Genomic DNA, 57,671 nt, shown 5'->3' on the forward strand with positions numbered 1-57,671 from the left:
GGCGGGCCGCGTCTCGCCGCGCGCGGCGGCGGCCGCCGCGCGCTGCTCCATCATTCGCTTGGCGCGCGGGCTGTTGCGCATCGCGTCGATCAACGCCTGCGAGGTCTTGAGGCGCTGGCTGAAGGTCAAGCCCCAGCGGAGCTCGCTGCGATCCTGCCGCGCAAAGTTGATCGGACGGCTGTCGATGCGAACCAGATCGCCATCGACATCGCGGATGAAGCGATCGGGGAAGGCAGCCTCGATCGCGGCAGTGGGTTCGGGAAAGCCGGCGATGGCATTGCGGATGCGACTGTTCACATAGCTGGCAGTGAGGGTGAGATCAGCCTTGAACGGCTTGAGTGTGGCACCGATCTTCATCACCCGGCGCCGATCCGCATCCAGCAGGGGGTTGCCGCCGCCCAGCTGGGCGATGTCGACGGTGGTGCCTCGGACATAATCGAAGGTGCGGACATCGGGCGTCAGCACCACCGGGTTGCCGAGCTGCTGGACGCTCGGCGGGTTGCGGTCCTCGCTCATCGAATAGATCAGCGCGATCCCGGTGCGCGGCGTCCAGTTGGCGCCATAGCCCCAGCTGCCCAGCGTGCCAAAGTCGGAATAGCGATCGAACGCCGCATTCACGTTGAGCGACAGGTCGCCGATCGCGGCGAGCACGCCTTCGCGGCGGCTGGCGACCGGCAGGTCGAAGCTGACCCGGCCGGTGAGATCGCGGCGCGACAGCTCGCTCGACGCGGCTATGCCGGAGCGCACCGATGTCGCGTCGAGGCCCAGCGCGCTCGCGCCCGCCTTGAAGCTGGCATTGATGGGTCCGGCCGGCAGGCTCGCCAGCGGGCCGCTCGCCACCAGCTGGACATTGCCGCTGTCCGATTTCGCCCGGGCGCGATCGATAAAGCGCCCGTCGACGCCGAAGGGATTGAGCGACGGGTTCCCCGCAACCAGGCCAGCCTGCAGATCGGAGACATTGGCCCCGCGATCCGTGCGGGTTCGCGTCACGTCGTGATCGTAATTGCCGGTCAGCGACATGCGCCACTTCACGACGTCCTTGTCGAGCGTGAAGCCCAAATGACCGCTGGTGCCGTCGATCCCCTGGGTCAGCGGGCTTGCGCCCAGATAGCGCCGCAGGGTCACGTCCGAACCGAATGGCGAATAAGGATTGCCGGCGGGCAGTGTAAGGCTCGCGCCGGGCAGGCCGCGCAGGGAATCGCTGTCGGTGACATCGAGCGTCGCGTTGATCGTCGCAGCGACCGTGCCGAAGATGTTGCGCGCATAGACCGAGTTGAGGCTGAGCGTCTTCGTCTCCGGCCGGATCGTCCGATAGCGGCCGATATCGGCGACATTGGCGCGATTGGCCGTCGGCACGAAATCGCCGAGCGATGGCGCCCCGTTGGCGGCACCGGCAGGAACGCCTGCGACCGTCACCGGCGCGCCGGCCAGCGCGCTCAGCGCCGGATCGATCTGTGCGCCCGGCGGGATGCCGACGATGTTGCCGACGGTGTCGAACAACTGGCCGCCGCTGCGCGAGATCAGCTTGCGGTCTTCCTCGCTAATCGCCGCGCTCGCCTGATATTCCAGGTTGACGTTGAGCCGCTGGTCGCGGCGGAGGTGGAGCAGGTTGAGCTCGACCTGGCCGCTATTGCCGCCGCCCTGGGTGGTGGTGGCCCCCTCGATTTCCGCCGTGACCGCCCGGAAGCGGCGGCGCAATACGATATTCACGACGCGCTGATCGGCGCTGTAGCCATATTTGAGCGCGACCTCCTCGGGGAGGATGTCGACCCGCTCGATCGCCTCGGCCGGGATGTCGCGGATCTCCGCGAAGCCCGATATGCGACGGCCGTTGAGCAAGGTGACCGGCTGCTCGCCGCCGCGCCCGCGATCGCTGCGCGTCTGCGGGGCCAGTTCCTGGAGCAGTTCGGCGACCGAACTCACCCCGAGGGCCCGGACATCGCCGCTGTTCAACTGCTGCTCCGGCGCGATGTCGCCGATCACCGCGCCCGGCTGCCGCCGCCCGGTGACGACGATCGTTTCGGATTCGTCATAGTCCTGCGCGTCGTCCTGCGGGACCTGCTCGGTGCGGGCAGCGGGCTCGGCATTCTGGGCGAAGACGGCTCCGCCGCAGAGCGACACACCCGCAAGCAGCAGGCGTGCCACCCCAGCATCCGACCATATCCTTACCCGCACCACGCCACTCCCGCCCGAATCACAGATCGAGCGCTCTTAGCCGAAAATATCGACGGGAGATGTCAGCGCCGAAATTGCGGGTCAGATGACGTGGAACAGCAGCAGCCCAATGACGACGATGCCGGGAACGCCGAGCAACCACAGGATAAGGCCCTTGCCCATTTTCTAACTCCTCGGAGCCGCCGCAACGAAACCGCACGACAGGCTTGTGAAGTGAGAACGACCCTGTTCCGCGACCGTTCCATCTTCCTGTGCGAGGCAGCTTCGGTTACCCCTGTGCCGATAATCGACAAGCGTAAGGGGAAGCGCGGGTGATTTCGACGATCCAGCAACTGCTCGGCGGCGGCTACGCGCCCCATGGCTATTGCCTGCTGTGGCAGCCATGGCTGATCTGGACCATGGCGATCTCCGACAGCCTGATCGCGCTCTCCTATTTCTCCATTCCGATCGCACTGGTCACCTTCCTGCGCCGGCGCCCGGACGTCGAGTTCAGTGGCATCTTCTGGCTTTTCGCGCTCTTCATAATGGCTTGCGGCCTGACTCACGTCGTCGCGTTGTGGAATCTGTGGAACGGCGCCTATCAGGTCGAGGCGATCGTCAAGCTGATCACCGCGACCTCGTCGGTACTGACCGCCGTCCTGCTATGGCCGTTGCTGCCCAAGGCGATCGCGCTGCCGTCGCCAACCCATCTGCGATTGGCCAACGAAAGGCTGCGCGCGGAGATCATCGAGCGGGAGAAGGCCGAAGCGGCGCTGCTCCAGGCCCGCAAGATGGAAGCGATAGGCCAGCTGACGGGCGGCATCGCGCATGATTTCAACAACCTGCTCCAGGCGGTGAGCAGCAGCCTCGACCTGATCGCGTCCCGCACCGCGAACGACGAGCGCGCCCGGCATCTGGTGGACATGGCCTTGTCCGCGGTCGATCGCGGACGACGGCTAACCGGCCAGCTGATGGCTTTCTCGCGCGTCCAGCGGATCGCGCTCAGGCCGGTCCGCGTCGCCGACCTGCTCGTCGACATCAAGGAGCTGCTTGCGCGCACGATCGACCCTTCGGTCGAGCTGAGCTTCGACATCGAAGAGGCTCCGCACGCCGTGCTGGCGGATAGCGTGCAGTTCGAGCTGGGGCTGCTCAACCTGGCGCTCAACGCACGCGACGCCATGCCGGGCGGCGGCAAACTGCACATCGCCGTGCGGAATCGCCATCTCGAAGGCCGCGACGATGTCGACGATGGCGACTATGTCGGCATCACCGTCACCGATACCGGCATCGGCATGACACCGGACGTGATCGCCCGCGCGTTCGAACCCTTCTTCACCACCAAGGCGGTCGGGCAGGGTTCCGGCCTGGGGCTAAGCATGGTGTTCGGGATGGCGCGCCAGAGCGGCGGTACCGTCACCATCGAGTCCGCGCCCGACAGGGGCAGTTCGATCACGGTCTTCCTGCGGCGAGCCGACGCCGCGCTCGCTTCCGCGACGACGCCGCGACACGCATCGCCTCACGAGATCCAGCACCTTGCCGGACTCAAGATCCTCGTCGTCGATGACGAGCCCATGATACGTGAGATCCTCGCGGAGATGCTCCGCGGCTTTGGCTGTACGGTCAGCACCGCGGAGAATGGCGGGCAGGCATTGGGCGAGATCGATGGGAACCCGCCCGAGGCCCTCCTGCTCGACTTTGCGATGCCCGGCATGAACGGCGCCGAAGTGGCGCGCGCCGCGCTCGCCCGGCGGCCCGACCTGAAGATCGTCTTCGCTACCGGCTTCGCGCAGTCCGACGCCATCGACGCGGCGGTCGGCGATGAGGCGATCATCCTGCGCAAGCCCTTCTCGCCCGGAGCGCTCTCGGAGGCCCTGCGGAAAGCTCTGTCGGCCTGAAACGGGGCGAACGCCGAGATCAATTCGGCAGAGGCCAGGGCCCTTTCCCGCCTTCCGCGATGAGTCGGTCGGTCCGCGCCGTGATCACAGGCAGCGGCACCGAGCCGAGCGACAGGATCATGTCGTGGAAGGCCCGGATGTCGAACCTCTGCCCCAGCGCCTGCTCGGCCCGCGCGCGCTCCTTCTCGATCTGGAGCTCGCCGAGATAATAGGACAGCGCCTGTCCCGGCCAGCCGATATAGCGGTCGACCTCGGTCTCGATCTCATGCTCGGACAGCGCACTATTGTCCTTCAGGAAGGCGATGGCCCGGGCACGGCTCCAGCCCTGGGCGTGGATGCCGGTATCGATCACCAGCCGCGCCGCGCGCCACATCTGGTAGCTGAGCATGCCGAAGCGCTCATAGGCCGTCTCATACATACCCATTTCGACGCCGAGCTTCTCGCAATAGAGAGCCCAGCCCTCGCCATAGGCCGAGACATAGGTGTAGCGGCGATAGTCCGGACGGTCCTCATTTTCCGCCGCCATCGAGAGCTGCCAGCTGTGGCCGGGCGCGGATTCGTGCAGGGTCAGCGCGGTCAGCTGGAACAGCGGCCGCGAGGGCAGGTCATAGGTGTTGACCAGGTAGCGATCCTGCCCACCCCGTCCGGCCGTGTAGTAAGGCGCGATGTCTGGCGGCACCGGCACGATGCCGAAGCGGCCGCGCGGCATGCGTCCGAACCAGCGCGCCGCTCTGCCGTCGAACTGCTTGGCGATCCACGCCGCGCGATCGAGCAGCGCCTGCGGCGTGGTGACATAGAATTGCGGATCGGTGCGCAGGAAATGGAGAAAGGCGGGAAAGTCGCCCTGAAACTTCACCTCCTTTATCACAATGTCCATCTGCGCGCGGATCTTCGCCACCTCCGCCAGCCCGATGCGATGGATCTCTTCCGGCGGCAGGTCGAGGGTGGTGTAGGCGCGGACCTGGGCGCGGTAATAGGCCTTGCCGTCCGGCCAGCTTTCCGCGGCCAGTCCCTCGCGGAGATGCGGCAGATAATCGCTGCGCATGAAGGCGAGCAGCGATCCATAGGCCGGAATGATCCGGTCGCGGATCAACGCCTCCGCCTCGGCGCGCATTGCCGCTTGCCGCGCCGCCGGGATCGTTGCCGGCAGCGTCTTGAACGGCTCGAACCAGAAAGTGTCGGTCGGCGATTTCGCTTCGGCGATCGCGGCGATCGACGCATCGCGCCCCGCCATGACGACCTTGGGCGGGGCGAAACCGCGCTTCAGGCCCGCGCGCATATTGGCGATATTCTGGGCGAAATAGCGCGGGATGTCGCGCATCAGCGACAGCAGGTGCGCGGCATCGGCCTCGCCCCGCAAGGGCTGGCGCGCATAATAGCCGATGTCGGCCCAGAAGGCGCTGTCGGAGTTCAGCGGCTTCTCGAAATCCCGAAAGCGCTGAGCGTCGAGCAGCGTGGCGATCTGCGCGCGATAGACACCATAATTCTCCTGCCGGGCCGGCGACAGTGCGCCGGGATCGATCGCATCGAGCTGCGCGAGCGTGTCGGTCCATGTCGCCAGGCGCGCCTGCTGGGTCTGTGGGCTCTCGTCCGGCAGGTGCGCCGGGATGCCGCCCCTGTTCGCCTCTTCGCTCTGCAGCATCTGCTGCCGCCACGCCCATTCCTGCGCTGCAAGCGCCTCGAAACGGTCGTCGGCAGGGTTCGCCGCGACGGGAGTCGCGAGGGACAGCAGAATCGCAGACAGACAAGCTATTTGAGCGCGCACGCCACTCCTCTCCTCGTCATCAACTCAATATGTGCTGCTGGCATATCGCAGTCGAGCGTTGGCGATGACGAAGATTTTGCGCATGATGGCGGTTTGGGGTTGAGCCTTGCGATACCATCGGGCCTAACCGGCCACAGATGCGCCGCTGCCTCCTCCCGCTCCTGCTCCTCCTCGCCGCATGCCATGGCGGCATCCGCGAGCCGTTGCCGAAGGATCGGCTGGTCCGGCTCGCCGACGACGAGGTCAAGAGCCTCGATCCGCAGAAGGCATCGGATCTTGCCAGCATCCGCGTCGCCCAGGACCAGTTCGAGGGCCTCACGCGCATGGATGGCAGCGGCAGGGCCGTGCCCGGCCTGGCGGCTGGCTGGTCGGTTTCCCCAGACGGCAGGCGCTGGCGTTTTCCACTGCAGCCCGGCCTCGTCTTTTCGGATGGGCGTCCGATCACGCCCGCCACATTCGTCGCCGTGTTCGCGCGGCTTCGGGATGCCCGGACAGCCTCGCCCAGCGCGAGCCTGTTCGCCGATATTGAGGAGATCACGACGGCAAGCGACAGCGTCGTCATCCGCCTGGGCGCGCCGATGCCCGCGCTGCCCGCGCTGCTGGCGCTGCCCGCGCTGGCGGCATTGCCGGTCCATCGCATCGCGGCACTCGGAGACGGCTGGACCGCCGAGCGGCCGCTCGTCACCTCCGGGCCGTATCGGCTGGAGCAGTGGCGGCTCAACGAGCGGATCCGGCTGATCCGCAATCCCCATTGGCATGGCGGGCGCGCGGCCATCGCGGAGGTGGAGTGGCGGCCGGTGACCGACCGGCTGACGGCGCTGCGCAGCTTTGCCGCGGGCGAGGCGGACACCAGCAATGATTTCCCCCCGACGCGCGCCGCCTGGATCGCGCAGCGCCTGCACGGCACGGCACACGTCGCGCCCTATAACGGCAGCTATTATTTCATCTTCAACACCACCGCCCCGCCGTTCGACGACGCCCGCGTCCGCCGCGCCCTGTCGATGACGGTCGAACGGCCATGGATAGCGGAGAAGCTGATCGGCCTGGGCACCCTGCCCGCCTGGGGCGTGGTGCCGCCGGCGGTGGCGGGCGCTCCCGGCGGTTATCGTCCGGCCTGGGCGGGCTGGAGCCGCGAGCGCCGACAGCTGGTTGCGCGCGGCCTGCTGGCGGCGGCGGGCTACGGCCCCGGCCGCAAGCTGATGTTCGACATGCGATTCAACAGCGACGCGGATCATCGTCGGGTGGCGGTGGCGATGGCGGCGATGTGGCGGCCGCTGGGCGTCGAGGCGCATCTTCTCAACAGCGAGGCGTCGCTGCATTTCGCCAGCCTCCGCCGCCGCGACTTTGCCTTCGCGCGGTCCGGCTGGATCGGCGATGTCCCCGCGCCGGAGAATTACCTCGCGATCCACCGCTCGGACGCCGGCCCGCTCAACTATGCGGGCTATGCCAGTCCCGCCTTCGACGCCGCGCTCCATCGGGCGATGGACACCGCCGACGCGGCGGGCCGCGCCAGGGCAATGCGCGCGGCCGAGGCAATCCTCGTCGAGGACGCCCCGCTGGTCCCGCTCTACCACTATGTCAGCCGTGCCCTGGTTGCCCCGCGCGTCGATGGCTGGCACGACAATGCACCTAACATGCACCCCAGCTGGACCCTGCGCTTGAGATGATGCGTAAAGCCCCGATCGCGCTCTTTGCCGCGCTGCTGCTCGCGAGCTGCGGCGGCGGCAACGAGGAGCAGGTTACGGTCAGCGTGATCGGCCGCGAGACACGCCTGCGCGATCCGGCCAATATACTGCCCCGGCAGGCCGACGCAGCGCTGCTCGGCGCCGTCGCCCAGGGGCTGGTGGGCATCGACGCCGGGGGGCAGGTCCAGCCGGGGCTGGCGATTCGCTGGGCGATTTCCGACGATGGGCTTTATTATACCTTCCGGCTCGACCGCGAGCTTGCGGATGCCGGGAGGGTCGCGAGCCAGCTTCGCACGCTGTTGCGGCGCTATGCCGATGGCGCGCTGGGCATCCGCGTCGATGGCGTCCGCGAAATCGTCGCGGTCACCCCCGAGGTCATCGAGATCCGGCTTGCCGCGCCGCGCCCCGAACTGATGTCGCTGCTCGCCAGTCCCGCCTTCGCGCTGCTGATCGACGGCAAGGGCACCGGCCCTCTGCTGATCGACGGCAAGGTAGGCCGGCTGACCAGCTTGCGGCCGAAGGGCGGCAAAGGCCCCGACGAGGATGGCAAGGCCGAGGCCGCCGCCCGGCGCCGAGTCCATCTGCGCGGGGAGCGGGTCGCGCTTGCCGTGTCGCGCTTCGCCAATGGCGAGGCGACGCTCGTCACCGGCGGCGGCTATGACGATTTCGTCTACACCCGGCTGGCCAATATCGCGCCGCGCAACGTCCAGGTCGATCCCGCAGTCGGGCTGTTCGGCTTCCGCGTGGCCCGCAGCTCGCCGCCGCTGATGGCGGTCGAAATGCGCCAGGCCCTGGCCATGGCGCTCGACCGCGATGCGATCGGCGCCGCGCTCGGCGTGCCGGGCTGGCGCCCGGTCCAGTCGATCCTGCCGCCGGGGCTGACCGACGTCGCCGAGCCGACACGGCCTTTCTGGGCCCAGGCTTTCGCCGATGTTCGCGGGTCCGACCGGCAGGCGCTTGCCGGCCGCGTGGATAGCGCGCGGCGGATCGTCGGAATCTGGCGCGCGCAGCATGGCGTGGACGGCGCGGTGCGGCTGAACCTGGCCATGCCCGAGGGGCCCGGGTCGGCGATATTATTTGCCGCCATCCAGCGGCAATGGCGCCGGATCGGCGTCGAGGCGAAACGGGTCGGCCCGCGCGATGCCGCAGAGCTTCGGCTGATCGACGAAGTCGGCCCAGCCGACCAGGCCGATTGGTTCCTGGCCCATTTCCTGTGCGACAGCGGCCGGCCCTGCAGCGAGGAGGCCGACCAGGCGTTCCGGGCCGCCCGCAGCGCCACCGAACCGGTGCTGCGCGCCCGGATGATCGCGGACACCGAGCGGCGCATGACGGCCGTCGCCCCGTTCATCCCGATCGCACAGCCGGTGCGCTGGTCGCTGGCCGCGCCCGACCTTCCGGGTTTTCGCCTGAACCCGCGCGCGGTCCACCCCCTCGCACCGCTGATCGGGAACCAAAGCAACCGTTGATGCGATCAGTCGACACCAACTGGAGAATGAGCATGAGACGCCCCACCCCGGCCGATTTCGACGGGCTATCCGATCGCATGCCCGGCCTGGGCCGCGACCCCGCAGCGGTTCGCCGCCGGGTCGAGGCGATGGAAGCATTGCTCGAACGAATGTTTGTAATCCCCGGCCTCAATCGACCGGTTGGGCTCGACGTGCTGCTCGACATGGTACCGGTCGTCGGACCGGCCATCGCAGCGGTGATGGGGAGCTGGCTGGCCTGGGAGGCGCGCAGTCTCGGCATGTCGAAATGGCAGCTGGCCCGCATGTTCGGCAATGTCGGCCTTGATCTGCTGCTCGGGGCCATCCCCTGGGTGGGTGCCATTCCCGACTTCTTCTTCCGCTCGAACAGCCGTAATCTGCGGATGATCAAACGCCACCTCGACCGCCATCATCCGGCGAGCGCGACCATCGAAGGCACGGTCGAGCCGGGGCGCTGACCCTCAGCCAAGCCACATGTCAGGTCCGGCCTCGCGCCTGGTCGATCGCCTGCTTCAGCGCATCGTAGCCGACAGCGCCTTTCAGCACCTGGCCGTTGATGACGAAGGTCGGCGTTGCCAGCGATTCATCGACCTTGCCAGCCAGTTCGAGATTCTTGCGGAGCTCGGTCTCCACCGCCGCGCTCGCGGCATCGCGCCGGAGCCTGCCGGCATCGAGTTTCAGTGAGCTCAGCACCGCGGTCACCTTCGCCGGATCGGGCCGCCCGGCGGCGAACATCCGCTGATGGAAGGCCCGGAACGCGCCCTGCTGCGCCGCTGCCAGGCTCGCCCTGGCAGCGATTTCGCTGCCAGGCCCCAGGATCGGTATTTCGCGCCAGACGACCTTGAGATGCGGGTCCGACGCCAGCAGCCGATCGACATCGGGCAGACTCGATCGGCAATAGCCGCAGGCATAATCGGTGAACATCACCAGCGTGACATCGCCATTCTGGTCGCCGGCCCAGGCGGACGCGAACGGCGTTTCGAGCGCAGCCTTGTTGCTGGCATAGGCGTCCTGGCCCTGCCTTGCGCGCAGCCTTTCCATGGCCTGAGGAATGATTTCGGGATGGGCGAGAATATAGTCGCGCACCACCATCTCGATCTCGGCCTTGCCGGCGGGCGCGTCGCTGCGTTGATGCGCCAGCCAAGCGGCGCCGCCACCGAGAAGGAGCGCGGCGCCGGCACCGATCGTCGCGGCCATGCGGCGGTTCCGGAGCATATGATCCTTGATCGTCATTTCTTGCGGTCGCTTGCTGCGGCGCGCGACGACAGGGCGATGTCCTCCGCGCGCAGATAATCGGGCGTGCCGCGCGGGATCCGCGCCATTGCGGCCTCGGCGCTGGCCATCGCCAGCCGGCTGTTGCCGATCAGCGCATAGCGTTCCGCGGTGGCGAGTTGCGCGCGAGGCTCGTCGCCGAGCTGCGCATAGGCCATGCCGAGCGTATACCATGCAAAGGGATTGTCACGGTCGCGCGCGACCGACACCTTGAGCACGTCGCGCGCCTCCTTGAGATTGGCGGGATCTTCGGTCGCGACCAGCGCATGGCCGAGCAGCGACGCGATGAGCGGTGCCCCGCGCGATCCCTGCACCGCGAGCCGCAAGGGTGCGAGCGCCTCCAGCGGCTTACCCGATTCCAGCAAGATCTGGCCCTGCAGTTCGCGATAATAGGGATCCTTCGGTGCCAGGGCGACCAGCTTGTTCACCTCTTCGACCGCCTTGTCGGGATAGGCGCCGCGGTGCCATGCATAGGCCCGCGCATAATGCGCCGGCGCGCTCTGGTCGGTCTCGGGATATTTGCGCAGCGCCGTGGTCGGATCGTCCATATAGCCGACCAGCTTGGCCTTGATCCGCTGAAACCGCGCGTCGAGCGCCGGATCGGTCTTGTGGTTATAGCTGGGCGATTTGATCACGTCGTTCGACAGCGCGGCCTCACGATCCCCCGACATCGGGTGGGTCTGCATGAACGGATCGATCTCGGCATAGGTGGAGGCGTAGCGGAACTCCTCCTTCTTCAGCTTCAGGAAGAAGCTGAGCATGCCCTTGCCCGACAAGCCCGCCTTGTTGAGGAAACCCACACCGGCAGCGTCGGCACTGGCTTCCTGCACCCGGTTGAAGGCGAGGAATTTGCCCATCGCGGCCTGCTGGCCGGCCATCATCACGCCCATGCCGGCGTCGCCCGCGCCTGCCGCCATCGCCGCGGCGCCCAGCAGCAGCGACAACAGGGTGATGCCGGTCGCCGCCTTCGCGCCTTCACCGAACCGAATGACGTGGCCGCCGGTGATATGGCCGAGTTCATGGGCGATCACGCCCTGAACTTCGCTGGTGTTGTCCGCGGCCTCGATCAGACCGCTATGGATATAGACCGCCTGCCCGCCGGCGACGAAGGCGTTGATCTCCTTGTCACCGACCAGGATGATGTCGACGTTGCCGGGCTGCAATCCGGCTGCCGCAACGAGAGGTGCGGCGATCTCCTTGAGATAGGCCTCGGTTTCGGCATCGCGCAGGATCGACTGCGCCATGAGCGGCTGCGCGCCGAGCGATATCGAAAGCCACAGGAGCAGCAGCATGCGCAGAGCTTGGCGCAGATGTCTCGATGATGCGGGAAAGCGGCCCATGCTCATCCGTCCTCGCGCAGCGCGGCTGAACCGCGCGTGAAGAACGACGGGCCAGCCGGAGCCGGCCCGTCGATCATCTTCAGGCGCCGAAGGTGCGCTGCCACCAGCCGCGGCGAGGCGATCCTGCCTCGCCCTCTTCATCCGATGCCGAATCATCGGCACCGATCGTCTCGGCTTCGGCCGGCGCGGCCACCACGTCGGCGGCTTCGCCAGGCGCGGCCTTGGCGCGGGCGCGGCTGCGGCGCTTGGGCGCCTCAGCAGCGACGGGCACCTCGACCGGAGCCGCTTCGGCTTCAACCTCGAGCGCGACCGCCGGCTCGCCGGCGTCCGGCTCGGCCGCCTCTACGGCCTCGACCTTCTTGCGGCGTCCGCGGCGCGGCTTGGGCTCCTCGGCAGCCGGTTCGGCCGGCGCAACGATCTCCTCGACCGCCGCCACCGGCGCTTCGACCGGAGCGGGAGCAGGAGCAGCTGCGACATCACCCTTGCGGGCGCGCGGCCGGCGACGGCCCTTGGGGGCGGCCTCCTCGGCTGGCGCAGCGTCCTGCGGCTCGAGCGCCGGAGCGGGCAGTTCCTCGGACATCACGGTCTCGATCTGCTCGGCCGGCGTGCCCTCGGCAGGCGCGCCTTCGCCACCGCGACGGCGGCCCGAGCGTCGGCCACGGCGACGGCCACGGCGCGGTTCKCCGCCGTCCTCGCCACCGGGCGCCTCGCCATTCTCTTCGGCGGCCTCGCGGGCGTCCTCGGCTTCGGTCACGTCCTCGCCATCGGCCTCGGCGCCCTCTTCGGCGACTTCAGCATGACCGTCCTGCTCGCGGCCACGGCCGCCCCGACGGCGACGACGGCGACGGCGACGTCCACGGCCATCGCCACGATCACCTTCCTCCTGGCCCTCGGCGTCGCCGCCTTCAGCCTCGGCCTCGAGTTCCTCTTCTTCCTCCTCGATCTCATCGTCGATGAGATCGTCGTCGGCTTCGATGAGCATCGGCGTCGGCAGACGCGGCGCATGGCTCGGCGGCGGGCCGCCGGCCTCGACGCTCATCCGCGCGCCTTCGAGCGTCCCGTCCGACAGGATTTCGATCATCACGCCATAGCGATCCTCGATCTCGGCGAGTTCGGCGCGCTTGCGGTTGAGGACGTAGAGGGCGGCTTCCTGGCTGGCGCGCAGCATCAGCCGCGAGCCGCGGCCGCGGGCGGCCTCGTCCTCGAGCATGCGCAGCGCCGACAGCCCCGCCGACGAGGCCGTGCGGATCAGGCCGGTGCCCTCGCAATGCGGGCACTGACGGGTCGATGCCTCGAGCACACCGGTGCGCAGGCGCTGGCGGCTCATCTCGAACAGGCCGAAGCTGGAGATACGGCCGACCTGGATGCGGGCGCGATCGTTCTTGAGCGCCTCCTTCATCGCCTTCTCGACCTTACGGATATTGGAGTTGTTCTCCATATCGATGAAGTCGATGACGACGAGCCCGGCCATGTCGCGCAGCCGCAGCTGGCGGGCGATCTCATGCGCGGCCTCGAGATTGGTCGCCGTGGCGGTCTGCTCGATATTATGCTCGCGGGTCGACCGGCCCGAGTTGATGTCGATCGACACCAGCGCCTCGGTCGGGTTGATCACCAGATAGCCGCCCGACTTGAGCTGGACCAAGGGCTGGTACATCGCCGCAAGCTGGTCCTCGACGCCGAAGCGCTGGAACAGCGGCACCGCGTCGGCATAGAGTTCCACCTTCTTGGCGTGGCTCGGCATCAGCAGCTTCATGAACTGGCGCGCCTGGCGGAAGCCTTCCTCGCCCTCGACGATCACCTGGTCGATGTCGCGATTATAGATGTCGCGGATCGCCCGCTTGATCAGGTCGCTGTCGCCATAGATCAGCGCCGGCGCGGACGAGCTCAGCGTGTTTTCGCGGATCTCGTCCCACAACCGGGCGAGATAGTCGAAGTCGCGCTTGATCTCGGTCTTGGTGCGCTGAAGGCCCGCGGTGCGGACGATGCAGCCCATCGTGCGGGGCAGGTCCAGCTCGGCCATGATCGTCTTCAGCCGCTTGCGATCGGCCGCGTTCGAGATCTTGCGGCTGATGCCGCCGCCATGGCTGGTGTTCGGCATCAGCACGCAATAGCGGCCGGCCAGCGAAAGATAGGTGGTGAGGGCAGCGCCCTTGTTGCCGCGCTCTTCCTTGACGACCTGGACCAGCAGCACCTGGCGCCGGCGGATCACGTCCTGGATCTTGTAGCGGCGGCGCAGGTTCATCCGCCGCTGGCGGAGATTCTCGACGGCACCGTCGTCGGAGCCGCCGCCTACCGATTCCCGGCGCGTCCGCGGCCGTTCCTCGCCACCCTCTTCGCCTTCCTCGCCATGGTCATGGCCGTCGTCCTGATCGTGATGATCATGGCCGTCGTCCTCGCCCTCGTCGAAGTCCTCGTCATGGTCGGAATCGCGGGCGCGCAGCGCCTCTTCCTCGGCGGCGTGCTCGGCCTCCTCGCGCAGCAGCGCTTCGCGATCCTCCTTGGGGATCTGGTAATAATCGGGGTGGATTTCCGAGAAGGCGAGGAAGCCATGGCGGTTGCCGCCATAATCCACGAATGCCGCCTGTAGCGACGGTTCGACCCTCGTTACCTTGGCGAGATAGATATTTCCCTTGAGCTGCTTGCGCTCGGCAGACTCAAAGTCAAATTCCTCGATGCGGTTCCCCTGGACGACGGCCACGCGGGTTTCCTCCCGGTGGCGTGCGTCGATTAGCATGCGGGTTGTCATTCAATATTCTCCAGGCGCGTGGGCCGGCGAAGACGCCGGGCCTGCACGCGCGATATGATGAAGAGGAGGCGCCGGGCGGTGCGGCAAGCCGCGTCGCATCCGAGCGCATCATCGATGGTGAAAGAAAGGTGTTCGCAGCCGCCGCGTGGTCATATCCGGCGCGCCGCGCCGGAAAGCAGGCGCCGTTCCACACGCCGCCAACAATCTGGCAGCGTTCGGAGCGGGGCGAAAAATGACTCATGCGATCGTCAACCTGTTGCGCCGTCGCGAAATCACGACGACAGGCCCGGCACGGCGCTCGCGATCCGCGCATTGGGTGCGCATCGGCCGAGATCCGGACAAGCGGTGCTAGCATCCGGCGCCGGTCGGGGCAAGCATCACCACACTGGACAAGAGCCGCCCAGCTTTGGTTAAGTGTCAGGGCTGTCGGCGTTTCAGGACCGGCCGTGTATCGCGGGGCCACTTTGCCAAGACCAAGTTCCAGCCGGCGCCTCGCCCTTTGCCTATGTGCGCTCCTGATGCTTTTCGCGCCCGCCGCGGCGCGGGCGGCGGCGGCGATCACCGCCATCGACATCGGCGAAATGGCCATCACGCTGCGCTTCGACAAGCCGGTCGCAACCGCTTCCGCCTTCATGCTGTCCGCACCGCAGCGCATAGCCGTCGATCTGCCGGGCACGCGGATGGGCCGGGTCGCGGCATCGGGCGGGCTGATCGCGTCCACCCGCCACGGCCAATATGATCCCGATACCGCGCGGGTGGTGTTCGAGCTCAACACGGCGGCGGTCGTTTCCGACGCCAGCTTTTCCGCCGATCATCTTTCGCTGACCCTGACACTGAAGCCGGTCAGCGAAAGCCTGTTCGGCCGGGCGGTGCGCAAGGGCCGCCAGCTGTTCGGCCTCGACCCACCGAAGCCGGTCGATGCACGGGCGCCGCAACGGGGCGGCATCACCGTGCCGCTCGATCCGCCGGCCCCGTTGCAGGTCCCGGCCGTCGTCGGCGCGAGGGGCAGCAAGCGGCCCCTGGTGGTGATCGACGCCGGCCATGGCGGCCACGATCCGGGATCGCAGTCGACCGACGGCGCGACCAAGGAGAAGGATATCGCGCTGGCCATCGCCAGGGCGATCCGCGACGAGCTTGCCGCCTCCGGCCGGGTCCGCGTCGCGCTGACCCGCAGCGACGACCGCTTCCTGGTGCTGGGGGAACGGCGCGAGATCGCGCGGCGGCTTAAGGCCGACCTGTTCATATCCGTCCACGCCGACAGCGCCGTCAACACGGCTGCGCGCGGCGCCAGCATCTACACTCTCTCCGAAGTGGCCTCGGATCGCGTCGCCGCGCAGCTCGCCGCGAAGGAAAATCGCGCCGACATTCTCAACGGCGTCGATCTGGGCGGCGAGAACAACGAAGTGTCGTCGATCCTGCTCGATCTTGCCCAGCGCGAGACGATGAACATATCCTCCCAGTTTGCGACGCTGCTCCAGCGCGAGATGGAGCCGACGATCCACTTCAAGGACGACGCCCACCGCTTCGCCGGGCTGATCGTGCTGAAGGCGCCCGACGTGCCGTCGGTGCTGCTGGAAACCGGCTATATCTCCAACCCCGACGATCTCGCGCTGCTGCTGTCCAAGGACTATCGCCGCAACATCGCGATCGGCGTGCGCAAGGCGATCGAAACGCACTTCGCGCGCAGGCTGACGGGCGAATGATGGAAGGTTTAGCCCGTCATCCTAGCGAAAGCTGGGATCTCACTGCCTTTCCGCGGCAAAAGCGAAAGGAGATTCCAGCTTTCGCTGGAATGACGATGAGGGGAGATCGATGGAGCTCTTCTCCTTCCAAACCCCATCAAAACTGCTAGAGCCCCGCCGTGGTCAGCATCCCCAAATTGCACAACCCCCTTCGCGGCTGGCGCGCCGAAGCGCGTCGGCTCTGGGCGTTCCGGAGCTGGCGCTGGACCGGCTATGTGCTGTGGTCGGCGGCGCTGTTCTGGCTGCTGATGTGGTTCTTCTTCGCGCGCGGCCTGCCCTCGGCGGATGCGCTGCTCGCCTATGAGCCACCGCTGCCGACCAATGTCCGCGGCTATGACGGCGAGCCGATCGCCGATTTCGCGCGCGAGCGGCGGGTCCAGCTGTCCTATGCCGAATATCCGCCGATGCTCGTCGACGCCTTCATCTCGGCCGAGGACAAGACCTTCTTCCATCATCCCGGCATCGATGTGGGCGGCCTCGCCGGCGCGGTATGGGACTATGCGACCAAGCTCGGCAGCGGCCGCCGCGCCAAGGGCGGCTCGACGATCACCCAGCAGGTCGCCAAGAACCTGATCGTCGGCGACGATTACTCGATCAAGCGCAAGGTGCGCGAGGCGATCCTCGCCTTCCGGATCGAGGATGCCCTGACCAAGCAGCAGATACTCGAACTATACCTCAACCAGATCTTCCTCGGCCGCAACGCCTATGGCGTCCAGTCGGCGAGCCGCGCCTATTTCCGCAAGGATGTCGGCGACCTCACCCTGCCCGAGATCGCCTATCTGGCGATCCTGCCCAAGGCGCCGTCCAACTACACGGTCGAGCGCAACGCCGATCGCGCCATCGAGCGGCGCAACTATGTGCTCCTGAAGATGGTCGAGAACGGCTTCATCACCGAACGGCAGCGCGCCGCCGCCGCGGCCGCGCCGCTGGGCGTCGTCGAGCGCTATGCGCCGCGGCCGAGCGTCGGCGGCTATTTCATGGAAGAGGTCCGCCGCGAGCTGATCGACCGCTACGGCCAGAATGCATCGGACGGGCCCAACGGCATCTATTCAGGTGGGCTGTGGGTGCGCACCTCCTATGACGGCAAGGTGCAGGATGCGGCCGAAGGCGCGCTGCGCGACGGGCTCGTCCGCTTCGAGGCGGCGGCCGGCTGGCGCGGGCGCATCGCGAAAATCGACACCGACGGCAACTGGGCGCGCGCACTCGCGACGCTGAACGTCGGCGCCGGCTATGCCAACTGGTTCCCCGCCGTGGTGCTGTCGCGCGACGGCTCGGCGGCGGAAATCGGGTTCGAAAATGGATCGCGGGGCACTTTGCCGAGCTGGGGCGCAACGATGCCCAAGGCCGGAGTCGGCGGCCGTGCGTTCGATTTCCTGAAGCCCGGCGACGTGATCGTGGTACGGCGCGAAGGCGACGGCTGGACGCTGCGCAGCATCCCCAACATTTCGGGTGGGATGGTGATCCAGAACCCGCACACCGGCCAGGTGCTGGCGATGCAGGGCGGCTTCGACTCGCGCGGGTCGTCGTTCAACCGCGCGACCCAGGCGAGGCGCCAGCCGGGATCGACCTTCAAGCCGTTCGTCTATGCCGCCGCGCTCGACAACGGCATGACTCCCGCCTCGATCATTATCGACGGGCCTTTCTGCGTGTTCCAGTCGGCGCGGCTCGGCCAGAAGTGCTTCAAGAATTTCTCGGGCGCCAATGCCGGGCAGCAGACAATGCGCTGGGGCGTCGAGCAATCGCGCAACCTGATGACGGTGCGCACCGCGAGCCAGATCGGCATGGACAAGGTGGTGCACACCGCCAAGGTGATGGGAATCGGCGAATATCCGCCCTATCTCGCTTATGCGCTGGGCGCGGGCGAGACCACGGTGATGCGCATCGTCAACGCCTATTCGATCTTCGCCAACCAGGGCCGCGCGCTCGAGCCTACGCTGATCGACTATGTCCAGGATCGCAACGGCAAGATCATCTGGCGCGCCGACAAGCGCGCCTGCGAAGGCTGCAACATGCCGCAATGGGACGGCAGGCCGATGCCGCGGCCCAAGCTGCGCGCCAAGCAGGTGATCGATCCGATGACCGCCTACCAGATGCTCCACATCATGGAAGGCGTGGTCCAGCGCGGCACCGCCACGGTGCTGCGCGACCTCGGCCGGCCATTGTTCGGCAAGACCGGCACCTCGTCGGGCCCGACCAACGTCTGGTTCGTCGGCGGCTCGGCCGACATGGTCGGCGGCGTCTATCTGGGCTATGACAATCCCCGCTCGATGGGCGGCTATGCGCAGGGCGGCACGATCGCTGCGCCGATCTTCCACAGCTTTGCCGCCAAGGCGATGAAGGACATGCCGGTCGTCCCGTTCCAGGCGCCGGCCGGCATCCGCATGATCCGCATCGACCGCAAGACCGGCCGCCGCGTCTTCGGCGCCTGGCCCGACGGCAGCTATTACAGCCCGGTGATCTGGGAAGCGTTCAAGCCGGAGAGCGAGCCGCGGCGAACGATCCGCCGCGACGAACTCGCCAAGCGCACGGCGGCGCCGCCGCGCAAGACGACCTCGACCGACAGCGAATTCTTGCAAAGGCAGGACGGTATCTACTAGGTCAGCGGCAAGTTCCGTCACGAAGCAGCGGCAGGAAATCATCGTCATGCTGAACTTGTTTCAGCATCCACTCTTCAACCCGAGAGCCGCGCTTGCGGCACGGTGGATGCTGAAACAAGTTCAGCATGACGGAATCAATGTGGGTTCATCCCCTATCCTATGCGAAGGAAATTGTCATGCGCGCCGAAGCGCAAGCCAGTGTCGATCAGATCAACCAGGCGATGGCGCTCGTCCGCCGTTTCCTGGATTGGGACCGTGCGCTCCGCCGGCTCGACGAGCTCAACAACCGCGTCGAGGACCCCAAGCTATGGGACGACGCCAAGGCCGCGCAGGAGGTCATGCGCGAGCGGCGCAGGCTCGACGAGGCGGTGCAGGCGGTCAAGGCCATCGAGCAGGAATGCGCCGACACCGTCGAGCTGATGGAAATGGCCGAAGCCGAGGGCGACAATGCGCTGATAGACGATGGCGTCAAGGCGCTGGCCGCGCTGGCGGAACGCGCCGAGAAGGACAAGATCTCAGCATTGCTCGCCGGCGAGGCCGATGCGAACAACAGCTATATCGAGGTCAATGCCGGGGCCGGCGGCACCGAAAGCCAGGATTGGGCCGGCATGCTCCAGCGCATGTACAGTCGCTGGGCCGAGCGCCGCGGGCTGAAGGTGGAACTGGTCGACTTCCACGCCGGCGAGCAGGCCGGGATCAAGTCCGCCACGCTGCTGATCAAGGGCGAGAATGCCTATGGCTATGCCAAGACCGAGAGCGGCGTCCACCGCCTGGTCCGCATCAGCCCCTATGATTCGGCTGCCCGGCGGCACACCAGCTTCGCCAGCGTCTGGGTCTATCCCGAAGTCGATGAGGACATCGACATCGAGGTGCTCGACAAGGACCTGAAGATCGACACCTACCGCTCGTCCGGCGCAGGCGGGCAGCACGTCAACACCACCGATTCCGCGGTGCGCATCACCCATATCCCGACCGGCATCATCGTCGCCTGCCAGAACCAGCGATCGCAGCACAAGAACAAGGCCGAGGCGATGAAACAGCTGAAGGCCCGGCTTTACGAGCAGGAACTCCAGCGCCGGGAGGCCGAGACCATGGCCGGCTATGCCGCCAAGACGGAGATCGGCTGGGGGCACCAGATACGCTCCTACGTCCTGCAGCCCTATCAGATGGTCAAGGATCTGCGCACCGGCGTGACGTCGACCGCGCCTTCGGACGTGCTCGACGGCGATCTCGACCGATTCATGGCGGCGGCGCTGTCGCAGCGCGTGTCCGGCGAAACCGTCGAAGTCGAGGATGTCGACTGATCCGAGCGCGTCCGCCCTTGGCGGCACGCTCACCGGAATCCTTTCGCTTCGATGAAGCGAGCGTTCAGCTAAGCTACTGCATTGCAGGCGTAGTTCTTCTCCTACCGCGGGGCCGGTAGAGAGAGGAGACTGCGATGACCTTCACGAAGATATTTGCCGCCATCGGCCTGACCGTCGCGGCGCTGGGCATGAGCGGCGCCGCCAATGCGCATGACCGCTGGGACGACCGCCGCTGGGACCATGACCGCCGATGGGATGGTGACCGCCGCTGGGACGGTGACCGTCGCTGGAGCAGTGAGCGGCATTGGCGGGAGGAACGGCGCTGGGACCGCCGCCATGGCTATCATCGTGCCCGATGCTGGACGGAGTGGTATCGCCACCATCGCGTCCGCGTCTGCCGCTGATCGGATTTCGCTGCACTGCACATCGCCGATCCCCTCCCCAAGCAGGGGGGAGACGGTGATGTAACGGTTCCGACACCTCAGAATTTTGCAACTGCACAACGCAACGATTGTTTAACCCGATCGGTACCGGTAGCAGGGTGACATGCCCGGCGTTCGCGAAGGTTGCACGATGAAGAACCCTGTGGCGGGCCGTCGCGATTGGCTCGTTATCGCCGCCTGCGGATTACTGCTCAGCTGTTCCACGGACAAGCCTGCGCCTCCTGCCCCCGAGGCGGGCTATGTGGTCATGAAGGCCGAGACCGTCCCGCTGTTCGTAGAGCTGGCGGGGCGCACCTCCGCCTATGAAATGTCGGAAGTTCGCCCGCAGGTGTCGGGCATCGTCAAGGCGCGGCTGTTCACCGAAGGCAGCATCGTGCGCGCCGGCCAGACGCTCTACCAGATCGATCCCAGCCTCTATCGCAGCTCGCTCAACCAGGCCGCTGCCAATCTCGAAAATTCTCGCGCCCAGCGCGAAGCCGCCGCAGCCCGGGCCGAACGGCTCAAGCCGCTTGCCCAGATCGAGGCCGTCAGCAAGCAGGATTACACCGACGCGGTCGCCGCCGCACGCCAGGCCGCGGCGCTGGTCTCGCAGAGCGCCGCCCAGGTCGAGACCGCGCGGATCAACCTGCGCTTCACCAATGTACCGGCGCCAATCGGCGGCCGGATCGGCCGCTCGCTCGTCACCACCGGCGCACTGGTTTCCGCGGCGCAGACGGATCCGCTGACCACGATTCAGCGGCTCGATCCGATCTATGTCGACATCCAGCAATCGAGCGCCGAGCTGCTTTCGTTGCGTCGCCAGATGGCCAGCGGCGGGGCGGCGCGCTCATCCGCAGCGGTCAGGCTGAAGCTCGAGGACGGCAGCATCTACGATCAAGCCGGCCGGCTTGAGTTCGCCGAAGCGATGGTGGATCCCAACACCGGCACCGTCACGCTGCGCGCCCGATTCCCCAATCCCGCCGGCGTGCTGCTGCCGGGCATGTATGTTCGCGCCACCCTGTCACAGGCGACCGCGCGCAACGCGATCCTGGTGCCGCAGGCCGGAGTCAGCCGCAACCCCAGGGGCGAGGCGACGGTGATGCTGGTCGGCTCCGACAACAAGGCGATCCTGCGGTCGATCGCCGCCGATCGAACCGTCGGCGACAAATGGCTCGTCACCGCTGGGCTGAAGCCCGGCGACAAGGTCATTGTCGAAGGCCTCGGCCGAATCAAGCCAGACCAGACGGTCCGCGCGGTCCCGGCCGGATCGCCGCCGCAGCCCCAGGGCAATGGCGGCCAGGGCAAAGCCGGCTGACCCAGCATGATTTCGCGCATCTTCATCGATCGACCCATCTTTGCGTGGGTCATCGCCATCGTGATCATGCTGGTCGGGCTTGGCGGGATGTTCAGCCTGCCGGTCTCGCAATATCCCGACGTCGCGCCGCCGACGATCAATATCCGCGCCAACTATCCTGGCGCGTCGGCCGAGACGATCGAATCGAGCATCACCCAGATCATCGAGCAGCAGCTCACCGGCATCGAGGGGCTGCTCTATTTCTCTGCCACGTCGAGCTCGGCGGGTTCCGCCAATCTGTCCGTCACGTTCGAGAAGGGCGTCGACCCCGACATCGCCCAGGTTCAGGTCCAGAACAAGGTTCAGCAGGCGCTGCCGCGGCTCCCGCAGCAGGTGCAGCAGCAGGGCATCGTCGTCACCAAGTCCAACGCCGACTTCCTGATGGTCGTCGCCCTCTCTGACGAGAGCGACCGAGCGAGCAGCCGCGATCTCGCCGACTTCATCGTGTCGAACCTGCAGGACGAGATCGGCCGTTTGCCCGGTGTCGGCGACTTCAACGTGTTCGGCTCGCAATATGCGATGCGGATCTGGCTCGACCCGTTCAAGCTGTCGGCCGTCGGGCTGACGCCGGCCGACGTCACCGCCGCCATTCAGGCACAAAATGCGCAAGTCGCGGCCGGCCAGATCGGCGGGTTGCCATCGCCCGGTACGCAGATGCTCAATGCCATCGTGAACGCGCGATCGCGGCTCACTTCGGCCGACCAGTTCGAGAAGATCCTCGTCAAGACCCAGACCGATGGCTCGAAGGTATTGCTGCGTGACGTTGCCCGCGTCGAACTCGGCAGCGAGAATTACTCGGTCAGCGGCCGGATCAACGGCCATCCCGGCGCCGGCATCGCCATCCTGCTCGCACCGGGCGCCGACTCGCTGAAAACCTCGGCGGCGGTACGCGCGTTCGTCGCCGACGCCGCGAAACAGTTCCCTCCTGGCTACACCTACCAGATCGTCAACGATTCCACGGCCTTCGTGAAACTGTCGATCGAGGAGGTGGTGAAGACTCTGACCGAGGCGATCATCCTGGTCGTCATCGTCATGTTCCTGTTCCTGCAGAGCTGGCGGGCGACGCTGATCCCCGCCATCGCGGTGCCGGTCGTCATCCTCGGCACCTTCGGCGTGCTTGCCGCAGCCGGATTCTCGATCAACACGCTGACGCTGTTCGGACTGGTGCTGTCGATCGGCCTGCTGGTCGACGATGCGATCGTGGTCGTCGAAAATGTCGAGCGCGTGCTGGAGGAGGAGCCCGACATCACGCCGCGCGAGGCAACGATCAAGTCGATGGCCGAGATCAACACCGCGCTGATCGCGATCGCAATGGTGCTCTCCGCGGTGTTCCTGCCGATGGCGTTCTTCGGCGGATCAACCGGCGTGATCTACAAGCAATTCTCGATCACCATCGTATCGTCGATGGTGCTGTCGGTGCTGGTCGCGCTGATCTTGTCGCCGGCCCTGGCGGCAACCCTGCTCAAACGGACCGACAGCCAGGCCAGGGCGGCGCGCGGCGGGCTGATCGGACGGGCCTATGGCTATGGCGACCGGTTCAACGCCTGGTTCGGGCGCACCTCGCACCGCTATCGCAACCAGTTGTCCAGGCTGTTCGGTCACGCCCGCACGGCGATGGTCGTCTTCATTGTCCTGGTCGCCGCACTTGCCTTCCTGTTCTTCCGCCTGCCGACGAGTTTCGTGCCGAGTGAAGATCAGGGCTACGCCCAGCTGCAATTTACCCTCGCGCCGGGCGCGACATTGTCGCGCACCGATGCGGTCGTCCGGCAGATCGAGGCATATTTTGCCGAGTATCAGCCGAAGAATGTCGCCGGCGTCTTCACGGTCAGCGGCGCCGGCCCCGGCGGCCAGGCCCAGAATGTCGGCCGCGGCTTCCTGTCGCTCGCTCCGTGGGACGAGCGCAAAGGAGCGGAGAACAACGCCGATACGATAACGCGCAATGCCACCATGAAGCTGTCCTCGGTGCGGGATGCCCAGATCTTCGTCGTGACCCCGCCTCCGCTCCGCGGCCTCGGCCAGTCTTCCGGCTTCACCATGGAGCTGCTCAACAGCGGCGGTCTCAGTCGTAAGGAGTTCAAGGCGCGGCGCGACCAGCTGCTCAAGGACGCCGCCGCCGATCCCGATCTGCAGGCGGTGCGGCAGAACGGCCTCGAGGATGCGCCCACGCTGGCGGTCGACATCGACCAAGAAAAGGTCGGCGCGCTCGGCATCAGCCAGTCCGCGGTCGACCAGACCCTGTCGATTGCCTGGGGAGGCACCTACGTCAACGACTTCATCGATCGCGGCCGCGTGAAGCGGGTCTATGTCCAGGGCGATGCGCCCTATCGCAGCCGGCCCGAGGATCTCGCCAGCTGGTACGTGCGCTCGACCACCGGACAGATGGTGCCTTTCTCGGCCTTTGCCACGGTACACTGGACGCAGACGCCCAACACGCTGTTCCGGTTCAATGGCTCGCCGGCCTATGAGATCAATGGTCAGGCCGCGCCCGGTCAGAGTTCGGGACAGGCGATGGCGAAGATCAGCGCGATCGCTGAAAAACTGCCGGGCACCGCGGTCGCCTGGTCCGGCCTGAGCTTCCAGGAACGGCTCTCGGGCGGGCAGGCGCCGCTGCTCTATGGACTTTCGCTGCTCGTCGTCTTCCTGTGCCTGGCAGCGCTCTATGAAAGCTGGTCGATTCCGATGGCCGTGATGCTCGTCATCCCGCTCGGTTTGATCGGCGCCACCCTGGCGGTGCTGCTGCGCGGCCTCGAGAACGACATCTATTTCCAGGTCGGCCTGCTCACCACGATGGGGCTGTCGGCGAAGAACGCCATCCTGATCGTGGAATTCGCCGAAATGGCCGAGCGGCAGGGCAAGACCCCGGTCGAGGCGGCGCTGGAGGCGGCGCGCATTCGCCTGCGGCCGATCCTGATGACCAGCTTCGCCTTCATGGCGGGCGTGCTTCCCCTTGCCATCTCGACGGGCGCCGGCGCCAAGAGCCGGGTCGCCATCGGCACGGCGGTGCTCGGCGGGATGTTTACGGCGACGGCCTTGGCGATCTTCTTCGTGCCGCTGTTCTTCGTGCTCGTCCGCACCCTGTTCCCCGGCAGACCCAGATATGATGAGGAGGCGGGCGCGTGAACCGCGGACTTGCCGCCCTGGCCGCCTGCACCGCGTTGACGGCCTGTAGCCTCGAGCCCGCCTATCATCGGCCGGTGCCTGCGATTCCCACAGCGCTGCCGGCGATCGGCCAGAGCGAGGCCGCCCCGGGGGCGCTCAGCTATCGCGACATCTTCCGCGACCCCAAGCTGGTCGCGCTGATCGACAGGGCGCTGGCCGGCAACCAGGACCTGAAGGCCGCGCTGGCCAATGTCCAGTCGGCGCGCGCCCTGGTGACGGTGGCCCGGGCCGACATCCTTCCCACCCTCGACGCCTCGGCAGGCGTGACGACCGGCGAGAATTCCACCGCCTCCCGCTCGGCCAGCGGTCAATCCAATTCAGGCGGGCGACGCACGACCTACAGCGCCGATCTCGGGGTGAGCTGGGAGATCGACCTTTTCGGTAGGCTGCGCAGCTTGAGCAACGCCGCGTTCAACCAATATCTCGGCAGCGAGGCCGCGCAGCGCGGCACCCGGCTGAGCGTAGTGGCCGGCGTCGCCAATGCCTATCTGACCCTCGCCGCCGATCGCAGCCTGCTTGCGATTGCCGGGGAGACCCGCACCAGCGCTGCGAGGGGCGTCGAACTGACGCGCTCGCTGCTGCAGGGTGGCATCGCGCCGCGCACCGACCTGCGCCAGGCCGAAACGATATTGTCGCAGGCCGAAGCCGACCAGGCGAGCCTCGAGACCGCCGTCGCGCAGGATCGCAACGCCCTGGAGCTGCTGGTCGGGGGTCGCGTCGGCGACGAGCTCCTGCCCAGCTCGATCGAGAGCGTCGACGGTTTGCTGGCAGAGGCGCCCGCAGGGCTCGATTCGTCGATCCTGCTGCGCCGGCCCGACGTCGTCGAAACCGAATATGGCCTGCGCGCAGCAAACGCACGGATCGGGGCCGCTCGCGCAGCCTTCTTCCCCCGTATCGGCCTGACCGCGCTGGCGGGCTTCGCCAGCAGCGCGCTTTCGAGCCTTTTCACGGGCGACGCCTTCACCTGGAGTGTAGCGCCTTCCGCCACGCTGCCGATCTTCGACGGCGGCGCGAATCTCGGCAATCTTCGCTATTCCAGGGCACAGCGCGACCTGGCCGTCGCGAATTACCAGCGCGCGATCCAGGCGTCGTTCCGCGACGTCGCCGATGCGCTGGCCCGGCGCGCCACGATCGATCGCCAGCTTGCCGCCGCCGCCCGCCTCGACGCCGCCGCCCGTGACTCGCTGTTCCTGGCCAATGCGCGTTATCGGGGCGGGGTGGACCCCTATCTCAGCCTGCTCGATGCCCAACGCACCGCCTATGGTGCCGCTCGCACGCTGACGTCGACACGACTGGCCAAGGCGCAGAACCTTGTGACCTTGTACCAGTCGCTCGGCGGCGATCAGTTGATCGATACGCTTCCCTCGCCCCGCGGCGGCAACCGCGCGAAAGCCGAAGACGTCCGATAGGCAAGCTGTTCAGGCCATCGTCAGCTGTTTCGGCATAGCGATGGGCTTTGGCAATGGGATCGACCGATGAACAGGACGATATTCGCCGTGATCGCGATCGCGGCTGCCGCACCGGTGCAGGCGGGCCTCCAGCTCGGCGAGCGCCCGATCTCGCGCAGCGAGGTCCTCGCCACCGTCAAACAGCAATTCGCCGAAATGGACCTCAACCATGACGGCGCGATCGGCCCTGAGGAGTTCGAGCGATATCGCGAGCGGCAGGAGGCGATGCCCGACCAAGGCCGCGGACTCACCCATATCGGCCGCAGCTGGTTCGATCGCAGTGATGTCGACGCAAACGGCCGGATAAGCCTGAACGAGGCTGAAGCCCGGCCGCTGGAACTGTTCGACCTGGCCGACGCGAACCGCGACGGCATGGCGAGCGTCGCCGAGCAGTCTGTGGCCAGCCTGTTCGTCAAATAAGTCGCGCGCCGCAGGGCGCTGCGCTTATTCGCCCTTCACCCGACGCCGAAAGCGATGCAGCAGCGGCTCGGTATAGCCGTTGGGCTGCTCGACACCCTCGAACACCAGCGCGCGGGCAGCCTGGAAGGCCAGGCTTACATCCTCGTTGCCGCCCATCGGCCGGTAGAGCGGATCGCCCGCATTCTGCGCGTCGACCTTCACCGCCATGCGCTTGAGCGCAGCGTCCGCCTCGGCGCCCGAACAGACGCCGTGCAGCAGCCAGTTCGCCATATGCTGCGCCGAGATGCGGAGCGTCGCGCGATCCTCCATCAGGCCGACATCATGGATGTCGGGCACCTTCGAACAGCCGACGCCCTGGTCGATCCAGCGTACCACATAGCCGAGGATACCCTGGGCATTGTTGTCGAGTTCGGCGCGGATGTCGTCCGGCGTCCAGTTCTGGCCCCGCGCGACGGGGATGGTCAGCAACCGGTCGAGGCTGGCGGCCGGCTCGGCTTTTCGTTCCGCCTGGCGTGCGAACACGTCGACCTCATGATAATGGGTCGCGTGCAAGGTCGCCGCGGTCGGAGATGGTACCCAGGCGGTGTTGGCACCGGTCTTCGGATGGCCGATCTTCTGGGCCAGCATGTCGCCCATCTTATCGGGTGCGGCCCACATGCCCTTGCCGATCTGCGCCTTGCCCGAAAGCCCGCAGGCGAGGCCGATCTGGACGTTGCGGTCCTCATAGGCCGCGATCCAGTCGCTGGTCTTCATGTCGCCCTTGCGGATCATCGGGCCGGCCCGCATCGACGTGTGCATCTCGTCGCCGGTGCGGTCGAGGAAGCCGGTGTTGATGAACATGATGCGGTCCTTCACCGCATGAATGCAGGCGGCGAGATTCGCCGAGGTGCGGCGCTCCTCGTCCATCACCCCGACCTTTATCGTGTGGCGCGCCAGACCGAGCATATCCTCGACCGCGTCGAACAGGCGGTTGGTGAGCGCCGCTTCGTCGGGTCCATGCATCTTCGGCTTGACGATATAGACCGAGCCGGCCGCACTGTTGCGGAACTGCCCGGTGCCCTTGAGGTCGTGCATGGCGATCATGACGGTGACGATCGCATCGAGAATCCCCTCGGGCGCCTCGCTACCGTCGGCGAGCTGCACCGCGGGCGTCGTCATCAGGTGGCCGACATTGCGGACGAACAACAGGCTGCGGCCTGGCAGCGTCAAGGTAGAGCCATCGGGCGCGGTGTAGCTGCGGTCTGCGTCGAGGCTCCGGGTGACGGTCTTGCCGCCCTTGTCGAAGCTGGCCTCGAGATCGCCCTTCATCAGGCCGAGCCAGTTGGCATAGGCCGCGACCTTGTCCTCGGCGTCGACCGCCGCGACCGAATCCTCGAGGTCGCAGATCGTCGTCAACGCCGATTCGAGCACCATGTCGGCGATACCGGCTGGGTCGTCCTTGCCGATCATGTGGCTTCGATCGATCACCAATTCGATGTGCAGGCCGTTATGCTTGAACAGCAGATTGTCACCCGCGCGGCCGACCAGCTGCGAAGGATCGGCCAGCTGCGGCTCGCCGCCCTGCCAGCTGGTCCAGCTGCCTGATGCGAGCGGCACCGTCTTGTCGAGGAAGGATTTCGCCCAGGCGATCACCTGTGCTCCGCGTGCCACGTCATAGCCCTTGCCGGCCGCCGCGCCGGGAATGGCGTCGGTGCCGTACAGCGCATCATAGAGGCTGCCCCAGCGCGCATTCGCCGCATTGAGCAGGAAACGCGCGTTGAGGATCGGCACGACCAGCTGCGGGCCGGCAGTGGTCGCGACCTCGGCATCGACATTGGCCGATCCGACAGAGAAGGGAGCGGGTTCCGGGACGAGATAGCCGATCCCCGTCAGGAATGCCTTGTAGGCGGCCATGTCGATCGGCTTTCCGGCCTGCTCGACATGCCAGGCGTCGATCTTTTGCTGGATCGCATCGCGCTGCGCGAGCAGGGCGCGATTTTCCGGCGAGAAGCGGGCGTAGATGTCCGCCATGCCGGCCCAGAATGCATCCGGCGACAGGCCGGTACCGGGCAGAGCCTTGTCCTCGATGAAGCGGACGAGCACCTCCGCAACCTTCAGCCCCGCCTTGTCGATCATCGCCGTCATCGCCGCCTCGCTTTAAATGAAGGTGGTCCGCTTAGCGCACCCTGCGATTTGACACTATGGGGATAATATTCAAAGCATCTGTTCCGTGGCAGAACAAATGCAGCGGTCTATTTGAACAGGCCACCGAGAATCCCCCGCACCAGCTGGCCGGCAATGCCGCTCGATCCCCGCCGGCTGCCGCCAAACACCGCGCGGCCGAGTTCGTTGGCGACCTGGCGCCCTACCGACGACGCCGCCGCACGCGTCGCCGACTGGATGGCGCGATCCACCCCCGAAGGCTTCGCCGCTTCGCGCGCGGCAATGGCGTCCAGCCGTGCCTGCTCCTTCAGCGCCTGTTCCTGCTGCTTCGCTTCCACCTTCGCCTGGACCGCCGCAGCCTTGTCGGATTCCGCCTGCGCCTTGGCAGCCTGCGCGGCGGCCGCCGCCGCACTGCCCCGCGCCGCCAGGATTTCCTGCGCCGACTCCCGGTTGATGCCCTCGTCATATTTACCGGCAACCGGGGAGATCGACTGGATGACAGCGCGTTCCTTCGCGTCCAGCGGCCCCAGCCGCGAGCGCGGCGGCGCGATCAGGGTGCGCTGGACGATGCTGGGCGATCCATCCTCCTGCAGCACCGACACCAGCGCCTCGCCGACCTTGAGTTCGATGATCGCCTTGGCGACGTCGAGGTCGGGATTGATCCGGAAGGTCTGTGCGGCGGCCTCGATCGCCTTCTGATCGCGCGGCGTGAAGGCGCGCAGCGCGTGCTGGACGCGGTTGCCGAGCTGGGCGGCGACGTCCTCGGGCACGTCGATGGGGTTCTGCGTGATGAAATAGACGCCGACGCCTTTCGAGCGGATCAGCCTGACGACCTGCTCGATCTTGTCGGTCAGCGCCTTGGGCGCATCCTCGAACAGCAGGTGCGCCTCGTCGAAGAAGAAGACGAGCTTCGGCTTGTCCGGATCGCCGACCTCGGGAAGCGTCTCGAACAGCTCGCTCAGCAACCAGAGCAGGAAGGTCGCATAAAGCTTCGGGCTCTGCATCAGCTTGTCGGCGGCCAGGATATTGACATAGCCGCGGCCCTGATCGTCGAGCCCGAGAAAGTCATGAATGTCGAGCGCCGGTTCGCCGAAGAAATGCGCGCCACCCTGGCTGTCGAGTTGGAGCAGCTGGCGCTGGATCGAACCGACGCTGGCCTTGGTGACATTGCCATAGCGCGCCGAGAGCGCGTCCGCATTTTCGGCGCAATGTGCCAGCATCGCCTGGAGATCGCCAAGATCGAGCAGCAGCAGCCCTTCCTCGTCGGCATAGCGAAAGGCGACGTTGAGCACGCCTTCCTGGACTTCGTTGAGGTTCATGAGCCGGGCGAGCAGCAGCGGCCCCATTTCCGAGACGGTGGTGCGGATCGGATGGCCCTGCTCGCCATAGAGATCCCAGAACACCGCCGGATTGTCGCCCCATGTGAAATTTTGCAGCCCGATCTCGGCCGCGCGCGCGACCAGCTTGTCGGAATTTTTCGCGGTCGGCGACCCTGCCATCGCGATCCCCGCGAGATCGCCCTTCACGTCGGCAAGAAACACCGAAACGCCGGCGGCGGAGAAATTCTCCGCGATACCCTGCAAGGTGACGGTCTTGCCGGTGCCGGTAGCGCCAGCGATGAGCCCGTGGCGGTTGGCGCGGCGGAGATTGAGATGCTGCGGCTGGGGCCCCGCAGGGCTGGGGCTGGCACCGAGGAAGATCCCTTGCTCATCGATCATGCCGCTCTCCTATGATGCCGAAGCTGCAGGTTTAGCGGGCAACATCAGCAAGCGGAAGGCGGCAACGCGCGGGATATCACCCTCTCCTGAGGCGTTTACGCTCTCAACCCCAGCAGAGGAGGCGGACATGCCGCGCGGAGACAAGGATGCTTATACCAACAAGCAGAAGCGCAAGGCCGAGCATATCGAGGAAGGCTATGAAGATCGCGGCGTCCCGAAGAAGGAGGCCGAGCGCCGGGCGTGGGCGACGGTGAACAAGGAGTCGGGCGGCGGCAACAAGTCGGGCTCCGGCCGCGGCAAGCCCGACACCCATGTGTCGTCCTCACGAGGTGGCAAGGCGCATAAATCGGGCTCGGCCGAGCAGCGGTCGGCGGCAGCGCGGAAGGGATGGGTCACGCGGCGCAAGAACGCAGCGGCTTGACCAGCGACCTGACCAGGCTGCCGGACAATCGGCTCAGCCCCTTTTCGGTTTGTCCTTACCCTTGGCCTCGGCGCTCTTTTCGGCCTTGGCCGGGCCGTTCCCGTTGGCGATGTGCACCGACAGGAGGTTGCTGAGCTTCGCCTTGAAATTGGCGAGGTCCCGGCCGCCCAGCTGTTGGACGGTGGTGAACTTCATCGAGGCGGGGTTTATCGCCTGGCCATTGCGGAACACCTCATAATGGAGGTGCGGCCCGGTCGAGAGGCCGGTCGAGCCGACATAGCCGATCAACTGGCCCTGACGCACCCGCTCGCCGGGCTTGGCGATGATCCGGCTCATATGGGCGTAGCCGGTCGAGATGCCGCCGGCATGGTTGAGCCGGACATAATTGCCATGTCCGCCGTGACGGCCGGCGAAGCTGACCACGCCATCAGTCGCCGCCACGATCGGCGCGCCCATCGGGGCGCCGAAATCCATGCCCTGGTGCATGCGCGAGAAGCCGAGGATCGGATGGAAGCGCATGCCGAAGCTCGAGGTCAGGTGCCCGAGCACTGGCTGGCGCATGACGCCCTTGGTCTCACCGACGCCATTGGCTTCATACCATTGATCGCGGCCGCCGCTGCTCCACTTGAGCATTTGGACCTTCTTGCGGCCCTCGGTGATGCCGGCGAACAGCAGGCTGCCGATCTTGACCTCGCCGGTCTCGGCGCGGGCATGCTCGATGATGGCGTCGAAGCGTGCGTCCGAGCCGATGCCGCGCAGCGACAGCTTCTGCGACACCGCCTTGATGAAGGCCTCGATAGCATCGCCGGGCACGCCGGCGGCGCGGGCCGATTGATAAAGGCTCGAGCCGACCCGGCCCTGGATGCGCAGCGGCGTGTTGTCGACCGCGATCGGAATGCGCTTGAGACGGAGCTGCCCATCGATCCGCTCGAGCGCGAGCTTCAGGTCGAAGCGGGCGCGAAAGCCGAGCATTTCAAGCGGGCGCGGATCGGTCTTGACCGCGCGGCGGCCGAGCACGAGATCGATCCGGGTCCCCGCCTTGATATCGTCCAGCGATACCGCATCGGACACCAGCGTCGAGACGGTCCTGGCCTCTTCACGCGAGACGCCCGCCCGCTCGAGCACCCGGCCGAAGCCGTCGCCCTGGCCGATGGTCGCCGAGAGGTCGACCCGCGGCCGTTCCGGCGTATCGGTGAGCGGCTCGACCGCGCTGGTGGCGGCCAGTCGGCGGCCGGTATCGGCGCCGAGACCGAGCGGCGCGATCGAATATGCGCGAGCTTGCTCGTACTGGCCGGCGCTCATCGGCGCTTCCGCGGCAAAGCGGATCGGTTTGAACGTCGGCGTCATCATCCCGGCGGCAGTGCACAGGCCGAGACAGGTGAATAGGCCGCGATACCATTCGCGCGAGCCGATGCGCGCGCCGAGGTCGACGACCAGATCCGCGCCGGCCAGCCGGTCGATCGGCCCGTCGATGAGGCGGCCGATGCCCTGCAGGCGCCCGGGCGTGACAAGTGTCAGCGCGCGCCCGCCGCCCGAAGCATAGCCCTCCGTTGGGAATCCCTGGCCGCTGCTTTGGAACAAAGCCCCCGCCCCTTCTCAAAAAACGCTTATCTATTTGCCCTGGCGAGACATTTTCGCATTAGGCAGGATCAGTCTGCCTCGTCATGGTTAATGTCAAACTAATGCCGCGCGCCTGCGTGGCGTTATGCGACGAGTCGAGTCTTTTATACCCATGAGTCGAGTCGCGGCCGTTTCGAGCTTGCGTTCGTATCATCGGCTGCCAATCTTGCCTTCATGTCCAACTTCGCCACGCAGCCGGTTGTCGCCGTGCTGGGGCCGACCAACACCGGCAAGACCCATCTCGCGATCGAGCGGATGTGCGGCCATTCGAGCGGCATGATAGGCTTCCCGCTGCGATTGCTGGCGCGCGAGGTCTATGACCGGGTCGTTGCGATCAAGGGAAAGGATCGGGTGGCGTTGATCACCGGCGAGGAGAAGCTGCTTCCGCCGCATGCGCAATATTATCTGACGACCGCGGAATCGATGCCGCTGGATCGCGAATTCGCGTTCGTCGCGCTCGATGAGGCGCAACTCGCCACCGATCCCGAGCGCGGCCATGTCTTCACCGATCGGCTGCTGCGCGCGCGCGGCCGCGAGGAGACGATGATCCTCGGATCCGAAGCGCTGCGCCCGATGGTCCGCGCGCTGGTTCCGAAGGCCGAGATCATCGGCCGGCCGCGCTTCTCGACGCTCAGCTATGCCGGCGCGACCAAGCTGTCGCGGCTGCCGCCACGCTCCGCGATCGTCGCCTTCTCGGCGGAGGAGGTCTACGCCGTCGCCGAGATGCTGCGTCGCCTGCGTGGCGGCGCCGCCGTCGTCATGGGTGCGCTGAGCCCACGCACCCGGAACGCGCAGGTCGCGATGTTCCAGGCTGGCGAAGTCGATTATCTGGTGGCGACCGATGCGATCGGCATGGGGCTGAACATGGACGTCGCGCATGTCGCCTTCGCCTCGCTGCGCAAGTTCGACGGGCGACGGGCGCGACGGCTGACCATCTCGGAAATGGCGCAGATCGCCGGCCGCGCCGGCCGCCACCAGCGCGACGGCACCTTCGGCACGCTCGCGCTCGAAGGCAACAGCAACGCGCGCTTCGAGGATGAGGAAGTCGACGCCATCGAAGCGCATGTCTTCCCGCCGATCGACCATCTCTACTGGCGCGAGGGCCAGCCTTCACTCGCCAGCCTGGATGCGCTGATCACCGACCTCGAGCGGCGCCCCGACCGGCAGGTGCTGCGCGCTGCGCCACAGGCGATCGACCTGGCCGTGCTCAAGCGGCTCGCCGAGGAAGATTGGGTGCGGGAGCGGGCATGCGGCCAGGCGATGATCGCCCGGCTATGGGCGGCGTGCGGCCTGCCCGACTTCCGCAAGACGGGCCCCGAACCCCACAGCCGGCTGGTCGCGCGCGTCTTCCGCCATCTCAGCGAAGGCGATGGACATCTGCCGGTGGCCTGGTTCGCCGACGAGCTCGCCCGCCTGGACAGCGTGCAGGGGGACGTCGAGACATTGGCCGATCGCATCGCCGGGGTCCGCACCTGGGCCTATATCGCGCACCGCGTCGGCTGGCTCGCCGATGCCGAAACCTGGGCGGAGCGGACTCGCACGCTCGAGGAAAAGCTGTCCGACGCGCTGCACCAGCGACTGACCCAGCGTTTCGTCGACCGGCGGACGTCGGTGCTGATGCGCGATCTGGGGGCGAAGGGCGGCGAACTCATGCTGCCGGTCAAGGTCGACGACGAAGGCACCGTCACCGTCGATGGCGAACCGATCGGCCGGCTGATCGGCTTCCGCTTCAAGGCCGATCACCTCGCCCGCCATGGCGACATGAAACGGCTGATGGCGGCGGCGGAACGCCGTCTCGGCGTCGAGCTCGCATCGCGCGCGCGGCAGCTCGCCGCCGACCATGACAGCCAGTTCAGCCTGGCCACCGATATCGGCAGGCCGGTGGCGATCTTCTGGCGGGGCGACGTGGTGGCACGGCTGGAGAAGGGCCGCACGCTGTTGACCCCGCGCATCCGGCTGCACCGCGCGCTCGACCCGCTGGCAGCCGCCGATCGCGCGGGCGTGGAACAGCGGCTCGCGGCATGGCTCGAAAGCCGCATCCAGCGGGAATTGAAAGCGCTCTCCCGCTATTTCGAGGCGGCGCGCGATCCCGCCTGCCCAGCATCGCTTCGCGCGCTCCTATCGCCGCTGGCCGAAGCGGGGGGGATCATCTCCCGCACGGCCGTGGCGTCGGCAATCGAGCATCTCGATCGCGACGGCCGGTCGCGGGCCGAGCGGCTCGACGTCAAGATCGGTACGCTCGACGTCCATTCCCCAACCTTGCTGAAGCCCGAGCCGACACGCTGGCGGATCGCCCTGTTCGCAGCCGCCGAAGACCAGGTGATGCCTGAATTGCCCGTGCCCGGCGCAGTCTCCATGGCCACGCCGGCCGAGGCAGCCGCCTGCGAGGCGATGGTGCGCGCCGGCTATCGCGCACTGGGGGCGCAGATGCTCCGCGTCGACCTGGTCGAGCGGCTGGCGCGGATCGCGCACGACTCCCGCTCCGGCCGGGCGCCGTTCACGCCCGATCCCGGCCTCGCCACGTCGCTCGGGCTGCGCCATGCGAGCTTCGCGCAACTGATGCTGGCCCTGGGCTTTCGCGCGACGCCGCCCGGCCAGCCGGAAGCCTGGGTGTGGAAGGGCAAGCGCGAGCCGCGCAAGGAGAATGGGCGCCGGCCGGGCAATGCCTTCGGTGCGCTGGCCGACCTCTATCCCAATGGCGGCACTGGAAATGCGGCTCGATAAGTTCCTCTGGTTCGCGCGGTTGACCAAGACGCGGCGGCTGGCCCAGGAGATCGTGGCGGCGGGCCATCTGCGGATCGACGGACGGGTGGTCGATCGCCCGCATGCCATGGTGGCGGCAGGCAATGTGTTGAGCTTTCCGCTGCACGGCCGGGTGCGGGTGATCCGCATCGAAGCGCTGCCCGCGCGGCGCGGCCCCGCTCCGGAGGCGCGCCTGTGCTACACCGATCTGTCGCCGCCGCCTGTTGACGAGGGGACGGCTGCAACCTAACGGAGACCCGTTCATCACGACTTCGATCCCGCCGCATCGAGCAGCCTGGGATCGATCGCGATATTTTTGCAAGGCTGATCGACGTTAGTGGCCGAAGCGCAATGCGCTCCCACTAAGGTGTTCGGCCCAAGGGAGTAGCAATGACCTACGTCGTCACCGATGCCTGCATACGCTGCAAGTATATGGACTGTGTGGAGGTTTGCCCGGTCGACTGCTTCTATGAGGGCGACAATATGCTCGTCATCAACCCGAGCGAGTGCATCGACTGTGGCGTCTGCGAACCCGAGTGCCCCGCCGAAGCGATCCTTCCTGATACCGAATCGGGGCTGGAACAGTGGCTCGAAATCAACACCTCATTCTCGGCGCAATGGCCGAACATTACACGCAAGCGCGAAGCTCCCGCCGACGCCGACGAGTTCAAGGGCCTCGAAGGCAAATATGACAAATATTTCTCGCCGGAGCCCGGCCAGGGCGACTGACGCCCATATTATGGCGAGATAAATCGCCTGAAATCGCACTCCGCGTTGGCGAAATGCCCAAGATGCTGGCTTTTCGCATATAAATGTGTTACAGGATTCGTACTCGGGCGCGATCCAACCGCGCCCGCAACAAGGAACCTGTGATCCGCTGTGTCAGGATCGCCGTCGGCCGCCGCGGGGAAGGCGAGTCTGGCGGACCTGTACGGCATCCCAACGAAAGGTCTGCTAAATGGCTGCCAAGGCGCTGAGCTTCGTCGTCGGCGATTATGTCGTTTACCCCAAACATGGTGTCGGCCGCGTGGTCGAACTGCAAAGCCAGGAAATTGCCGGAGCCAAGCTCGAACTCTACGTGCTGCGCTTCGAGAAAGAGCGCATGACGCTGCGCGTTCCGACCAACAAGGCGGAAGCCGTCGGCATGCGCAAGCTGTCGTCGAGCGTGACGATGGGCGAGGCCCTCACCACGCTCAAGGGCAAGCCCAAGGTCAAGCGCACCATGTGGTCGCGCCGTGCCCAGGAATATGAAGCGAAGATCAACTCCGGCGACCTGGTGTCGATCTCCGAAGTGGTGCGCGACCTGTTCCGGGCCGACGACCAGCCCGAGCAGAGCTATTCCGAGCGCCAGATCTTCGAAGCGGCGACCAGCCGCCTCGCCCGCGAACTCGCCGCGATGGAAGCTGTCGATGAGCCCTCCGCACAGGAGAAGATCCTGGACATCCTCCGCAAGGCAGCGGCGATCCACAACAAATAAGCTTTCCGGCCTGCCGGAAGCGCGCAAGGGGCGGTCCTTCGGGGCCGCCTTTTTCGTTTTGGCGGCAAGCGCTTGCGATCGAAGCTCCTCTTCCGTATTATATTAGCAATACAGTATGGAAAGAACCGCCATGCGCTTATCGATCGCCAGCCTCGCCGCCCTGTCCCTCGTCACCGCCGCCTGTCCAGCGGCCGCCGCCACACGCCCCTTTCCGGTACCGGGCTTCTCGAAGCTCCGCGTGGAAGGCCCTTATACGGTTCGCGTCCACACGGGCACCAAGCCATCGGTCACCGCGCGCGGGCCACAGGCGCAGATCGACAAGCTGACCGTCGAATCGCGCGGCGATATGCTGGTCATCTCCACCGAGAAAAGCTGGAACTGGCGCAATATGGGATGGGGCAAGAGCGAGACGGTGTCTATCGACATCGGCGTGCCGATGCTCGACGCCGCCACGCTGGCCGGATCAGGCGAAATGAATGTCGACATGATCCGAGGCAGCGACTTCATGGCCGCCCTGACCGGATCGGGCAACCTGTCGATCGCGCGGCTCGAAACCAGCCGGTTGAAGGCGGTCGTCGCCGGATCGGGCGAGCTGAGCATCAACGGCCGCACCGGCCGTGCCGAGACGTCCGTTCAGGGGTCGGGCGACCTGCGCGCGGGAGCGCTCACCGTCGGCCTGCTCAATGCGTCGGTCACGGGGTCCGGCGATATCGCGGTGGGCCCGACCAAGGTTGCCAGAGCGAATGTCGTGGGCTCCGGCAACATCATGATCGCCGGTCGGCCGAGCTGCACGAAGAACAAGGTCGGTTCAGGCGATATTATCTGCGGCGACGGGGTCAGATAAGGCCGAGCGTCGCCAGCTCGGCGTGCAAGCCCGCCGGAATGCGGGTGCCCGCATCGTCGCCCGCCGCCAGGTCGCGGGGTATGTCCGCGGCGGTGATGTAGCGCCAGCCCTGATGCGCGCGGCGCGGGCGCGGTTCCACCTCGATCAACGTCGGCGCCAGGACGATCCCGCAGCGGCCGCCCTCGATTTCCTCGAAACCGAGCAGCGGCTGACGCAGGCCGAAGCGATGCTGCGATATCCAGAACAGCGATCCGCCCACAAGCTCTTCGGCCCGCTTCGGCCGGTAGCGGGTCGACAACAGGATGTTCTCGCCGCGCTCGATCCGGTCCGCCAGACGCGCCCGCAGCACATCGAAACTGTCGCAACCAAAGGCGATCTTGGTCAGATGAAGTTCGCTCATCCCGGCAATATCGGCATCGCCCCCAAACGGATCAACCGTGCAATCCCCACAAGGCCGCCAGGCCGAGGAACGAGAAGAAGCCCATGACGTCGGTTGCAGTCGTGACGAATACGGCGGAAGACACCGCCGGATCGGCGCCGGCTTTGTCCAGGCCCACCGGCACCAGGATTCCGGCCAGGCCTGCTGTGATGTTGTTGATCACCATCGCCAGGCAGATGACGATGCCGAGGTCGCGATTGCCGTAGAGCAAGCCGACGGCAAGTCCGATCATGGCGCCAAGGCACAGCCCGTTCATGACCGCGATACGCAGCTCCCGAAAGATCATGCGTTGCGTATTCGACGAGGTGAGCTGGTTCAGGGCCAGCGCGCGCACCGCCACCGCCATGGTCTGCGTTCCGGCATTGCCACCCATGCCAGACACGATCGGCATCAGGACGGCGAGCACCACCAGGCGCGAGATCGTGCCCTGGAACAGGCCGACCACCGATGCCGCTATGATGGCCGTGCCCAGATTCACCACCAGCCAGGACAGCCGCACCTTCACTGTCTCGAACACGGGCTCGTTGATGTCGCCATCGCCGGCGCCCGACAGCTTGAGGATATCTTCGCCGGCCTCTTCCTGAATGATGTGCACCACATCATCGACAGTGATCATGCCCACCAGCCGACCAGCCGGATCGACCACGGCCGCCGAGATCAGCGCATATTTCTGGAAGCGCAGCGCGACTTCCTCCTGGTCCATATCGACCGGGATCAACGTCTGCTCGCGCTGCATCACATCGCTGATCAGGATCTTGCGCGGCGTGCGCATCACCCAGCTCAGCTTGCAGGTGCCGATCGGATGATGCGCCGCATCGACAACGAATATTTCCCAGAAGTCGGTGGTGAGATCCTCGTTGCGGCGCAGATAATCGAGCACGTCGCCGACCGACCAATGTTCGGGCACCGCGATCAGATCGCGCTGCATCAGCCGGCCTGCCGATTCCTCCGGATAGGACAGCGCCTCTTCGATCGCGGCGCGATCGTCGGGCTCCATCGCGCGCAGCACCGCGCGCTGATCCTCCTCCTCGAGCTCCTCGATGATCGCGACCGCGTCGTCGGTTTCGAGCTGGGTGGCGATCTCCGCGACCTCATGCGGCGCCAGCGCCTCGATCAGCTCTTCGCGGACCCACTCGTTCATCTCGGACAGGACGTCGCCATCGAGCAGCTCGGCGATCGCGGCTGCGATCGGCTGGCGCATATCCTGGGGCGCCAGTTCGAACAGGTCGGCGATATCGGCGGGGTGAAGCGGCCTGACAAGCGCACGCGCGCCTTCGGCATCGCCTTCCTCCACGCACGCGATCACGGCATCGACGAAGCTCGATTTCAGCCGGTCGTCAGCATCGTGAAGCGCCTCCGCCGGCGCGGGATCGGCGGACTCAATGTCGGTTTCGCTCATGCCGTCCTCCGCGCTTCGGGCCGGGTACTGGGCTGGCTCTAGGAGGAGAATCCGCGGCGGGCAATGCCCGGGGGCGCTATTGTGCGGTCCAATATCTCAGCCGATCACTCGAAGCCGGCAGGCTCCGCCTTTGCGCCCTTCGCCACTATCGGCTTCATCAGCAGCAGAACGGGCAGCAGGCAGACCACCGTCCACATCATCGCCCAGAAATCGTTGATGTAAGCCACCATCATCGCCTGCCGCGTAACCTCGGCATTGGCGATGGTGGCAGCTTTCTCTGCTAAGTTCACGCCGCCAAGCGTCTTCAGCATGGCGAGCGGCGTCCCATTCGATCCCAGCAGCGCCCCGATCTCGGCGTGATTGATCTGGACATTGCGCGCCAGCAGCGCGGTGAACAGCGCGATGGTCAATGATGTGCCGACATTGCGGAACAGCGCGGACAGTGCGGCCGCCTCGGTTCGCAACGCCGCAGGAACGCTGGCGACGACCGCGAAGTTGAGCACCATCATCATCAGGCCCATTCCCAAGCCCTGCAGCACGCCTGACCAGAGGACCGCCGAGGAATCCATCTGCACGGTAAACCCCGTCTGAACCGCCAGCGAGGCGATCACCAGCAGCATGCCGATGGCGAGCTGGTAGCGTCCGTCCATCCGCCGCATCATCTGCCCTCCGATCAGGATCGCCACCGCGACGGCAATTCCGCGGGGAATCAGGGCGACGCCGGCGAGATAGACGGGGTAGCCGAGCAAGGTCACCAGCAGCGATGGCAGCAGCGCATTTGCTGCGATGATGATCGGCATGACTATGGCGCTGACGACGATGGCGCTGGTGAAGGTGCGATTGGCAAACAGGCCGACCGAGATGATCGGGCTCGGCGCCTTGCGCAAATGAAAGATCAGCATCCAGAAGGCGGATATGCTGACGCCGAACTCGATCAGGATCTCGGGCGATTCGAACCAATCCTGCTGCGTGCCGCGATCGAGCGCGAGCTGGAGACCGCACAGAGCGATGACGATCATCGCAAAGCCAATATGATCGAACGTCCGCCGCGCGGACGGAAAATCGGGGAGGGCTATGAACGTGCCGACCAGCGCAGCCACCCCGATCGGCACGTTCAGGAAAAATACCCAGCGCCAGTTGAAGGTGTCGGTAAGCCAGCCGCCGATCACCGGCCCTAGGATCGGGGCCACCATCGTGGCGAACCCCCACATCGTGATGGCGCGCACCTGCCTTGATGGCGGATTCATATCGTAGAGGAAGGCCTGGGCCATCGGTATCAGAAAGGCGCCGAAAAACCCTTGGGCGAGCCGCGCCGCCACCATCATCGGCAGAGTGATCGCGACGCCGCACAGCATCGAGGCCAGCGTGAACCCCAGGACGCATGCGCCGAACATGCGGCGGCGCCCGAACCGGCCGGCCAGCCACGCCGTCATCGGAGCGCCGATCGCCGTCGCGACGATGTAGGAGGTGAGCACCCAGTTTATGCTCTCGGGCGTGGCCCCAAGCGCAGCCTGCATATGGGGGAGCGCAACCGTGGCGATCGTTTGATCCAGCGCAACCAGGATGGTCGCGCCGATCATGATAATCGTCGCTATAGCCTTCGGCAGCGGGGCGATCGGGACGAGCGCCCGGTCCTCCTCCGCCGCGCCGGCATGAGCCCGGCCAGCCGCCGAGGGCCGGCCGGCCGGCATTGCGTCGCTGTCGATCTTGCTCATGCCGCTCCGCGTAACCCTTCCAGGACGCTGTATAAGCTGGTGCGGCGCGGTGGAAGCGCTTTACGCGATGGAGTTGCGCGGCTGCAATCAGCACTCGCCTCGCCGGGCATCTCTCGATAGGGACGGCGCGAGATTCGCTCGTCGAGAAGGAGAATATGATGGCCGCCGATCCCGAAAACACGCTCATCATGACGCTGGAGGGCGGCGATGTCGTCATCAACCTGCGCCCCGACCTGGCTCCCGGCCATGTCGACCACATCAAGGGACTCGTTCGCGAGGGCTTCTACGACGGGGTTGTGTTCCACCGCGTCATCCCCGGCTTCATGGCGCAGGGCGGCGATCCGACCGGCACCGGCATGGGCGGCTCGGACAAGCCCAACCTGAAAGCCGAATTCAACCGCGAACCGCACGTTCGCGGCGTCTGCTCGATGGCGCGCAGCGCCAGCCCGAACAGCGCCAACAGCCAGTTCTTCATCTGCTTCGACGACGCGCGCTTCCTCGATGGCCAGTACACCGTGTGGGGCATCGTCGAGTCGGGCATGGAACATGTCGACGCGCTGCCGAAGGGCGAGCCGCCGCGCGAACCCGGCAAGATCGTCAAGGCGAAGATCGCCGCCGACGCATGACGGACCAGGGATCATCTCGATCTGCGATCGGGACGATCTTTCCTAGACCTTGATCGGATCAGGCTGGATCAGCCTGATCCGTGAATCAAGGTCTAAACCATTGACAGAGCATGATTCATGCTTTCGGCGGAAGCGCGACACGCTTCCACCTCCAACGATCATGCTCTACGCCATGGCCATAAGTCCCCTGGCCATGGGTCACTGCGTCGACACCGTGCTGAACAGCCAGTCGTGGAAGATTCGTACCGCGCGGGTCGTGAGCGCCGGACGGCGGCACGCAAACCAATAGCCGTAGGGGCTGTCGATGCTGTAGTCGAACAGGCTGGTCAGCCTGTCATCGTGCGCATCGTCGAGGTGGCTCTGCAGCATGAAGGCGACTCCGAGCCCCTGCGCGGCGGCATCCAGCATGAGCTGGCCCGAATCGAATAGGTCGACGGCAGCAGGTTCCACGTCCGGGCGGCCCAGCGCTTCCCGCCAGATATTGAACAACTCTGACATGTCCCTGTGCAGGAAGATCGTCAGGCGGGCGATATCGTCGAACCGGTTCACCGGAAAGCGACCGCCGGTCAGCGACCGGCTGACGATGGCCACGGTCGTGTCGCGGTCGATCCGCCGCGAATAGAGGCTCGAGTCGATGTCGCGCGCGAGCACGATCGCAGCGTCGACCCCCTCGCCGAGTCGCGCCAGAGCATGACTGCCGGTATCGATATCGATGTGGAGTTCAGGGTGGCGCTGGCGCAGTTCCGGAAGGCGGCCCATCAGTCGCTGCGACGCGAAGAGCGGCATGACGCCGAGCCGCAGCCGAACGAGTTCGGTGTCTCCCGACGTGGCGTCGATGGCGAGGGTCAGCGCATCGAGCGCGGGAGCGATGCGGGACAACAACATCTCTCCGTCCGATGACAGCATCATTGCCTGGTGCCGGCGTTCGAACAGGCTGCGGCCCATGAATCGTTCCAGCGCCTGCACGCGTCGGCTGAGCGCAGGTGAAGACAGCGCCAATTCCTCGGCCGCAGCCTTCACCGACCCCAGCCGCGCCACCTGCACGAACGCTTCGATGGCGGTAAGGGGAGGCAATCTACGCATGTCAGCATCCCATCAGAACGCGCGGCTCGTTGCAACGCAAAACGGGGCAAGTCGTAAGGGGCGCGAGCCATGCGCCCTTTAACTCTATCTATATCGTGGTTTCAAGGTTGCATTTTTTGCAACTTAGTCAGCAGTCTAAGCATTTGCGACAATCGATGCCGCACCGCAATAAGGACAGGCCTTTCAGGCATCCTCTCCTAAAACTTTACGGCCGGCCCTCATGGGGTCGGCCTTTTTTTTGGGCCGCCGCGCAACCCTGCGCGGTTCGGGCGGTTGATCATCTCCCTGCCGTATCCGAAACGGGTGGTGCTTGCCTTTGCCGGCATCATTTGCGACGGGGGCGGAGCAAGATCAAAAGCCGACAGGAACATCATGGGTGAGTTTTCGGCCGAACAGGCGCTGGGAAGCGGCGTGAAGGCCCGCTCGGCATCCACCGCGACCAACCCTCTGGCGTTGTTCTTCCGCGAGTTCCTCCGCCACCCCGTGATGATCGGATCGGTCATCCCGTCGTCGAAGCGCACGATCGAATCGATGCTGTCTCGGGTGGACTGGGCAAATACGAAGCTGTTCGTCGAATATGGGCCGGGCGTGGGCACCTTCTGCGGCACCATCCTCGAACGGCTCGCCCCCGATGCCACCTTGCTCGTCATCGACACCAACCCTGTATTCGTCGATTTCCTGCACCGCAAATTCGCCGACACCCGCTTCGTTGCGGTTCACGGCTCCGCCGAGGACGTCAACGAGATCGTCGCCGCGCATGGCTTCGACAAGGCCGATTATGTGCTCTCGGGCCTCCCCTTCTCGACATTGCCCCAAGGCGTCGGTGCTGCGATCGCGGATGCGACCCACCGCGTTCTCGAGCCAGGCGGCGCTTTCCTCATCTATCAATATTCGCCCTATGTGCTGAAATTGCTCGAACCGCTGTTCGACCGCATCGACCGCGATCTGGAATGGTGGAATATACCGCCGTGCGGTCTCTTCTGGGCGTACAAGGCGGCCGCGTGAGCTTTATCGGCGAAATGGACGGGACGGTCGGGTGTGGCATCCCCGTCATCGAGCGAGCCTCCATTTTCCTTTACATTTTCGCATAGCCCTGTTAGCCGCGCCCTCTTTCCGAATTCAGCTATAGCGGAGCGTTTTATGGCGCGCGTCACGGTCGAGGATTGCGTCGACAAGATTTCTAACCGGTTCGACCTTGTTCTGATGGCCGCCCAGCGCGCTCGCCAGATCTCGGGTGGCGCCGAACTGACGATCGATCGCGATCGCGACAAAAATCCGGTGGTCGCGTTGCGCGAGATCGCCGATGAGACCGTCATTCCCGACGAGTTGCACGAGGCGCTCGTCTCGTCGCTGCAGCGCGTCCGCGTCGACGACGATGATGCGCCCGATGAGATCGGCTCGCTGGCGGCTTCGGCCGAGGCGCTTCGCCTCACCGCCGCCGCTCCGCCGCGCAACCAGAATATCGGCGGCGACTACGAGTAAACCTTGGCGGGCGAGATCTCGCGATCTTCGCTTAGCGTTTGACAGACATGCCGGCTCGCCTCCCGGGAGGCGGGCCGGTGTTGCTTTTGGGGAACGCGGCGTCCGGCTTTTGGCATAAACCCAGCCAGTGCCGACATTTGCTTGTTGCATCCACAGCGGCGCCACCCCCACATAAGCATGTGCTAAGACAATATGAACTTGTGGATCGGGTGCTGGCCTACGACCCGGACGCCGACGAGGCGTTGCTGAATCGCGCCTATGTCTTTTCGATGCAGGCGCATGGCAGCCAGAAGCGTGCCAGCGGCGATCCCTATTTCAGCCACCCGATCGAGGTTGCCGGCATCCTGACCGACCTCCAGCTCGACGACGAGACGATCGCAACCGCCATCCTCCACGACACCATCGAGGATACGGTCGCGACCGCAGAGCAGATCGAGAAGAGCTTCGGCCCGTCGGTGGCGCGGCTTGTCGATGGCGTGACCAAGCTATCAAAGATCGAAGCCCAGACCGAGAATGAACGCGCGGCGGAGAATCTGCGGAAATTCCTGCTCGCCATGTCGAGCGATATCCGCGTGCTGCTGGTCAAGCTGGCCGATCGGCTGCACAATATGCGGACGCTTCATCACATCGGCTCCGAAGTGAAGCGGCGGCGCATCGCCCGCGAGACGATGGACATCTACGCCCCCCTCGCCGAGCGCATCGGCATGTACGAGTTCATGCGCGAGATGCAGACGCTGGCGTTCCAGCAACTCGAGCCGGATGCCTATGCCTCTATCACCAAGCGGCTTCATCAGCTGCATGAAGGTGGCGGCGATATTATCTCGCGCATCAGTTCGGGAGTGCGGTTGCAATTGAGCCGGGCCGGTATCCAGGCCGAGATCCAGGGCCGGGAAAAGCATCCTTATTCGATCTGGAAGAAGATGGCCGAGCGGCACATCAGCTTCGAGCAGCTGTCCGACGTGATGGCATTCCGCGTGGTCGTCGACGACATCGATGACTGCTATAAGGCGCTGGGTGTTCTGCACCGACGCTGGCCCATGGTTCCCGGCCGGTTCAAGGACTATGTCTCCACCCCCAAGCGCAATGGCTATCGGTCGCTCCACACCTCCGTGATCCACTCGGAGAAGATGCGGATCGAGGTGCAGATCCGTACCCGCGAAATGCACGCCCAGGCCGAATATGGTCTCGCAGCCCACTGGGCCTACAAACAGGGCAAGCCTTCGCGCGAAGCCAGCAGCCATAGCTGGATCCGCGACCTCGTCGACATTCTGGAGCACGCCGACAATCCCGAGGAGCTGCTCGAGCACACCAAGATGGCGATGTACCAGGATCGCATCTTCGCCTTCAGCCCGACCGGCGAGCTGATCCAGCTGCCCAAGGGATCGACCGCGATCGACTTCGCCTATGCCGTCCATACCGATGTCGGCGACACGACAGTTGGCGCGAAGGTCAATGGCCGGGTGGTGCCGCTCAGGACACCGATCGAGAATGGCGATCAGGTCCAGATATTGCGCTCGAAGGCGCAGGAGCCGCAGGTCGAATGGCTGACCTTCGCCTTCACCGGCAAGGCGCGCTCTTCGATCCGCCGGTCGGTACGGCAGAAGGAGCGCGAGGAAACGATCGCGCTCGGCCGCAAGTTCTACGACGAGATCGTCAAGCGCATCCCCGCCCAGCTGGGGCCGGAAGCGCAGCCCGAAGCGCTCAAGCGCCTCAAGCTGCCGGACGAGGATGCGCTGATGGAGGCGATCGCCCGCAAGCTGGTCGATGACGCCACGGTGATGGATGCGCTGATGCCCGGGAGCGCCGAAAAAGCGGGTGTCAAGCGCAAGGAAGGCGCGCAGAGCGAGGCGATCTCGATGAAGGGACTCACGCCGGGTGTCGCGTTCCAGCTCGCCGCTTGCTGCAATCCGGTGCCGGGCGACCGGATCATCGGCATCCGCCGGCCGGACGAGCCGGTCGAGGTCCATACCATCGACTGCCGCAAGCTGGTCGAGAACCAGGACGCCGATTGGGTCGATCTTGCCTGGGGAGACGGCTCCGATGGCGGCACTGCGAAGCTTACCGTTATCGTCAGGAACGAGCCGGGTGCGCTTGGAATCATGTCAGGCATATTGGGCGCGCACCAGGCGAACATCGTCAATCTTTCCCTCTCGCACCGCGACGCCGCCTTCCACACCTATGACGTCACGATCGAAGTGCATGACGTCCAGCATCTGATGAAGATTGTCGCGGCGCTACGCGCGGCGGATGCGGTATCGCAGGCCGAGCGAACGCCAGCGGGCTGACCGGCCTGCTATCTACAATCCGAGTTGGGCGAGGCTGCCAGGCACGACCGCGCGCAGCTCGATCAGGCTGGGGGTAGCCAGAACCAGCCCTAGAATGATGTCGAAGGTGCGGATCGGCCGCAGCCGGTTTCCCCGCGCGGGCCGTCGTCCCAGGTCCTGGACGGTTATCCACAGCATCGCACAGCCGCATGCCGCGGCCACGGCCAGCAATATGATGAAGGGCAGCGCGGCGATTTCGGGCCACACGGCATAGATCGGCCACAGGACGAGGGCAGCAAGCCCCGCGGCGCTGCCTGTACCGGCGATCTGGTGGATTTTCCATGATGTCGGACGGATCATGCCGGGTGTTGCGCCTTGTGCGAGCCGGGCGTCAAGGCGCGATACACGTCCTGCGGCAATCCGGAATGCCGGAAAGCCCCGACGCATGCGCGAGGGGGCTGAAACCGAAGCTTGTATGGCTATGTGGAGGCACGCCGATCATGATCGGCGAAAAAGCCGCCGACATGATCCTCGCGGCGGCCTGACGCTCCCGCCGTCAGGCGTTGAAGTTGAGCCGCAGCCCGGGTCGCGGCCAGCGGCATTTGAACAGCTTGCCGGTGCCCGACGCGGTGATCCAAGCATCACGCATGTCCGCGCCCCCAAAACAGATGTTGGTCACAACCGGATCGGGGAAGCCGACGTGCTCAACACCGCCCGCCGGATCGAAGATCGAAATGCCGCCGTTCATGATCGTTGCCACGCAGACCTTTCCGTCTGCCTCTATCGCGAGGCTGTCTAATGGCTGGTAGCCCGGCAGCGGCCCGAGCACGACTGGAGCTTGTCCCGGTTCTTTCTCCTGGGCCAGCACGCCCGGCGCCTCGATCGCGAACGACCACACACGGCTCGTGTAGCTCTCGGCGGTATAGACGCGCGCTTCGTCGGGCGAGAGCCCGATGCCGTTAGGACCAAATAGTCCACTCCGCATTCGTCGGATCGATGATCCGTCGGGCTTGGCGTAGAGGATATGGCCGATGTCGAGCTGTTCCTGGCCGATCTTGCCCAGGTCGGTGAACCAGAAGCCGCCGCTCTTGTCGAACACGATATCGTTCGGCCCGCGTAATTGCTTGCCCTCGCAGGATTCATAGAGCGTCGTGCTAGCGCCGGTTGCGAGATCGACTCGCTGGATAGACCCCGTGCGATAGTCATCCGCCTCGCCCGACGGCATGCTGAAGCCTCCCTCGTCGGACCAGCAGAACCCGCCATTGTTCGTGACGTATACCGCGCCATCGGGGCCGATCGCGGCGCCGTTGGGTCCGCCACCGAGCTCCGCGACGACCTCGATACGGCCATCTGGCCACACTCGCGACAGCGTCTGGCGCCGCATCTCGACCAATATGATCGATCCGTCCGCCATCGCGATCGGGCCCTCGGGGAATTGCAGGCCTTCCGTTACGATTTCGAATTCCATGGCGTTGTTCCTCTCAGTTGTGCGCCCTCACCGAACGTCCGGCGGCAGCGCCCTTTCGACACGATCGAGTTCAGCGGTCCTGTCCGACGCGAGCAGATAGCCTGTCCGAATGAGGTGGTCCGCTCGCCTCGCCACGAGTGAGCGATAAGTTTGCCTGCTGCCGTAGCGCGCGCCGATTTCGGCCGTGGACCAAGGCTCCCATCCCGAAAAATTACCGCAGACGTCGTTGATCGAACGGACACCGACTGGCGATAAAGCCGGTGGAGCGGGCCGCCCGACGGGTGCGGTGGCTTCGATCAGCCCTATCCCGCCCAAGGGCACGCCGTCCACGTCGGCCGCCGGAATCCAAAGCGGTGCGCTGCCGAGCCGGTTGATACCAGCGAGTTTTGCCGGCGCGGGCGCGAGCATGAACGGCGCGTCGGGCGGCAGCCGGTGTCGCGTCGCCGTCCGGATGCCAATCGCGTCGGCCAGCCCCAGCAGCAGCGCGCGGACCGCCGTCGCATCACTGACCGCGTTGAGCGCGACAGGCTGTCCGCCATTGCAGCCCATCGCCCCGAACAGTTGCGCGAGCGGCGCGTTCGTGCCGGGCGCGTGCGCCGCCATCGTGGCAAAGCGATGAAGCCGCGCGGGACCCGGCGCACGCGCAAAAAGCCCGGCGCGCAACCGATAAAAGTCGGTAAGCGCGGCGAGATCCACCAGGACAGGGTCGCTGCGCGGCCGCCTGAGCAACTCCGATGGCATGAGCGGCGCGAGGTCGGGCGGCACGTAGGGAAATTGTGCGCCGCCCGCGGCGAAACGATTGATCGCCAGTACCACGCCAACGCCGTTACGCGTAAACACCCCTTGATAAACACCGCGACCGTTTGCCGGATCGACGTTGAAGCCTTCGGCCACGACGCTGTTGACCAGCCACGCACTCTGGCTAACGCCGGCAAGGATCAAGCGATGGAAGACGGGGATTGGCGTCGATCCGTCGCGGAAACGGCCGCTGAGCCAACGACCGAAATCGCGCACGATCACCTCGCCGACGCCTTGGGCATCCGGCGGTACGCCCGAGGCGATCCCGACCTGCCACTGGATGAGTGCAAGCGAGAGGTGCTGTCCGAGTAGGAACCGTTCGCCATCCGCGCGCTGAGCGGCAGGGTTCGCGACTCCTGCATCGCGGGCGGGCAAGGCGGCCAGGGTAGACAGCGCCCCCATGCCGCGGTTCGCGGCCTCCACGATGATGCCGTCCGCATTCGCTGCCCGTTGTGGCACGAGCAGCTCGAACGCAGCGGAATAGCGCAGCGCGGAAGCGCGCATATGCGCCGATATACCCGCCACCCCCTCCTCCGGCGAGACTTGCCCGTGAATCTCGCCACGAAGCCGGCGAAAGGCTATTCCCCCGAACACGCCTGCCGGAATATTCTCGCCAATCTCGACGGACGTCACCGCGGAAACCGGATGAGCGGCTGCGGGCGCGACTGCGATCACCAGCAGCAGCCAGAGCTGCGCAGCCCACGCCATGGCGTCCTTCGGCCTAGTCAAAGACGGCTCACGCCGCTGCCGGACGCGCGCGCTCCAGCGAGCAGTTCGAGCGCTTCGAACGGGGTGCCGCTGTGCTCCGTTTCCCAACCGGTTTGCCCGGTTGCGCGTTCGGCTCCGCGGCTCAGTTCCCGCGCACTCGGAAACAGCATGGCCTCTCTCCAATGGCCAAGCGGCTGCTCATTCGTAGTCTGACCCCGGCGCCGGCACGAGGCGAGCCCTCCGGTTCAGAAGGGGGCGCAGATAGGACGGATCGGATCGCGTCTGGCTCGGCAATCCGCTTGCATAGGGATCTGGCGCATTAGCGAAAGGCAGGGGCGCGCCCTCGACAAGACACATCGCCTCGATGATCGCATAGCGAAAGGCAATCTTCCAGTGACCGTCCCGCCTCTCGAGCCGATCAAGATAGCGGCCCCAACTTATGCTGTTTTTGCCGTCGACGTTCGAACCGGAAAATATCCAGTATGTCTCGGTGTGGGCAGTGTCGCCGTCGATGTCGCAGCTTTGGTTGGTGAGATGGTGCAGCGTCGTCTTGTGGAAGCGCTTATGAGTATCGTAGATCCAGTCAAAGAATTCGTCGGGTGTGCCATTGAAACCCTTGTGGTCGTCTGTCCCGTCAGGGTGGAAGACGGTGAGGAACAGTTCCCTGTCGAGCCGATCGTCTCCGCGCGCAAGGCGAACTACGCAGTCTCTGATCGCCTGGCGATCCTCAAGATTCTGCAACCGCGCTTCGAGCGCCGCCAACCTGCTTTCGTCTGACATCTTCCTCTCCCCAAGCTTTCAGCCGGCGTCCAGCGGGTTTCCGGTCGCCAGATTGCCCCAGCGGAGCGCCGCGACCATGCCTCCGTCGATCAACAGGTCGGTGCCGGTGACGTAGGCCGCGTCGCGGCTAGCCAGCCACTCGACGCAAGTGGCGATTTCCTCCGATAGCCCAAGCCGCCGGATGGGCTGCGCTGCGATAGCATCATCGACGGGTGAGCCCGCGTTACGCTCGAAGGCAATGCCTGGTGTCGCGATGATGCCGGGGCTCACCGAAAGAATCCGGCCGCCGCGCATACCCCAGGCAGGCGCCAGCGCTTGCACGCGGAGCTGATTGCAACGCTTTGCAAGCCAATAAGCGCCCATTCCGGTCTCCCAGCCTTCGACCCGCTTGGCGATCGCAATCAGCTCAGAGGCCGGCGCCACCGCGAAGGCGCGCTCGACCTCGGTCGGCACGGGCGTGTAATATGCGGCATTGCTGGCGATGAAGATACCGACCGAGCCATTGCCGACGAGTGGAAGAAATGCGTCCATCACCCGGATCGTGCCGAGCATGTTAACGTCCAAGATGCGCTCGGCATCTGCCATGCGGGGCGTTAGGCCGGCGGTATTCAACAGGCAATCCAGATTGCCCAAGCCGCTTGCGCGATCGGCAAAGGCTTCGACCGAAGCTGGGTCCGACACATCGATCAGGCTGGAATCGACATCATAGCCGTCTGCTGCAAGCTCGGAAGCCTTCGCTTTCAGAACCGCAGCGTCAAAATCGCCGATCAGCAGCCGCCGCGCCCGTCCGAGCCGGCGCGCGCAGTTGATGCCGAAACCTCGTACGCCGATGACGACCGCTAGTCCGCCCAATTCCAATCTCCTCGTCCCGGCCACCCCGCTAATTCCTCGAAGCGGCGCCCGCCACGTCCTAACAGGTTAGAGTTCAAAGCAGCGCGGCGTCAGCTGCTCTTCGTTGCCGACGGTACCGCGCGAATCCTGTGTCAGCTTGGCGGCAATCGAACGGGCTCGCGATAGACTGCGACGGCTGCTTCTGGCCGGCGGGGGCAGGGCCAATCACTGGTGCGCGTTTCACCGAACCCCCGGTTACTGGCGCGTATCGACCATGGCGGCACGCGCGCCGTCCTCTTCCCCAATGACGTCGCGCTGGGGCCCGATCGCATGCTCTACATGGCAGATTCGGGCGTCCCGCCTAAGAAAATGTCGATTCCACCATCGATGATCGTCTGCGCGCAAGCCTTGTAAACGGGTGGGTGGGCTGATCGACGGGACACCCGTGCCGGTAAATGATCCGACAGACAGAATGAGTGTTATTGCGCAATATCCCGACCTATGTTGCTGCCCTCCTATCAGATCATGCCCCGCTGTTCCGATAGTGAGCCAGAAGGTCGGCGAAAAAGGGATATGGCTTGGGCGACCAGGGGTAGCGATGCCGGGAGCAGGCCATCGGGCCGCGCCGTCGCGCTTCATCCGTCCGGCCACAAGCAGGGAGGAGCACGTGAGGGATTTCTTTTTCGAGCACGATTGCCTGGACGTCGCCCGCATGGTGAAAAGCGGCGAAGTATCCGCTACCGAAATGCTCGAGCTGTCGATCGAGATCGCGGAAACGCTCAACCCCACATATAACTTCATCGCCCAGCGCCATTACGAGGCCGCCCGCGCCGACATCGCTCGCGGTCTTCCGGACGGGCCGCTGACCGGTGTGCCGTGGCTGCTGAAGGACCTCAACATCTACATTGGCGGCCAGATCACCGAGGAAGGCAGCGCGTTCTTCCGCGACAATCGCGCCACTGTGACTTCCGAACTGGCGCGGCGATACAGTGCCGCCGGGCTGGTGACTTTCGGGCGCACCACCACCCCCGAACTGGGCATGACCCCCAGCACGGTGACGGCGCTGCATGGCGCCACCCGCAACCCGTGGAATCCGGACCACATTGCCGGCGGCTCCAGCGGAGGATCCGCGGCGGCAGTCGCGGCGGGMGTGCTGCCCGCTGCCCATGCGACCGACGGCGGCGGATCGATCCGCATCCCGGCATCCTGCTGCGGACTGTTCGGCCTGAAGCCCAGCCGCGGGCGCATCCCGCTCGGCCCGCCGCGGACCGAGGGCTGGATCGGAGCGAAATGCTCGCACGTCGTCTCGCGTAGCGTGCGCGACAGCGCGGCGCTGCTCGACGCCACCCACGGCATCGAATCAGGCGCACGTTATGACGCGCCCGCACCGGCGCGGGCCTTTCTCGCCGAAGTCGGCCGCGACCCCGGCCGGCTGCGCATCGCGCTGCAGGTGAGGCCGCTGGCAGGCGAGAGAGCCCATCCGGACATTGAGGCCGCCGTCCTGGAGACAGCGCGGCTGTGCGAGGAATTGGGCCACCAGGTGACCGAGGCAGCGCCGGCAGTCGACGGCGATGCGTTCAACCAGGCGTTTTTCGCGATCATGGCCGCCTCGACCGCCGCGAACCTGACCGAGCGCGCGAAGCAGACCGGGATTGCGGTCGGACCGGAAATTGTCGAGCCGCGCACCCTGTTCATCTACGATATCGGCATGCAGGTGTCAGGCTGGGAGGTGATCCGCGCCAACCAGACGATGCAGGAGGCGGCGGTGGCTGTCGCCGAGCTGCTCCGTGATTTCGACGTCATCCTCTCGCCGACCTTGGCAACGCTGCCACTGCGTCAGGGACTGCTTGATCCGCTGTCCAACGATCAGGAGACCTACAACCGCCATGTCATGCCCTTCGGCGCCTACACTTCGCTTTACAGCGGCACCGGGCTGCCAAGCATGTCCGTGCCGCTGGCGTGGTCGTCCGCCGGGCTTCCGATCGGCATGATGTTCTCCGGCGGCTATGGCGCCGAGGGTCTGCTGTTAAGCCTTGCAGGGCAACTTGAGCAGGCACGGCCCTGGGCCGGACGACGCCCGCCGCTGGCACGATGAGCTCGGGATGATTCCGTGCCAGCGGCGCTAAACCGGGATCTGAGAACAGGACCGGTAATTGAACTGAAATTGACCGGCCTGCATGGAGCAAGGCCGACTTATGGGGCTTGGCGAGGCCTCACGGATCATCACAATTTTTGGTGGATCGCTTCCCGGTGGGGTTTGCCCCAAACCGCTATCGTGCATCGTAGTCGCCGCCGTCCGTGGTCTGCCTTGTGAAAACTGGTCCTCCATGCGATTTGCTCCGCAGGGCGCCCTGCTTGTCACTTGCGTGGTCTTTGTTCCACGCGCCCTCGCCTGAAGGGGTACCCACATCGACGGCTGGCATCATCCGCCAGCAGGAGCGCAGCTGATAGTCCTTTCGGACGAAGGCCAAACCAGGCACAGCTTGCAGATAGCTTCGCGCGAAAAATCGCGGAAAATGCTTTGTCGCAATATAGCGTATCGCATCAATATACGGCGCCTCACATCTGCGCTGAATCCAGACGGGGAGGATTCCATGAAACATATTCAGATACTCACGACAGCATCGGCACTCGCTGTCGCCATGAGCGGTTCAGCCGCGATTGCGCAAGACGCCGGGCAGACGCCGACTGCCGTAGATAGCGGTGGCATCCAAGAAATTGTGGTCACGGCACGCCGGGTCGAGGAGAATTTGCAGCGCGTGCCGGTCGCTGTTACCGTGCTGCCGGCGGAGGCGCTCCAGCGCCGCAATGTCACTGCCACGAACGACCTGCAGTTCAGCGTCCCCAACCTGCAGATCAAGCCGAGCAATACATTCCCGTCACAGCCCGAGTTTATTATCCGTGGCCAGCGTCAGGTGCTGAACACCGACGAGAACGTGGTCACCTACGTGAATGGCGTGCCGCAGAGTACGCGCGGCCTCACCTTATATGACCTGGAGAGCGTGCAGGCGCTGAAGGGCCCACAGGGCACCTTGTTCGGCCGTAATTCGATGGGCGGCGCCATGTTGTTTACCACGAGCCGGCCCAAGTTTGTCCCGGAGGCAAAGTTCGAGGTGGAAGTCGGCAATTACGGCCGGGTCCAGGGCACGGTCATGGGCAACGTGCCGTTGGTAGACGAAAAGGTCGCTCTGCGCATCGCCGGGCGGATCGAGCGTCAGGACGGCTTCTTCAAGAATCTGAGCCCAGGACAAAAGAACCTCAACGACCGCCGCAACGAGAGCGGGCGGGCGACGCTGCTGGTGAAGCCAACCGACGTTTTCGAGAACATAACCACCATCGACTATATCCATCGCGACGAGGTCCCAACGCCGTCGCTGATCGAGGCAGCGCCGCTAGCCGGCAACTTTTTTCGCGGCATCACGCAGCAGGCGGTGACGCAGCAAAGCGCGTTGGGCGGCGGAACACCTCTGATCGACACCGCTAACGGCCTGCTCATTCGACAAGGCAATCCGTTCCGGTCGGTTGCGAATACTCACTTCGGCGACGTCCTGACAAAGGCCGTTTATCCCGCACTCAGCCATTTTGCCGCGCGATCCAATGTTTACGGCCTGGCGAACACGACCAGCTTCGATGTGAGCAACTCAATCACGCTCAAGAACATATTCGGCTATCGCTACGAGAGGGCATACGATCATCAGGATCCGTCGGGCCTGTCGGGCATGACCTTCGACGTCGGCCCGCTGCTCGGCGCTCCTGCCGGCGTGATTAGCGGACAGGCCACAAATAACGATACTTACTATTTTAATAAGTATAGATATTTTTCGGACGAGTTTCAGCTTATCGCAAAGATGGAGAATTTCGACTTCATCGCAGGCGCCTTCTACTCGCATCGCAAGCACCTGCTGTCGGTCAACTCGACCTTTGTCGTTGGTCCGGCGTCCTTCTATGGGCCGCGGCCGGTCCGCCATCAGCAGCTGGACGATACGGGCAAGTCGGCCGCTGTGTTCGCACAGGGGACGTACGACTTCAGCGGGATTGGCCTTGAAGGCGTGCGGCTGACCGCTGGCCTGCGCTATACGCGTGAGAAGAAGTCGTACATCACTGAAAACTTCTTCAGCACAAGCAACAATCAGCTGCAGAAGTTCGGGCCGAGCATTCCGCAATCCTCCTGTAACGAGCTCAATAGTACGCTTGGCAACGCCGTCGCGGTCAATAACGGCACGCGGTGTGATCTCAGCTCCCACCGGACCTACAAGGCGCTCACCTGGACCGGCTCGCTCGAATATCAGGCCGCACGCGACACGTTGCTCTACTTTGCCACCCGCCGCGGCTTCAAAGCGGGCAGCCCCAACCCGACGACGCGCCTGCTGGAGTTCGGCCTGTTCGGCGCCGAGAAGATCACCGACTTCGAACTTGGCCTCAAGCGGCAGGGCGAGCTCGGCTCGATCCCCTACCGCCTGAACATTGCAGGCTTCATCGGCAAGTATAAGGATATCCAGACGCAGGACATCCTTCAGTTCTGTTCGAATACGGCCGCCAATCCAGCGATTCCTGCTGCTTGCGGCACCTTCACTGACCTGCTGGTCCTCAACGTCGGCAAGGCGACGATCAAGGGTGTCGAGGTGGAGGGCACGATCAAGCCGTTCCCCCAGCTCCAGCTCGACTTCGGCTATTCCTATCAGGTCGGGCGCTACGGCAAGGGATCGGTCGTTCCGCAGCCGACGAACCCCGCGCTTCCGGTAGCTAACTCCAACCCGATCAACTTCGCGGGTGGTGTTAATCTGCAGGGTGTGGAATTCGCTGGCGTGCCCCGTACGAACCTCACAGCATCGGCCACACTCAACGCGGATTTCATCCCCGAGAGCTTCGCTAAGACGCAGCTCAGCGCGAACTATTATTATCGCAGCAAGACCAAGGGGCTTGCAGTGCAGGGGATCTACCAGACGCCCAGTTTCGGTACGTTCGGTGCGCGACTGTCCTTCAATGAACTGTTCGGATCCGACTTCTCGCTTGCAGTGTGGTCGTCCAACATCACCAACAAAAGATACAAGCTCTTTTGCTCGAACAATCTCAACAGCATCGGCTATGCCGCCTGCAAATGGGGTGATCCGCGCACTTATGGCATGACTGTTTCCGTTAAGTTCTAGATAGAACCCTCAAGCCAGAAACTCTGCCCGTCTCGCCGGGCAGGGTTTCTTTCTTTCTTTCTGGAGGAACGACATCGGGGGAAAGGAGCATGAGATGCAAGGAATGGGATAAGCCCGCCCCCCTCCGAGTAAGGGAGGCTCAAAAAAGTGATATCGTCAGCTATGCGTGACGGGGAGCCTGGCAGGCTTTCCGTTTGTCGGAACCCCTCCGGAGGTCCATGCTGATTATGTGGCCATAAACGCAGGTCCCGGAGACCCAAAGGGTCGGATGCGCGGTCACATACGACTTCTACCCGATCGCAGGCGCCGCGCTCGGTCCGGCGATGACATTCGGTATACTGGCTGCGGAACATGTCGCGCGGCCCAGCAGCAACAGGGAGATCCTTTAAGATGGCAACTGCCGCCCATGCGACCTTCGGACCGGAACTCGCCGAACTACGCGACGCAGCGTCAAGCAAGATCGAAAGCCCCCTGCAGGCCAGCGCAATCGACAGATGGCATGCGGAATATGACGTCGTCGTCGTGGGCTTCGGCCTCGCCGGGGCCAGCGCCGCCCTGGAAGCGGCGGAACACGGTCTGAAGGTTCTGCTGCTTGAACGCTTTCAGGGCGGCGGATCCAGCCAAGTGAGCGGCGGCATCGTCTATGCCGGCGGTGGAACGCATGTTCAGCAGGAATGCGGCGTGTCGGACAATCCGGAGGCGATGGCGGACTATCTACGCAAGGAGGTGGACGGCCTGGTCACCGACGATACCGTGCGGCAATTTGCGGAAGACAGCATTGAAACGCTGGCCTTTCTCGAGCGCTGCGGGGTCCACTTCAGCGGCCCGAAGGCCCCCAAGAAGACGTCGCACCCGACCGCCGAATATTATCTCTATTATTCCGACAACGGCACCGTCCCTGCTTATATCGGCAAGCATCCTCCGGCCGAACGCGGTCACCGAACCAAGAATCCCGCACTTGTCCCGGATGCGCCCCCCCTGCGCGGGAAGAAGCCGCATGGCGGTTTCGTCGAAGGCGCGGACAATGGCTGGTACCTGATGGAGGCCGTCAAGCAGACGGTCAGGGCGCATCCCAACGTGACGGTTCTTGAACAGACGCGCGCGAAGCGTCTGGTGATGGACGGAAATCGCGTCGTCGGCATCCAGGCCAGCGTGCTGGGTGGTCTCGCCGCGGCAATCC

The 57,671-nt window shown here is 65.4% G+C and carries 43 protein-coding genes (1 of these 43 running past the window's edge); 25 read left to right on the plus strand and 18 right to left on the minus strand.

Annotated features, from left to right (window positions below):
* Positions 1–2,145 (minus strand): TonB-dependent receptor (locus tag AC1DPF_RS15250; protein WP_477962206.1); only part of this gene is annotated, 2,145 nt, incomplete at its 3' end.
* Between the two features lie 341 nt (positions 2,146–2,486).
* On the opposite strand from AC1DPF_RS15250, the gene AC1DPF_RS15255 reads away from it, so the two are divergent.
* Positions 2,487–4,049 carry an ATP-binding protein gene (locus AC1DPF_RS15255; RefSeq protein WP_477962208.1) on the plus strand — a complete coding sequence of 521 codons (1,563 nt, stop codon included), beginning with the start codon at positions 2,487–2,489 and terminating at the stop codon, positions 4,047–4,049.
* Between the two features lie 19 nt (positions 4,050–4,068).
* Here AC1DPF_RS15255 and AC1DPF_RS15260 read toward each other — a convergent pair whose 3' ends face one another.
* Complete coding sequence (locus tag AC1DPF_RS15260; protein WP_477962241.1) at positions 4,069–5,691, minus strand: DUF885 domain-containing protein; 1,623 nt, start codon at positions 5,689–5,691, stop codon at positions 4,069–4,071.
* Between the two features lie 260 nt (positions 5,692–5,951).
* On the opposite strand from AC1DPF_RS15260, the gene AC1DPF_RS15265 reads away from it, so the two are divergent.
* From AC1DPF_RS15265 to AC1DPF_RS15275, 3 genes are read left to right on the plus strand one after another with little or no spacing between them, the layout of a single operon-like run.
* A complete protein-coding gene (locus AC1DPF_RS15265; RefSeq protein WP_477962210.1) occupies positions 5,952–7,481 on the plus strand; it encodes a peptide ABC transporter substrate-binding protein in 1,530 nt (509 codons plus the stop codon).
* Entirely contained in the window at positions 7,478–8,965 is a 1,488-nt protein-coding gene (locus AC1DPF_RS15270; RefSeq protein ID WP_477872665.1) for an ABC transporter substrate-binding protein, read from the plus strand. Before AC1DPF_RS15265 ends, AC1DPF_RS15270 begins: the two co-directional genes overlap by 4 nt.
* 32 nt (positions 8,966–8,997) lie before the next feature.
* The gene (locus AC1DPF_RS15275; protein WP_477872663.1) at positions 8,998–9,441 is read left to right on the plus strand and encodes a DUF4112 domain-containing protein; all 444 of its coding nucleotides are present in this window, start codon (positions 8,998–9,000) and stop codon (positions 9,439–9,441) included.
* A 19-nt stretch (positions 9,442–9,460) separates the two neighbouring features.
* On the opposite strand, the gene AC1DPF_RS15280 is transcribed toward AC1DPF_RS15275, so the two are convergent.
* From AC1DPF_RS15280 to AC1DPF_RS15290, 3 genes are all read right to left on the minus strand, one after another.
* A complete protein-coding gene (locus AC1DPF_RS15280) occupies positions 9,461–10,180 on the minus strand; it encodes a DsbA family protein (RefSeq protein WP_477962212.1) in 720 nt (239 codons plus the stop codon).
* Between the two features lie 32 nt (positions 10,181–10,212).
* Positions 10,213–11,547: a M48 family metalloprotease gene (locus AC1DPF_RS15285; protein ID WP_477872659.1), complete on the minus strand. Its 1,335-nt coding sequence runs from the start codon at positions 11,545–11,547 to the stop codon at positions 10,213–10,215.
* A 127-nt stretch (positions 11,548–11,674) separates the two neighbouring features.
* Complete coding sequence (locus AC1DPF_RS15290; protein WP_477962215.1) at positions 11,675–14,341, minus strand: Rne/Rng family ribonuclease; 2,667 nt, start codon at positions 14,339–14,341, stop codon at positions 11,675–11,677.
* Between the two features lie 518 nt (positions 14,342–14,859).
* Between AC1DPF_RS15290 and AC1DPF_RS15295 the strand changes: the two genes are divergently transcribed.
* The 8 genes from AC1DPF_RS15295 (at position 14,860) to AC1DPF_RS15330 (ending at position 26,787) form a co-directional block, all read left to right on the plus strand.
* On the plus strand, positions 14,860–16,044 hold the full coding sequence (locus tag AC1DPF_RS15295) for an N-acetylmuramoyl-L-alanine amidase (RefSeq protein ID WP_477962217.1): 1,185 nt from the start codon (positions 14,860–14,862) through the stop codon (positions 16,042–16,044).
* Positions 16,045–16,202: 158 nt separating this feature from the next.
* Positions 16,203–18,680 (plus strand): penicillin-binding protein 1A, encoded by a 2,478-nt coding sequence (locus tag AC1DPF_RS15300; protein ID WP_477962219.1) that lies wholly within the window; start codon positions 16,203–16,205, stop codon positions 18,678–18,680.
* A 176-nt stretch (positions 18,681–18,856) separates the two neighbouring features.
* Positions 18,857–19,984: a peptide chain release factor 2 gene (prfB, locus tag AC1DPF_RS15305; protein WP_477872649.1), complete on the plus strand. Its 1,128-nt coding sequence runs from the start codon at positions 18,857–18,859 to the stop codon at positions 19,982–19,984.
* Between the two features lie 134 nt (positions 19,985–20,118).
* Complete coding sequence (locus tag AC1DPF_RS15310) at positions 20,119–20,388, plus strand: hypothetical protein (RefSeq protein WP_477872647.1); 270 nt, start codon at positions 20,119–20,121, stop codon at positions 20,386–20,388.
* Between the two features lie 169 nt (positions 20,389–20,557).
* Positions 20,558–21,721: an efflux RND transporter periplasmic adaptor subunit gene (locus tag AC1DPF_RS15315; RefSeq protein ID WP_477872645.1), complete on the plus strand. Its 1,164-nt coding sequence runs from the start codon at positions 20,558–20,560 to the stop codon at positions 21,719–21,721.
* A 6-nt stretch (positions 21,722–21,727) separates the two neighbouring features.
* The gene (locus tag AC1DPF_RS15320; protein WP_477872643.1) at positions 21,728–24,880 is read left to right on the plus strand and encodes an efflux RND transporter permease subunit; all 3,153 of its coding nucleotides are present in this window, start codon (positions 21,728–21,730) and stop codon (positions 24,878–24,880) included.
* The gene (locus tag AC1DPF_RS15325) at positions 24,877–26,328 is read left to right on the plus strand and encodes an efflux transporter outer membrane subunit (protein WP_477962221.1); all 1,452 of its coding nucleotides are present in this window, start codon (positions 24,877–24,879) and stop codon (positions 26,326–26,328) included. The genes AC1DPF_RS15320 and AC1DPF_RS15325 overlap by 4 nt, the downstream gene beginning before the upstream one ends.
* A 66-nt stretch (positions 26,329–26,394) precedes the next feature.
* Entirely contained in the window at positions 26,395–26,787 is a 393-nt protein-coding gene (locus AC1DPF_RS15330) for an EF-hand domain-containing protein (RefSeq protein WP_477872639.1), read from the plus strand.
* A 24-nt stretch (positions 26,788–26,811) separates the two neighbouring features.
* On the opposite strand, the gene AC1DPF_RS15335 is transcribed toward AC1DPF_RS15330, so the two are convergent.
* A complete protein-coding gene (locus AC1DPF_RS15335; protein ID WP_477962243.1) occupies positions 26,812–28,902 on the minus strand; it encodes a malate synthase G in 2,091 nt (696 codons plus the stop codon).
* 116 nt (positions 28,903–29,018) lie between these two features.
* Entirely contained in the window at positions 29,019–30,647 is a 1,629-nt protein-coding gene (locus tag AC1DPF_RS15340) for a helicase HerA-like domain-containing protein (RefSeq protein WP_477962223.1), read from the minus strand.
* A gap of 127 nt (positions 30,648–30,774) precedes the next feature.
* On the opposite strand from AC1DPF_RS15340, the gene AC1DPF_RS15345 reads away from it, so the two are divergent.
* Positions 30,775–31,068 (plus strand): plasmid stabilization protein, encoded by a 294-nt coding sequence (locus tag AC1DPF_RS15345; protein ID WP_477872635.1) that lies wholly within the window; start codon positions 30,775–30,777, stop codon positions 31,066–31,068.
* Between the two features lie 33 nt (positions 31,069–31,101).
* Here AC1DPF_RS15345 and AC1DPF_RS15350 read toward each other — a convergent pair whose 3' ends face one another.
* Positions 31,102–32,649 (minus strand): peptidoglycan DD-metalloendopeptidase family protein, encoded by a 1,548-nt coding sequence (locus tag AC1DPF_RS15350; protein ID WP_477962225.1) that lies wholly within the window; start codon positions 32,647–32,649, stop codon positions 31,102–31,104.
* Between the two features lie 213 nt (positions 32,650–32,862).
* Between AC1DPF_RS15350 and AC1DPF_RS15355 the strand changes: the two genes are divergently transcribed.
* From AC1DPF_RS15355 to AC1DPF_RS15375, 5 genes are all read left to right on the plus strand, one after another.
* A complete protein-coding gene (locus tag AC1DPF_RS15355; RefSeq protein WP_477872631.1) occupies positions 32,863–35,412 on the plus strand; it encodes a helicase-related protein in 2,550 nt (849 codons plus the stop codon).
* The gene (locus AC1DPF_RS15360; protein ID WP_477962227.1) at positions 35,384–35,680 is read left to right on the plus strand and encodes an RNA-binding S4 domain-containing protein; all 297 of its coding nucleotides are present in this window, start codon (positions 35,384–35,386) and stop codon (positions 35,678–35,680) included. Before AC1DPF_RS15355 ends, AC1DPF_RS15360 begins: the two co-directional genes overlap by 29 nt.
* Positions 35,681–35,820: 140 nt before the next feature.
* A complete protein-coding gene (fdxA, locus tag AC1DPF_RS15365) occupies positions 35,821–36,159 on the plus strand; it encodes a ferredoxin FdxA (RefSeq protein WP_477872627.1) in 339 nt (112 codons plus the stop codon).
* A 229-nt stretch (positions 36,160–36,388) separates the two neighbouring features.
* Entirely contained in the window at positions 36,389–36,907 is a 519-nt protein-coding gene (locus AC1DPF_RS15370; protein ID WP_340314861.1) for a CarD family transcriptional regulator, read from the plus strand.
* 130 nt (positions 36,908–37,037) lie between these two features.
* A complete protein-coding gene (locus AC1DPF_RS15375; protein WP_477962229.1) occupies positions 37,038–37,751 on the plus strand; it encodes a head GIN domain-containing protein in 714 nt (237 codons plus the stop codon).
* Here the strand turns inward: AC1DPF_RS15375 and AC1DPF_RS15380 are convergent.
* From AC1DPF_RS15380 to AC1DPF_RS15390, 3 genes are all read right to left on the minus strand, one after another.
* Positions 37,744–38,151, minus strand: a complete 408-nt coding sequence (locus tag AC1DPF_RS15380) for a DUF1489 domain-containing protein (protein ID WP_477872623.1) — start codon at positions 38,149–38,151, stop codon at positions 37,744–37,746. The two genes, AC1DPF_RS15375 and AC1DPF_RS15380, sit on opposite strands and share 8 nt — an antisense overlap.
* Positions 38,152–38,182: 31 nt before the next feature.
* Positions 38,183–39,589 (minus strand): magnesium transporter, encoded by a 1,407-nt coding sequence (gene mgtE / locus AC1DPF_RS15385; protein WP_477872621.1) that lies wholly within the window; start codon positions 39,587–39,589, stop codon positions 38,183–38,185.
* A gap of 104 nt (positions 39,590–39,693) precedes the next feature.
* Positions 39,694–41,304: a DHA2 family efflux MFS transporter permease subunit gene (locus AC1DPF_RS15390; RefSeq protein ID WP_477872619.1), complete on the minus strand. Its 1,611-nt coding sequence runs from the start codon at positions 41,302–41,304 to the stop codon at positions 39,694–39,696.
* A gap of 158 nt (positions 41,305–41,462) precedes the next feature.
* On the opposite strand from AC1DPF_RS15390, the gene AC1DPF_RS15395 reads away from it, so the two are divergent.
* Complete coding sequence (locus tag AC1DPF_RS15395) at positions 41,463–41,930, plus strand: peptidylprolyl isomerase (RefSeq protein ID WP_477872617.1); 468 nt, start codon at positions 41,463–41,465, stop codon at positions 41,928–41,930.
* A 198-nt stretch (positions 41,931–42,128) separates the two neighbouring features.
* Here AC1DPF_RS15395 and AC1DPF_RS15400 read toward each other — a convergent pair whose 3' ends face one another.
* On the minus strand, positions 42,129–43,013 hold the full coding sequence (locus AC1DPF_RS15400; protein WP_477872615.1) for a LysR substrate-binding domain-containing protein: 885 nt from the start codon (positions 43,011–43,013) through the stop codon (positions 42,129–42,131).
* 372 nt (positions 43,014–43,385) lie between these two features.
* Here AC1DPF_RS15400 and AC1DPF_RS15405 point away from each other — a divergent pair, with 372 nt between their 5' ends.
* The 3 genes from AC1DPF_RS15405 (at position 43,386) to AC1DPF_RS15415 (ending at position 46,780) form a co-directional block, all read left to right on the plus strand.
* Positions 43,386–44,018, plus strand: coding sequence for a class I SAM-dependent methyltransferase (locus AC1DPF_RS15405; protein WP_477962231.1), 633 nt, complete (start codon positions 43,386–43,388; stop codon positions 44,016–44,018).
* A 135-nt stretch (positions 44,019–44,153) separates the two neighbouring features.
* A complete protein-coding gene (gene rpoZ / locus AC1DPF_RS15410) occupies positions 44,154–44,495 on the plus strand; it encodes a DNA-directed RNA polymerase subunit omega (RefSeq protein WP_477872611.1) in 342 nt (113 codons plus the stop codon).
* A 179-nt stretch (positions 44,496–44,674) separates the two neighbouring features.
* Entirely contained in the window at positions 44,675–46,780 is a 2,106-nt protein-coding gene (locus tag AC1DPF_RS15415) for a RelA/SpoT family protein (RefSeq protein ID WP_477872609.1), read from the plus strand.
* A 12-nt stretch (positions 46,781–46,792) separates the two neighbouring features.
* Here the strand turns inward: AC1DPF_RS15415 and AC1DPF_RS15420 are convergent, their stop codons facing one another.
* The 6 genes from AC1DPF_RS15420 to AC1DPF_RS15445 all read right to left on the minus strand — a co-directional run bounded on the left by AC1DPF_RS15420 (position 46,793) and on the right by AC1DPF_RS15445 (position 51,365).
* Positions 46,793–47,119 (minus strand): hypothetical protein, encoded by a 327-nt coding sequence (locus tag AC1DPF_RS15420; protein WP_477962233.1) that lies wholly within the window; start codon positions 47,117–47,119, stop codon positions 46,793–46,795.
* A 196-nt stretch (positions 47,120–47,315) separates the two neighbouring features.
* Positions 47,316–48,227 carry an SMP-30/gluconolactonase/LRE family protein gene (locus AC1DPF_RS15425; protein WP_477962235.1) on the minus strand — a complete coding sequence of 304 codons (912 nt, stop codon included), beginning with the start codon at positions 48,225–48,227 and terminating at the stop codon, positions 47,316–47,318.
* Between the two features lie 27 nt (positions 48,228–48,254).
* The gene (locus tag AC1DPF_RS15430; protein WP_477872603.1) at positions 48,255–49,529 is read right to left on the minus strand and encodes an alpha/beta hydrolase domain-containing protein; all 1,275 of its coding nucleotides are present in this window, start codon (positions 49,527–49,529) and stop codon (positions 48,255–48,257) included.
* Positions 49,530–49,750: 221 nt separating this feature from the next.
* Entirely contained in the window at positions 49,751–49,903 is a 153-nt protein-coding gene (locus AC1DPF_RS15435) for a hypothetical protein (RefSeq protein ID WP_477872601.1), read from the minus strand.
* 28 nt (positions 49,904–49,931) lie between these two features.
* Positions 49,932–50,513, minus strand: coding sequence for a nuclear transport factor 2 family protein (locus tag AC1DPF_RS15440; RefSeq protein WP_477872599.1), 582 nt, complete (start codon positions 50,511–50,513; stop codon positions 49,932–49,934).
* Positions 50,514–50,531: 18 nt separating this feature from the next.
* A complete protein-coding gene (locus tag AC1DPF_RS15445) occupies positions 50,532–51,365 on the minus strand; it encodes an SDR family oxidoreductase (RefSeq protein ID WP_477872597.1) in 834 nt (277 codons plus the stop codon).
* A 646-nt stretch (positions 51,366–52,011) separates the two neighbouring features.
* On the opposite strand from AC1DPF_RS15445, the gene AC1DPF_RS15450 reads away from it, so the two are divergent.
* The 3 genes from AC1DPF_RS15450 to AC1DPF_RS15460 form a co-directional block, all read left to right on the plus strand.
* The gene (locus AC1DPF_RS15450; RefSeq protein ID WP_477872595.1) at positions 52,012–53,439 is read left to right on the plus strand and encodes an amidase; all 1,428 of its coding nucleotides are present in this window, start codon (positions 52,012–52,014) and stop codon (positions 53,437–53,439) included.
* Positions 53,440–53,938: 499 nt separating this feature from the next.
* A complete protein-coding gene (locus AC1DPF_RS15455) occupies positions 53,939–56,491 on the plus strand; it encodes a TonB-dependent receptor (protein ID WP_477962237.1) in 2,553 nt (850 codons plus the stop codon).
* 390 nt (positions 56,492–56,881) lie between these two features.
* Positions 56,882–57,671 carry the 5' portion of an FAD-binding protein gene (locus AC1DPF_RS15460; RefSeq protein WP_477962239.1) on the plus strand. The gene runs 947 nt beyond the window's last position, so 790 of the gene's 1,737 nt are visible here — the first part of the coding sequence; the start codon lies at positions 56,882–56,884; its stop codon lies beyond the right edge, outside the window.

This window comes from Rhizorhabdus sp. P4_G6, assembly GCF_056401045.1.

Coding starts and splice junctions, on each gene's coding strand:
- AC1DPF_RS15310 (WP_477872647.1), top strand. CDS start 20,119: ATGACCTTCACGAAGATATTTGCCGCCATCGGCCTGACCGTCGCGGCG.
- AC1DPF_RS15340 (WP_477962223.1), bottom strand. CDS start 30,647: ATGATCGATGAGCAAGGGATCTTCCTCGGTGCCAGCCCCAGCCCTGCG.
- fdxA (WP_477872627.1), top strand. CDS start 35,821: ATGACCTACGTCGTCACCGATGCCTGCATACGCTGCAAGTATATGGAC.
- AC1DPF_RS15335 (WP_477962243.1), bottom strand. CDS start 28,902: ATGATCGACAAGGCGGGGCTGAAGGTTGCGGAGGTGCTCGTCCGCTTC.
- AC1DPF_RS15455 (WP_477962237.1), top strand. CDS start 53,939: ATGAAACATATTCAGATACTCACGACAGCATCGGCACTCGCTGTCGCC.
- rpoZ (WP_477872611.1), top strand. CDS start 44,154: ATGGCGCGCGTCACGGTCGAGGATTGCGTCGACAAGATTTCTAACCGG.
- AC1DPF_RS15280 (WP_477962212.1), bottom strand. CDS start 10,180: ATGGCCGCGACGATCGGTGCCGGCGCCGCGCTCCTTCTCGGTGGCGGC.
- AC1DPF_RS15275 (WP_477872663.1), top strand. CDS start 8,998: ATGAGACGCCCCACCCCGGCCGATTTCGACGGGCTATCCGATCGCATG.
- AC1DPF_RS15320 (WP_477872643.1), top strand. CDS start 21,728: ATGATTTCGCGCATCTTCATCGATCGACCCATCTTTGCGTGGGTCATC.
- AC1DPF_RS15375 (WP_477962229.1), top strand. CDS start 37,038: ATGCGCTTATCGATCGCCAGCCTCGCCGCCCTGTCCCTCGTCACCGCC.
- AC1DPF_RS15420 (WP_477962233.1), bottom strand. CDS start 47,119: ATGATCCGTCCGACATCATGGAAAATCCACCAGATCGCCGGTACAGGC.
- AC1DPF_RS15435 (WP_477872601.1), bottom strand. CDS start 49,903: ATGCTGTTTCCGAGTGCGCGGGAACTGAGCCGCGGAGCCGAACGCGCA.
- AC1DPF_RS15405 (WP_477962231.1), top strand. CDS start 43,386: ATGGGTGAGTTTTCGGCCGAACAGGCGCTGGGAAGCGGCGTGAAGGCC.
- AC1DPF_RS15295 (WP_477962217.1), top strand. CDS start 14,860: ATGCTTTTCGCGCCCGCCGCGGCGCGGGCGGCGGCGGCGATCACCGCC.
- AC1DPF_RS15330 (WP_477872639.1), top strand. CDS start 26,395: ATGAACAGGACGATATTCGCCGTGATCGCGATCGCGGCTGCCGCACCG.
- AC1DPF_RS15360 (WP_477962227.1), top strand. CDS start 35,384: ATGGCGGCACTGGAAATGCGGCTCGATAAGTTCCTCTGGTTCGCGCGG.
- prfB (WP_477872649.1), top strand. CDS start 18,857: ATGCGCGCCGAAGCGCAAGCCAGTGTCGATCAGATCAACCAGGCGATG.
- AC1DPF_RS15390 (WP_477872619.1), bottom strand. CDS start 41,304: ATGAGCAAGATCGACAGCGACGCAATGCCGGCCGGCCGGCCCTCGGCG.
- AC1DPF_RS15345 (WP_477872635.1), top strand. CDS start 30,775: ATGCCGCGCGGAGACAAGGATGCTTATACCAACAAGCAGAAGCGCAAG.
- mgtE (WP_477872621.1), bottom strand. CDS start 39,589: ATGAGCGAAACCGACATTGAGTCCGCCGATCCCGCGCCGGCGGAGGCG.
- AC1DPF_RS15440 (WP_477872599.1), bottom strand. CDS start 50,513: ATGTCAGACGAAAGCAGGTTGGCGGCGCTCGAAGCGCGGTTGCAGAAT.
- AC1DPF_RS15315 (WP_477872645.1), top strand. CDS start 20,558: ATGAAGAACCCTGTGGCGGGCCGTCGCGATTGGCTCGTTATCGCCGCC.
- AC1DPF_RS15370 (WP_340314861.1), top strand. CDS start 36,389: ATGGCTGCCAAGGCGCTGAGCTTCGTCGTCGGCGATTATGTCGTTTAC.
- AC1DPF_RS15425 (WP_477962235.1), bottom strand. CDS start 48,227: ATGGAATTCGAAATCGTAACGGAAGGCCTGCAATTCCCCGAGGGCCCG.
- AC1DPF_RS15270 (WP_477872665.1), top strand. CDS start 7,478: ATGATGCGTAAAGCCCCGATCGCGCTCTTTGCCGCGCTGCTGCTCGCG.
- AC1DPF_RS15260 (WP_477962241.1), bottom strand. CDS start 5,691: ATGCTGCAGAGCGAAGAGGCGAACAGGGGCGGCATCCCGGCGCACCTG.
- AC1DPF_RS15265 (WP_477962210.1), top strand. CDS start 5,952: ATGCGCCGCTGCCTCCTCCCGCTCCTGCTCCTCCTCGCCGCATGCCAT.
- AC1DPF_RS15380 (WP_477872623.1), bottom strand. CDS start 38,151: ATGAGCGAACTTCATCTGACCAAGATCGCCTTTGGTTGCGACAGTTTC.
- AC1DPF_RS15395 (WP_477872617.1), top strand. CDS start 41,463: ATGGCCGCCGATCCCGAAAACACGCTCATCATGACGCTGGAGGGCGGC.
- AC1DPF_RS15285 (WP_477872659.1), bottom strand. CDS start 11,547: ATGCTGCTGCTCCTGTGGCTTTCGATATCGCTCGGCGCGCAGCCGCTC.
- AC1DPF_RS15355 (WP_477872631.1), top strand. CDS start 32,863: ATGTCCAACTTCGCCACGCAGCCGGTTGTCGCCGTGCTGGGGCCGACC.
- AC1DPF_RS15400 (WP_477872615.1), bottom strand. CDS start 43,013: ATGCGTAGATTGCCTCCCCTTACCGCCATCGAAGCGTTCGTGCAGGTG.
- AC1DPF_RS15430 (WP_477872603.1), bottom strand. CDS start 49,529: ATGCGCGCTTCCGCGCTGCGCTATTCCGCTGCGTTCGAGCTGCTCGTG.